Source organism: Ruegeria sp. CF4 (assembly GCF_056537345.1).
Window position 1 is genome coordinate 55,423 of sequence record NZ_JBQFRJ010000004.1, and the last position, 57,671, is coordinate 113,093.

The 57,671-nt window shown below is 60.2% G+C and carries 51 protein-coding genes (2 of these 51 only partly in view); 18 read left to right on the forward strand and 33 right to left on the reverse strand.

The genetic code is table 11. The features are described 5' to 3' along the window. Positions 1 to 35: the 3' end of a glutamine--fructose-6-phosphate transaminase (isomerizing) gene (gene glmS, locus ACR0NF_RS10920; protein ID WP_480667504.1), read on the forward strand. It extends 1,786 nt beyond the left edge of the window; the window shows 35 of its 1,821 coding nt (coding positions 1,787–1,821); its start codon lies off the left edge, out of view; it ends in the stop codon at positions 33 to 35. Then, positions 32 to 724, forward strand: coding sequence for a DNA alkylation repair protein (locus ACR0NF_RS10925; protein WP_480778238.1), 693 nt, complete (start codon positions 32 to 34; stop codon positions 722 to 724). Before glmS ends, ACR0NF_RS10925 begins: the two co-directional genes overlap by 4 nt. Here ACR0NF_RS10925 and ACR0NF_RS10930 read toward each other — a convergent pair. Beyond that, positions 712 to 1,128, reverse strand: coding sequence for a hypothetical protein (locus tag ACR0NF_RS10930; protein WP_480778239.1), 417 nt, complete (start codon positions 1,126 to 1,128; stop codon positions 712 to 714). The two genes, ACR0NF_RS10925 and ACR0NF_RS10930, sit on opposite strands and share 13 nt — an antisense overlap. 92 nt (positions 1,129 to 1,220) lie before the next feature. Between ACR0NF_RS10930 and moaA the strand changes: the two genes are divergently transcribed. Together moaA and ACR0NF_RS10940 are read left to right on the forward strand one after the other, a co-directional pair. Then, complete coding sequence (gene moaA / locus ACR0NF_RS10935; protein ID WP_480778240.1) at positions 1,221 to 2,228, forward strand: GTP 3',8-cyclase MoaA; 1,008 nt, start codon at positions 1,221 to 1,223, stop codon at positions 2,226 to 2,228. Position 2,229: 1 nt separating this feature from the next. Next, positions 2,230 to 3,552, forward strand: a complete 1,323-nt coding sequence (locus tag ACR0NF_RS10940) for a 3-deoxy-D-manno-octulosonic acid transferase (RefSeq protein ID WP_480470325.1) — start codon at positions 2,230 to 2,232, stop codon at positions 3,550 to 3,552. A 45-nt stretch (positions 3,553 to 3,597) separates the two neighbouring features. Here ACR0NF_RS10940 and ACR0NF_RS10945 read toward each other — a convergent pair whose 3' ends face one another. From ACR0NF_RS10945 to ACR0NF_RS10965, 5 genes are read right to left on the reverse strand one after another with little or no spacing between them, the layout of a single operon-like run. After that, positions 3,598 to 4,761, reverse strand: a complete 1,164-nt coding sequence (locus tag ACR0NF_RS10945; protein ID WP_480470326.1) for a M20 aminoacylase family protein — start codon at positions 4,759 to 4,761, stop codon at positions 3,598 to 3,600. Positions 4,762 to 4,778: 17 nt separating this feature from the next. Continuing rightward, entirely contained in the window at positions 4,779 to 5,942 is a 1,164-nt protein-coding gene (locus ACR0NF_RS10950; protein ID WP_480470327.1) for a M20 aminoacylase family protein, read from the reverse strand. 14 nt (positions 5,943 to 5,956) lie between these two features. Then, positions 5,957 to 7,123, reverse strand: a complete 1,167-nt coding sequence (locus ACR0NF_RS10955) for a M20 aminoacylase family protein (RefSeq protein WP_480470328.1) — start codon at positions 7,121 to 7,123, stop codon at positions 5,957 to 5,959. A 22-nt stretch (positions 7,124 to 7,145) separates the two neighbouring features. Beyond that, complete coding sequence (argE, locus tag ACR0NF_RS10960) at positions 7,146 to 8,312, reverse strand: acetylornithine deacetylase (RefSeq protein ID WP_480778241.1); 1,167 nt, start codon at positions 8,310 to 8,312, stop codon at positions 7,146 to 7,148. Between the two features lie 5 nt (positions 8,313 to 8,317). Beyond that, positions 8,318 to 10,138, reverse strand: a complete 1,821-nt coding sequence (locus ACR0NF_RS10965; RefSeq protein ID WP_480470330.1) for an ABC transporter ATP-binding protein — start codon at positions 10,136 to 10,138, stop codon at positions 8,318 to 8,320. 285 nt (positions 10,139 to 10,423) lie between these two features. Here ACR0NF_RS10965 and ACR0NF_RS10970 point away from each other — a divergent pair, with 285 nt between their 5' ends. The 3 genes from ACR0NF_RS10970 (at position 10,424) to ACR0NF_RS10980 (ending at position 14,205) form a co-directional block, all read left to right on the forward strand. After that, positions 10,424 to 12,130: a peptide ABC transporter substrate-binding protein gene (locus tag ACR0NF_RS10970; RefSeq protein ID WP_480470331.1), complete on the forward strand. Its 1,707-nt coding sequence runs from the start codon at positions 10,424 to 10,426 to the stop codon at positions 12,128 to 12,130. 94 nt (positions 12,131 to 12,224) lie between these two features. Then, on the forward strand, positions 12,225 to 13,232 hold the full coding sequence (locus tag ACR0NF_RS10975; RefSeq protein ID WP_480470332.1) for an ABC transporter permease: 1,008 nt from the start codon (positions 12,225 to 12,227) through the stop codon (positions 13,230 to 13,232). Further along, positions 13,225 to 14,205, forward strand: a complete 981-nt coding sequence (locus tag ACR0NF_RS10980) for an ABC transporter permease (protein ID WP_480470333.1) — start codon at positions 13,225 to 13,227, stop codon at positions 14,203 to 14,205. Before ACR0NF_RS10975 ends, ACR0NF_RS10980 begins: the two co-directional genes overlap by 8 nt. A gap of 6 nt (positions 14,206 to 14,211) precedes the next feature. Here the strand turns inward: ACR0NF_RS10980 and ACR0NF_RS10985 are convergent, their stop codons facing one another. The 6 genes from ACR0NF_RS10985 to ACR0NF_RS11010 all read right to left on the reverse strand — a co-directional run bounded on the left by ACR0NF_RS10985 (position 14,212) and on the right by ACR0NF_RS11010 (position 20,939). Next, positions 14,212 to 15,348 (reverse strand): MFS transporter, encoded by a 1,137-nt coding sequence (locus tag ACR0NF_RS10985; RefSeq protein ID WP_480470334.1) that lies wholly within the window; start codon positions 15,346 to 15,348, stop codon positions 14,212 to 14,214. Between the two features lie 69 nt (positions 15,349 to 15,417). Next, positions 15,418 to 16,695: a DUF3422 family protein gene (locus ACR0NF_RS10990; RefSeq protein ID WP_480667511.1), complete on the reverse strand. Its 1,278-nt coding sequence runs from the start codon at positions 16,693 to 16,695 to the stop codon at positions 15,418 to 15,420. 106 nt (positions 16,696 to 16,801) lie between these two features. Continuing rightward, positions 16,802 to 17,158 (reverse strand): VOC family protein, encoded by a 357-nt coding sequence (locus tag ACR0NF_RS10995; RefSeq protein ID WP_480470336.1) that lies wholly within the window; start codon positions 17,156 to 17,158, stop codon positions 16,802 to 16,804. Between the two features lie 159 nt (positions 17,159 to 17,317). Further along, positions 17,318 to 18,772: an NAD(P)(+) transhydrogenase (Re/Si-specific) subunit beta gene (locus ACR0NF_RS11000; RefSeq protein ID WP_480470337.1), complete on the reverse strand. Its 1,455-nt coding sequence runs from the start codon at positions 18,770 to 18,772 to the stop codon at positions 17,318 to 17,320. Between the two features lie 13 nt (positions 18,773 to 18,785). Next, positions 18,786 to 20,357 carry a Re/Si-specific NAD(P)(+) transhydrogenase subunit alpha gene (locus ACR0NF_RS11005; RefSeq protein WP_480778242.1) on the reverse strand — a complete coding sequence of 524 codons (1,572 nt, stop codon included), beginning with the start codon at positions 20,355 to 20,357 and terminating at the stop codon, positions 18,786 to 18,788. Positions 20,358 to 20,489: 132 nt separating this feature from the next. Next, the gene (locus ACR0NF_RS11010; protein ID WP_480778243.1) at positions 20,490 to 20,939 is read right to left on the reverse strand and encodes a methyltransferase family protein; all 450 of its coding nucleotides are present in this window, start codon (positions 20,937 to 20,939) and stop codon (positions 20,490 to 20,492) included. 198 nt (positions 20,940 to 21,137) lie between these two features. On the opposite strand from ACR0NF_RS11010, the gene kynU reads away from it, so the two are divergent. After that, the gene (gene kynU, locus ACR0NF_RS11015) at positions 21,138 to 22,331 is read left to right on the forward strand and encodes a kynureninase (protein WP_480778244.1); all 1,194 of its coding nucleotides are present in this window, start codon (positions 21,138 to 21,140) and stop codon (positions 22,329 to 22,331) included. On the opposite strand, the gene ACR0NF_RS11020 is transcribed toward kynU, so the two are convergent. Further along, positions 22,324 to 22,902 (reverse strand): TetR/AcrR family transcriptional regulator, encoded by a 579-nt coding sequence (locus ACR0NF_RS11020; protein WP_480470341.1) that lies wholly within the window; start codon positions 22,900 to 22,902, stop codon positions 22,324 to 22,326. The genes kynU and ACR0NF_RS11020 overlap by 8 nt on opposite strands. Before the next feature lie 98 nt (positions 22,903 to 23,000). Between ACR0NF_RS11020 and ACR0NF_RS11025 the strand changes: the two genes are divergently transcribed. Both ACR0NF_RS11025 and ACR0NF_RS11030 read left to right on the forward strand, forming a co-directional pair. Beyond that, positions 23,001 to 23,465 carry a (2Fe-2S)-binding protein gene (locus ACR0NF_RS11025; protein WP_480470342.1) on the forward strand — a complete coding sequence of 155 codons (465 nt, stop codon included), beginning with the start codon at positions 23,001 to 23,003 and terminating at the stop codon, positions 23,463 to 23,465. Positions 23,466 to 23,468: 3 nt separating this feature from the next. Continuing rightward, positions 23,469 to 25,709 (forward strand): xanthine dehydrogenase family protein molybdopterin-binding subunit, encoded by a 2,241-nt coding sequence (locus ACR0NF_RS11030; RefSeq protein ID WP_480778245.1) that lies wholly within the window; start codon positions 23,469 to 23,471, stop codon positions 25,707 to 25,709. Positions 25,710 to 25,727: 18 nt separating this feature from the next. Here the strand turns inward: ACR0NF_RS11030 and ACR0NF_RS11035 are convergent, their stop codons facing one another. The 3 genes from ACR0NF_RS11035 to ACR0NF_RS11045 form a co-directional block, all read right to left on the reverse strand. Beyond that, complete coding sequence (locus ACR0NF_RS11035) at positions 25,728 to 26,507, reverse strand: gamma-glutamyl-gamma-aminobutyrate hydrolase family protein (protein WP_480470344.1); 780 nt, start codon at positions 26,505 to 26,507, stop codon at positions 25,728 to 25,730. 132 nt (positions 26,508 to 26,639) lie between these two features. Further along, positions 26,640 to 27,065: a GlcG/HbpS family heme-binding protein gene (locus ACR0NF_RS11040; protein ID WP_480470345.1), complete on the reverse strand. Its 426-nt coding sequence runs from the start codon at positions 27,063 to 27,065 to the stop codon at positions 26,640 to 26,642. Between the two features lie 61 nt (positions 27,066 to 27,126). After that, the gene (locus tag ACR0NF_RS11045) at positions 27,127 to 29,262 is read right to left on the reverse strand and encodes a malate synthase G (RefSeq protein ID WP_480778246.1); all 2,136 of its coding nucleotides are present in this window, start codon (positions 29,260 to 29,262) and stop codon (positions 27,127 to 27,129) included. A gap of 206 nt (positions 29,263 to 29,468) precedes the next feature. Between ACR0NF_RS11045 and pepN the strand changes: the two genes are divergently transcribed. From pepN to ACR0NF_RS11080, 7 genes are all read left to right on the forward strand, one after another. After that, positions 29,469 to 32,021, forward strand: coding sequence for an aminopeptidase N (gene pepN / locus ACR0NF_RS11050; RefSeq protein WP_480778247.1), 2,553 nt, complete (start codon positions 29,469 to 29,471; stop codon positions 32,019 to 32,021). After that, positions 32,018 to 32,446 carry a hypothetical protein gene (locus ACR0NF_RS11055; protein ID WP_480778248.1) on the forward strand — a complete coding sequence of 143 codons (429 nt, stop codon included), beginning with the start codon at positions 32,018 to 32,020 and terminating at the stop codon, positions 32,444 to 32,446. The genes pepN and ACR0NF_RS11055 overlap by 4 nt, the downstream gene beginning before the upstream one ends. 193 nt (positions 32,447 to 32,639) lie before the next feature. Further along, positions 32,640 to 33,833, forward strand: coding sequence for a hypothetical protein (locus tag ACR0NF_RS11060; protein WP_480667516.1), 1,194 nt, complete (start codon positions 32,640 to 32,642; stop codon positions 33,831 to 33,833). 77 nt (positions 33,834 to 33,910) lie between these two features. Beyond that, positions 33,911 to 35,422, forward strand: a complete 1,512-nt coding sequence (gene gatB / locus ACR0NF_RS11065; protein WP_480667517.1) for an Asp-tRNA(Asn)/Glu-tRNA(Gln) amidotransferase subunit GatB — start codon at positions 33,911 to 33,913, stop codon at positions 35,420 to 35,422. A gap of 154 nt (positions 35,423 to 35,576) precedes the next feature. Further along, entirely contained in the window at positions 35,577 to 36,815 is a 1,239-nt protein-coding gene (gene pepT, locus ACR0NF_RS11070) for a peptidase T (protein ID WP_480778249.1), read from the forward strand. 111 nt (positions 36,816 to 36,926) lie between these two features. Then, positions 36,927 to 37,358 (forward strand): DUF4177 domain-containing protein, encoded by a 432-nt coding sequence (locus tag ACR0NF_RS11075; protein ID WP_480470352.1) that lies wholly within the window; start codon positions 36,927 to 36,929, stop codon positions 37,356 to 37,358. A 114-nt stretch (positions 37,359 to 37,472) separates the two neighbouring features. Beyond that, positions 37,473 to 38,846, forward strand: coding sequence for a DUF3179 domain-containing protein (locus ACR0NF_RS11080; protein ID WP_480778250.1), 1,374 nt, complete (start codon positions 37,473 to 37,475; stop codon positions 38,844 to 38,846). Here the strand turns inward: ACR0NF_RS11080 and ACR0NF_RS11085 are convergent, their stop codons facing one another. From ACR0NF_RS11085 to ACR0NF_RS11165, 17 genes are all read right to left on the reverse strand, one after another. Beyond that, positions 38,847 to 40,532 carry a chloride channel protein gene (locus ACR0NF_RS11085; protein WP_480778251.1) on the reverse strand — a complete coding sequence of 562 codons (1,686 nt, stop codon included), beginning with the start codon at positions 40,530 to 40,532 and terminating at the stop codon, positions 38,847 to 38,849. It abuts the gene before it with no gap. Between the two features lie 93 nt (positions 40,533 to 40,625). Further along, positions 40,626 to 42,275, reverse strand: a complete 1,650-nt coding sequence (recN, locus tag ACR0NF_RS11090; RefSeq protein WP_480778252.1) for a DNA repair protein RecN — start codon at positions 42,273 to 42,275, stop codon at positions 40,626 to 40,628. Positions 42,276 to 42,311: 36 nt separating this feature from the next. Continuing rightward, on the reverse strand, positions 42,312 to 43,172 hold the full coding sequence (locus ACR0NF_RS11095; RefSeq protein WP_480778253.1) for an outer membrane protein assembly factor BamD: 861 nt from the start codon (positions 43,170 to 43,172) through the stop codon (positions 42,312 to 42,314). A 127-nt stretch (positions 43,173 to 43,299) separates the two neighbouring features. Then, the gene (gene lpxC, locus ACR0NF_RS11100) at positions 43,300 to 44,220 is read right to left on the reverse strand and encodes a UDP-3-O-acyl-N-acetylglucosamine deacetylase (protein ID WP_480470357.1); all 921 of its coding nucleotides are present in this window, start codon (positions 44,218 to 44,220) and stop codon (positions 43,300 to 43,302) included. A gap of 214 nt (positions 44,221 to 44,434) precedes the next feature. Further along, positions 44,435 to 46,036, reverse strand: a complete 1,602-nt coding sequence (ftsZ, locus tag ACR0NF_RS11105; protein ID WP_480658282.1) for a cell division protein FtsZ — start codon at positions 46,034 to 46,036, stop codon at positions 44,435 to 44,437. Positions 46,037 to 46,386: 350 nt separating this feature from the next. Then, positions 46,387 to 46,806 (reverse strand): hypothetical protein, encoded by a 420-nt coding sequence (locus ACR0NF_RS11110; RefSeq protein WP_480470359.1) that lies wholly within the window; start codon positions 46,804 to 46,806, stop codon positions 46,387 to 46,389. Beyond that, a complete protein-coding gene (ftsA, locus tag ACR0NF_RS11115) occupies positions 46,793 to 48,127 on the reverse strand; it encodes a cell division protein FtsA (protein ID WP_480470360.1) in 1,335 nt (444 codons plus the stop codon). Before ftsA ends, ACR0NF_RS11110 begins: the two co-directional genes overlap by 14 nt. An 8-nt stretch (positions 48,128 to 48,135) precedes the next feature. Next, positions 48,136 to 49,143 (reverse strand): cell division protein FtsQ/DivIB, encoded by a 1,008-nt coding sequence (locus ACR0NF_RS11120; RefSeq protein WP_480470361.1) that lies wholly within the window; start codon positions 49,141 to 49,143, stop codon positions 48,136 to 48,138. Continuing rightward, on the reverse strand, positions 49,131 to 50,048 hold the full coding sequence (locus ACR0NF_RS11125; RefSeq protein WP_480470362.1) for a D-alanine--D-alanine ligase: 918 nt from the start codon (positions 50,046 to 50,048) through the stop codon (positions 49,131 to 49,133). The genes ACR0NF_RS11120 and ACR0NF_RS11125 overlap by 13 nt, the downstream gene beginning before the upstream one ends. 108 nt (positions 50,049 to 50,156) lie before the next feature. Further along, positions 50,157 to 51,083 carry a UDP-N-acetylmuramate dehydrogenase gene (gene murB / locus ACR0NF_RS11130; RefSeq protein ID WP_480470363.1) on the reverse strand — a complete coding sequence of 309 codons (927 nt, stop codon included), beginning with the start codon at positions 51,081 to 51,083 and terminating at the stop codon, positions 50,157 to 50,159. Continuing rightward, positions 51,080 to 51,373: a hypothetical protein gene (locus ACR0NF_RS11135; RefSeq protein WP_480667521.1), complete on the reverse strand. Its 294-nt coding sequence runs from the start codon at positions 51,371 to 51,373 to the stop codon at positions 51,080 to 51,082. Before ACR0NF_RS11135 ends, murB begins: the two co-directional genes overlap by 4 nt. A gap of 22 nt (positions 51,374 to 51,395) precedes the next feature. Next, a complete protein-coding gene (locus ACR0NF_RS11140; protein ID WP_480470365.1) occupies positions 51,396 to 51,662 on the reverse strand; it encodes a DUF2484 family protein in 267 nt (88 codons plus the stop codon). Then, on the reverse strand, positions 51,659 to 51,907 hold the full coding sequence (locus ACR0NF_RS11145) for a DUF2484 family protein (RefSeq protein WP_480470366.1): 249 nt from the start codon (positions 51,905 to 51,907) through the stop codon (positions 51,659 to 51,661). Before ACR0NF_RS11145 ends, ACR0NF_RS11140 begins: the two co-directional genes overlap by 4 nt. 4 nt (positions 51,908 to 51,911) lie before the next feature. After that, entirely contained in the window at positions 51,912 to 53,318 is a 1,407-nt protein-coding gene (murC, locus tag ACR0NF_RS11150; RefSeq protein ID WP_480658288.1) for a UDP-N-acetylmuramate--L-alanine ligase, read from the reverse strand. After that, positions 53,315 to 54,412 carry a UDP-N-acetylglucosamine--N-acetylmuramyl-(pentapeptide) pyrophosphoryl-undecaprenol N-acetylglucosamine transferase gene (locus ACR0NF_RS11155; RefSeq protein WP_480778254.1) on the reverse strand — a complete coding sequence of 366 codons (1,098 nt, stop codon included), beginning with the start codon at positions 54,410 to 54,412 and terminating at the stop codon, positions 53,315 to 53,317. Before ACR0NF_RS11155 ends, murC begins: the two co-directional genes overlap by 4 nt. Continuing rightward, complete coding sequence (ftsW, locus tag ACR0NF_RS11160) at positions 54,412 to 55,575, reverse strand: putative lipid II flippase FtsW (protein WP_480778255.1); 1,164 nt, start codon at positions 55,573 to 55,575, stop codon at positions 54,412 to 54,414. Before ftsW ends, ACR0NF_RS11155 begins: the two co-directional genes overlap by 1 nt. 294 nt (positions 55,576 to 55,869) lie before the next feature. Further along, a complete protein-coding gene (locus ACR0NF_RS11165; protein WP_480470370.1) occupies positions 55,870 to 56,919 on the reverse strand; it encodes a Hint domain-containing protein in 1,050 nt (349 codons plus the stop codon). A gap of 245 nt (positions 56,920 to 57,164) precedes the next feature. On the opposite strand from ACR0NF_RS11165, the gene ACR0NF_RS11170 reads away from it, so the two are divergent. Next, positions 57,165 to 57,671 carry the beginning of a BaiN/RdsA family NAD(P)/FAD-dependent oxidoreductase gene (locus ACR0NF_RS11170; RefSeq protein WP_480778256.1) on the forward strand. Its footprint extends 672 nt past the window's final position, so 507 of the gene's 1,179 nt are visible here — the first part of the coding sequence; the start codon lies at positions 57,165 to 57,167; its stop codon lies off the right edge, out of view.

Genomic DNA, 57,671 nt, shown 5'->3' on the forward strand with positions numbered 1-57,671 from the left:
CGCGCAATCTGGCGAAATCCGTGACTGTCGAATGAGCGACGCTCTGCTAAAGACTCATCTGGATCAGATCAAAGCTCATAGCGACCCAGAGCGTGCGGAACAGGTGGCGGCCTATCACAAGGCCGACCGCATCTATCTTGGCGTCGCTAATCCGATCCTGAATGATTTGACCAAAAGTTGGCGGCGCGAACTCGACGTGCCCGGACGGATCGAACTGGCATCTGCCCTTTGGCAAACCAACATACACGAAGCCCGCGTGGCCGCCGCAAAGCTGCTGACGCAAGCACGCGTCCGCCCGGATGATGCCGTATGGGATCTGCTACAAAGCTGGCTACCCGATTTTGACGCATGGGCCATCGCGGACCATGCCAGCATGGCAATGCAAAAGCGGCTCGCTGCCGATCCTTCGCGGCTGGATCAAGTTGAAAACTGGACCCAGTCCGACCACATGTGGACCCGGCGCGCGGCGCTGGTCGCCACCTTGCCCTGGACCAAGCAAAACCACCCGAAGCCCGAGGAGCTGGCATGCCGAGACCGCGTGCTGAGCTGGGCCGCGAGATATGTGCCTGACCGGGACTGGTTCATTCAGAAAGCCATAGCCTGGTGGCTGCGCGAGCTTTCCAAGCATGACCCCAAACGCGTGACAGATTTCCTCGATCAGCACGGCGCAGCGATGAAACCTTTCGCCCGCAAAGAGGCCGGGAAATACCTTCAGTCTGAATAAACATCCAGCTCAACCAGCTCATCAAACGGGATCAGCAGGGCGCGCATCGCTTCAAGCGACAATCGTCCGCCGCCCCTCTCAGGCCCGGGCGCGGGTACAAGCGTCACATAGGCCTGCGCACCTGTCCGAGGCACAACAACGCGACCATTAATCTCGGTTTCAACCAAAGGTGTCTGCAGCCAGCGTCCCGGTGTGTTTGGGTCACCCAAACCTGCGATGGTACGTTTCGCACCAGCCCAGCCCGCATTGGCAACCACCTCGGTGGGTGCCGCTTCTACAGGTTCAGCAACGGCGGGTGCAGGCTCCGGCTCTGTCGGCGCACCTCCAAAAACCCGGTCGGTCGTGGACCGAACCGCATCACAGCCCGCGACAAGGCCACAAACCAATAGCAACGCATATCTCATGCTCAAACATCTAGAGCGCCGCACCGATCTGTGCCAGCCAAAAACACAAATCGCCCTTGCCGGTAGGCCACCCGCGCTTTACCTATACCAGCATGACTGCTCCGCTTATCGATCCATTTGCCCGCGCCATCACTTATCTCCGCGTTTCTGTCACGGACCGCTGTGATTTCCGCTGTGTCTACTGCATGTCGGAAGACATGAAGTTCCTGCCCAAAAAAGACCTGCTGACGCTGGAAGAACTGGACCGCATGTGCACGACCTTCGTAAACCTCGGGGTGCAGAAACTGCGCATCACCGGGGGGGAACCATTGGTGCGCAGGAATATTATGTCTTTCTTCAACAGCATGACGCGGCATCTGGACAGCGGCGCGTTGAAAGAACTGACGCTGACCACCAATGGCTCACAACTGCATCGCTTTGCAGATGATCTTTATGCGGCGGGTGTACGTCGTGTGAACATCTCGCTCGATACGCTGGACGATGACAAGTTTGCCAAGGTCACCCGCTGGGGGCGCTTGAAGCAAGTTTTGAACGGCATTGATGCCGCCCAAAAGGCAGGGCTGCGGATCAAGATCAACGCGGTGGCGCTAAAAGGCTTCAACGAGCCTGAACTGCCCCGTATTACCGAATGGTGCGCCGAACGCGACATGGATCTGACCTGGATCGAAGTCATGCCCATGGGGGATATCGGTAATGAGGATCGTCTGGATCAGTACTGGTCTCTGAAAGACGTGCGCAAGGAATATGAGAACCACTATTCGGTTACCGATCTGACCGAACGCACTGGCGGCCCGGCCCGCTATGTCCGGCTTGAGGAAACAGGCCAGAAGATCGGCTTCATCACGCCGCTGAGCCATAATTTCTGCGAAAGCTGTAACCGCGTACGCCTGACCTGCACCGGCGAGTTGTATATGTGTCTCGGACAGGAAGATATGGCTGACTTGCGCGCGCCGCTACGCGACCACCCCGATACCGAGAAACCGCTCGAAGACGCGATCCGCGCGGCGATCAATCTCAAGCCCAAAGGCCATGATTTCGACTATTCCCGGCAAGCCGTCGATGGCCAGATGAGCCGCCACATGAGCCACACAGGCGGCTGACTTGCCTGGCCCCGACGAACAGCCAACACTGTTGTACAACCTGTACTGCGGCCTGACCTCGTTTGTCGGACCACTGATCTGGCGCAAAGTACGCACCAAGTTGCAGGCTGCCGACGTCCCCGAAACCCGCCAACAAGAGCGGCTGGGCCACGCCAGCCTACCCTGCCCCAACACCCGCCTGATTTGGTTTCACGCCGCCAGCGTTGGCGAAAGCTTGTCTGTCCTTAGCCTGATCAAGCGATTGGCGGAGCGCTTGCCCGACGTCGAATTCCTTATCACTTCGGGCACGCCAACCTCGGCCGAACTGATCGCCAAACGCATGCCCCCGCGTACGCGTCATCAATATTCGCCGCTCGACAGCGAAGGCCCGGTGCGCCGGTTTCTGGACCACTGGAAACCGGATGCGGCAATCTTCGTCGAAAGCGAGATTTGGCCCCGCCTGATCGTTGAGACGGCAAAGCGCGGAACCCCACTGGCCTTATTGAACGCCCGATTGTCCGAGAAATCTGTGGCCGGTTGGATCAAACGACCCAAAACTGCGCGCTTCATCCTGAGCCATTTCAACCTGTTCCTGACCCAGAACGACAGGACCGCCAGCAATCTGATCGCTATGGGCGCGTCGCCAGATAAAGTAAGACCCGGCACCAATCTCAAGGCCATGTCCGATCCGCTACCCATAGATACTGAGGCCCTGTCTTGGATCAAAAACCAGATCGGCGACCGCCCAATCTGGATCGCCAGTTCTACACATCAAGGCGAAGAAGAAACCGTGCTCGCAGCGCACAAAGCCCTGCTCAGCCGTTGGCCCGACTTGTTGCTGCTGCTGATCCCGCGCCACCCCGAGCGTCGAGATGAGCTAAGCAAGCTGATCGGTACTGAGGGGCTCACCCATGCACAGCGCAGTACAAACCAGTCGATCGCTGCACAGACACAGGTCTATATGGCAGACACGCTAGGCGAATTGGGCACTTGGTATGCGCTCTGTCCCATCGTATTCCTCGGCGGCTCTCTGAAAGAGATCGGAGGCCACAACCCCTTTGAACCTGCCCAAGCCGGTGCCGCCGTCCTCACCGGCCCCGGATATTTCAATTTCGCCGAAACCTTCGCCCCCCTGATCGAAACCGGCGGTGCAGTGCAGGTCGAAACCGCGTCCGAGCTCTCAGCAGCTGTTGCCCACTGGCTCTCAGACCCACAAGCACTTCAAAGCGCGCGCGATGCAGCAAAATCCTGCGTCAACACACAGTCCAACGCCCTGAATTCCGTCATCGGAACCCTGTGCACCCAACTCAACCTGAGCGCACGGGATCCCTCTTCATCTGGCTAAAAATATCTCGGGGAGCACGAGGGGCTGGCCCCTCGCTTCACTCCGTCAAGCGGCGGGCATCCGTTGTTCAACAATCTCGGCCCACCAGCTGCATCCGGCGGGAATGGCCTCGTCGTTGAAGTTATACTCAGGGTGGTGAACCATAGCCGTATCGCCATTGCCGACCAGGATATAGGCGCCCGGACGTTCCTCCAGCATGAAGGCAAAATCCTCACCTCCCATGACCAGAGGTGCCTCATCACAGCTGCCAGAAACCGACTTCGCTACCTCGGCTGCAAAATCCGTCTGCTCGTCGCTGTTCACCATGACCGGATAGCCGCGAATATAGGTCACATCCGCTGTGCCACCAAAGGTCGCCGCCACTCCTGCGCAAATCTCGTTAATCCGCTTCTCTGCCAGATCGCGCATCTCTTTGCTCATCGTACGCACGGTGCCTTTGATCTGGACCGTTTGCGGAATGACATTGAACGCCTTGGACGAGGTCTCAAACGAGGTCACCGACACCACGACCTGATCAATCGGGTCGGCATTGCGCGAGGCAATCGTCTGCAACGCCAGAACCGCCTGCGCCGTCATCACGGTCGTGTCTACGGTCTCCTGCGGCTTCGCAGCGTGACCACCACGGCCTTCAAAGGTAATGTCGAACTGATCGGTCGCTGCAAAGAACGAGCCCGGACGGATCGCAAAACTGCCCACCGGACGTCCCGGCCAGTTATGCATGCCGTAGACTTCTTGAATGTTCCAACGCTCCATCATGCCGTCTTCGCACATCTCGCGACCGCCACCGCCGCCTTCTTCGGCGGGCTGGAAGATCACCACCACGGTGCCGTCGAAATTGCGCGTTTCCGACAGGTATTTCGCCGCACCGAGCAGCATCGCGGTATGGCCATCATGGCCACAGGCATGCATCGCCCCATCGGTTTTCGAGGCGTAATCCAGCCCCGTCGCCTCATGGATCGGCAGTGCGTCCATGTCAGCCCTCAGACCAATGACATTCCCTTTCGAGTCGGACTTGCCCTTGATCACACCAACAACGCCAGTACGACCGATCCCGGTAACAACCTCGTCACAGCCGAACTCTTTCAGCTTGTCAGCGACCAAAGCGCTGGTGCGATGGGTTTCAAACAGGATCTCAGGATTTTCGTGAATATCCCGTCGCCATTCGGTGATTTCATCCTGCAATTCGGCAAAGCGGTTCTTAACTGGCATCTCTTCTCTCTCCTAATTCAAGCCGCCGGCATCCGGCGCTCGACCATTTCGGCAAACCATGAACACCCCATCGGGATGATCTCGTCGTTGAAATTGTATTCGGGGTGGTGCAACCCGGCGCTGTCGCCATTGCCCAGCACGATGAAGGCCCCGGGGCGTTCCTCCAGCATGAACGAGAAATCCTCGCCCCCCATTACCATCGGCGCCTCGCCGCAGCTGCCGCCCACGGAAATGGCGGCCTCGGCGGCATATCCCGTCTGTTCTTCAGCGTTGATCGTCACCGGCACCCCGCGCGTGTAGGTGACTTTGACGGTGCCGCCAAAGGTCTCGGCGATGCCCTCAGCCACTTCGGTCAGCCGCGCCTCGATCAGGTCACGCATTTCGTTCGAATGCGTCCGCACCGTGCCCTTCACCTGCGCCGATTGCGGGATCACGTTGAACGCCTTGGACGAGGTCTCGACCGAGGTCACAGACAAAACCGCCTGCAAGATCGGGTCCGCATTGCGCGACACAATGGTCTGCAAGGCTACGATCAGTTGCGACAACATCACAGTCGTATCAATTGTTTCATGCGGTTTGGCCGCGTGACCGCCTCGACCTTCCAGATGTATATCGAACTCATCCGCAGCCGCCAGCAGTGGTCCGGACCGGATGGCGAACTGACCCGTCGGCACACCGGGCACATTGTGCATGGCATAGACTTCCTGAATGCCGAACCGATCCATCAGACCGTCCTTGCACATCGCCTCGGCCCCGTTGCCGCCCTCTTCCGCTGGTTGAAAAATCACAATGGCCGTACCATCAAAATTGCGCGTCTCAGACAGGTATTTCGCCGCGCCCAGAACCATTGCCGTATGGCCATCATGGCCACAGGCATGCATGGCACCTTCGGTTTTTGAGGCATAGTCGAGGCCCGTCTGCTCCTGCATCGGCAGCGCGTCCATATCGGCGCGCAGCCCGATCACGCGGCCCTGCGTGTCGGTTTTACCTTTGATCACGCCAACAACACCGGTCCGGCCAATGCCGGTCACGACCTCATCGCAACCGAACTCCTTCAGTTTTTCGGCCACCAAAGCGCTGGTGCGGTGGGTGTCATACAGGATCTCGGGGTGTTGATGGATGTCCCGCCGCCAACCGGTGATCTCTGCGTGCATTTCGGCGAGTCGGTTCTTGATTGGCATCTGATCCTCCCAAATCAGGCGACGGGCAATCGTCGCTCCACCAGTTCAGCAAACCAGCTGCACCCGGCGGGAATGGCGTCGTCGTCGAAGTTGTATTCCGGGTGGTGGCACATGGCCGTGTCCCCGTTTCCGATAAAGATGTAGGCCCCGGGCCGTTCTTCAAGCATGTAGGCGAAATCTTCTGACGGCATGATCGGATCAGTGCTGTCATTGACCTTGCCCGACACCGCCTCGGCCGCCTCAGCCGCATATCCGGTTTCGACCTCGGAGTTTACCGTCACCGGATAGCCCGGCGTCCACGTCATTTCGGCAGACGCGTCGAAGGCCGAGGCCGTGTCTTCCGCGATCCGGCGCACGCGATCTTCGGCGATCTTTCGGTATTCGGGATCAAGCGTGCGAACGGTGCCCCGCAACCGCACCGTATGGGCAATCACATTCGAGGCCACACTATCGGTTTCAAAGGTCCCGACCGTCAGCACCACCCGTTTGATCGGGTCCACAGTACGCGACACAACCGATTGCAAAGCCACAACAATATGAGATGCCACGAGCGTTGTATCCACCGCCTCATGCGGGGCGGCGGCATGACCACCCTTGCCCGTCACAACAATTTCGAACTCATCCGAAGAAGCCAATAACGCGCCCGGCCGAATGGCAAACTCACCAACCGGCATCCCCGGCATGTTGTGCATGCCATAGACTTCCTGAATGCCCCAGCGGTCCATCAGCCCGTCCTGACACATAGCCAAGCCACCTGCACCACCCTCTTCGGCAGGCTGGAAAATTAACACAACGGTGCCGTCAAAGTTCCGAGTCTCGGCTAAATACTGAGCCGCCCCGAGCAACATCGAGGTATGCCCATCATGGCCACAGGCGTGCATCTTGCCAGAAACGGTCGAGGCGTAGTCCAGCCCCGTTGCCTCCTCAATCGGCAGAGCATCCATGTCAGCGCGCAGCCCGATCACCCGGCCCTGCGTATCCTGACGCCCTTTGATGACGGCAACCACTCCGGTTTTGCCGATCCCCGGCGTGATCTCATCAACGCCGAACTCCTTCAGACGATCGACCACAAACCCTGCTGTTGCTTCAACATCATACATCAGCTCGGGATGCATATGCAGGTGACGTCGCCATTTGGTGATCTCGCCATGCATCTCGGCGAGCCGGTTCTTGACGGGCATCTTTAACCTCCCCTTCGAGGTGCTATTCGCAGAGCCGTTCTACCAAACGTTCCATAAATTTTTGGCCTGCGTTGAATTGAGAAATCGTAATGAACTCATTTGGCTGATGGGCCTGCGCAATATCGCCGGGGCCACAGATGACAGCGGAATAGCCCGCTTCCTGAAATTGCCCAGCCTCAGTGCCATAGCTGACCACATGTGATGCGTTGTCGCCGGTGAGCGAGCGCACCAGTGTCTCCGCCTCGCCATCTTCTTCGGGCACAAGACCGGGGATCGAAAAATGCTCGGACAGTTCAATCCGCGCTTCAGGATGAACCGCCTGCATCCGTGCCTCGACCTCTCGGACCTTATCGAAATAGGCCTTTTGCCAGATCGCTTTTTTCTCATCCGGGACGGTGCGGAAATCCATCATGAAGCGGCAGTCTTTAGCCGTGATGTTATGCGCAGTGCCGCCTTCGATCATACCCACATGGCAGGTTGTCCACGGCGGATCGAACACGGCGGCTATGTCCGAGGGCTGCGCTGCCCTGCTCTCGACATTGCGCTCGTTGGCCCAGTCGATCAGCTGTGCGGCCTCCATGATCGCGTTGACGCCCGTATGCATGATCGAGCTGTGAACCTCGAATCCAACCATATGCGTGTCAAAGCCGAAGCCGCCTTTATGGCCGGTGACCGCCTGCATCACAGATGGCTCTCCCACGATCACTGCCGAGCCTTTGGGCAGCGTCGCCTGCATCGCCTCGATCATCGGTGGTGCGCCGGTGCATCCAACCTCTTCGTCAAAGCTCAGCGCCAGCTGCAGGGGGCGTTTGACATCGGCGTGATGCGCCTCGACCAGTGCCCAGATTGCCAACGCGTCGAAGCCTTTCATATCGCAAGTGCCGCGCCCGAAATACTTGCCATCTTTCTCGGTGACGGTGAACGGGTCGGTATCCCACGGCTGGCCATCGACGGGCACAACATCCGTGTGACCTGACAAAACGACCGCGCCGTCTTCCCACGGACCGACATGCGCGAACAAAGCCGCCTTATGCGGCTGATCCGGATCCGGCCAGCGATGGGAGTCGATCCCATGGCTGTTCAGATATTCCTCAACCCAGTCAACCAATGGCAGATTGGTTTCGCGACTTACCGTTGGGAAAGAGATCAGCTTGGTCATGATCTCAAGCGGGGTCAGACGATGTGACATAAAGCTCAGTATCCGCTGTCGGTCGTCAGGACGAAATGTCCCGGCTCAACCTCGTTGTAATTCGAGGGTTCCGGCGCATAGCCGATTGGATGTATCGGCGACGGGATCGGCTTGAAGTTCAGATCCTTTTCCGACTTTCTCTGGTTCGGATCAGCAATCGGAACCGCTTTCATCAAAGCCTGTGTATAGGGATGCTGAGGATTCTCAAACACCCGTGCGCGCGGTCCGAGTTCAACGATCCGGCCCAGATACATCACGCCAACATGGTGGCTGACCCGTTCGACCACGGCCATATCATGGCTGATGAACAGGTAGCTAAGGTTCAGTTCCGATTGCAGCTCCATCATCAGGTTCAGAACCTGTGCTTGCACCGAAACATCCAGGGCCGAGACCGCCTCGTCCGCCACGATCAGCTTGGGGTTCAGCGCCAACGCGCGGGCAATCGCAATCCGTTGACGCTGACCACCCGACATCTCGTGCGGGAAGCGGCGCATGAAGCTGCGCGGCAATTGCACCTTGTCGAAGAGTTGCGCGACCCGATCCTGCAGCTCAGAACCTGAAGCAACACCATAGTTGCGCATCGGTTCCGCGACCTGATCAACCAACTGCATTTGCGGATTCAACGAGGCAAACGGATCCTGAAAGATCATCTGCATGTCCAGCCGCGCCTTACGCAGACCCGCCGGGTCCAGACCCATGATATCGACACCGTCCAGATTGACCTCACCTGCCATCGGCTCGACCAGCCGCAGGATTGACCGCCCGGCCGAGGACTTTCCGCAGCCTGACTCCCCTACGAGGCTGAGCGTTTGACCCCGATTGATGGTGAACGAGACATCCTCGACCGCGTGAACGTTGGAAATCGTCCGCCGCAGCAGACCACCTTTGACGGGGAATCGCGTGGTCAGATTATTGACTGTCAGCAAGACCTCTTCGGTGCCGGGAATGGGTGCGATGTTCTGACCTTCGACACCCAGCAGCTTCATCGGCTCAGGCGCGGCTTTGCCCCGCATTTCACCCAGCTTCGGAACCGCCGCCAGCAGAGCCTTGGTATAATCATGCTGCGGGTTCTCGAAGATTTCGTTGACCGTGCCCTCTTCGACCTTGTTGCCCCGGAACATGACCACAACGCGGTCGGCCATCTGGGCCACCACTGCCATGTCATGGGTGATGAACATCACCGCCGTGCCGGTTTCTCGCTTGAGCCGGTCCATCAGTGCCAGGATCTCGGCCTGAATGGTCACGTCCAGCGCGGTTGTGGGTTCGTCCGCGATTAGCAGGCGCGGTTCGCAGGCCATGGCCATTGCGATGACAACACGCTGGCGCATCCCGCCCGAGAGTTCGTGCGGATATTGCTTCAGGCGGCGTTCGGGTTCGGGGATTCGAACCTGGCGCAGCAGCTCCAATGCCCGTTCCTCGGCCTGCGTCTTGGACATGTTCTTGTGGATACGCAGCCCTTCGGTCAGTTGACGGCCAACGGTGAACACCGGATTCAGCGCTGTCATCGGCTCCTGAAAGATCATCCCGATCTCATTGCCGCGAATCTGTTTCATCAGATCCTGGTCGGCACCTGCCAGATTCAACTCATCCCCGTCACGCCGGTCGAACAGCAACTGGCCGCCCGCGATCTCACCGCCGCCAAACTCCACCAGCCGCATCAGCGACAGCGAAGAGACCGACTTTCCCGATCCTGATTCCCCAACGATACATACGGTTTCGCCCGGGTTGACCTCGAACGAGACATCCTCGACTCCCACGACGGGGCCGTCCTTGGTCTGAAACTCGACACGCAGTTTTCTGATCTGGGCAATTGGCTGATCCAGCACGCGTGCACTCCCCTTCGCGGCAAATCTAAACGAATGCCAAACGCTAAGGCGGCAGGACGGGAAAAGTCAAACCGATTGGTCAAATTTCGCAAGCCAAGGCTTGCAATTTTTTAAAACTCTGTTTCGATACGCCGCGTAACCGTTTTTGGGAGAGGACGGAATACACGTTCGCGTGAAAATTCTTATCGTTTTAAATCAAAACGTTAACTCACCAAACGGCAACGCCCAATCCGCGGGCATCGCGGAGAAAATCGAGACACGTAAGTGTCCAACATGGAGTGTATGATGAAGATCAAAACCCTTTTGCTAGGTGCGATTGCAAGCACGGCAATGGCCCCGATGGCCATGGCCGAGCGTGGATCGGACGGCAATGTCAGCATTATTTACTGGCAGGCTCCGTCAATCCTGAACCCGTTTCTGTCGGGTGGCACCAAGGATGTGGAATCTGCCTCGCTGGTGATTGAACCGCTGGCACGCTACGACCAGGACGGCAACATGGTGCCTTATCTGGCGTCTGAGATTCCGACCGTCGAAAATGGTGGCGTCAGCGAAGATCTGACCTCGATCACGTGGAAAATCGCGCCCGGCATTACCTGGTCCGACGGCACAGCGTTCACATCGGCAGACGTGGTTTTCACTGCGAACTACTGCATGGACCCTGAAGGCGGTTGTGCGCAGGTGACCAAGTTTGAAGGCGTCACCAATGTCGAAGCAGTGGATGACTTGACCGTAAAAGTCACATTCGACGCGCCGACACCGTTCCCCTACGGCCCGTTCGTGGGCGGCGAAAGTCCGATCATTCAGGCAGCACAGTTTGCGGATTGCCTGGGCGCAAAAGCCCCCGAGTGCACCGAGCAAAACTTCAACCCCATCGGCACCGGCCCGTTTGTCGTGACCGAGTTCAAACCGAACGACGTGATCACGTTCGCTGCGAACGAAAACTATCGTGATCCAGCGAAACCGGCCTTTGCCACCGTGACCTTCAAAGGCGGCGGCGATGCAACGGCGGCGGGTCGTGCGGTTATGGAAACTGGCGAGTTCGACTATGCCTGGAACCTGCAGCTGGCACCCGAAGTCATCGCGCAGATGCAGGAAGGCGGCAAAGGTACTCCAGTCGCAGGCTTCGGTCCGCTGGTCGAGCGTATCATGCTGAACCAGACCAACCCATCGCCCGATCTGCCGGAAGGCGAGCGTTCGACAGCCACGCATCCGCACCCGTTCCTGCAGGATCCGGCTGTCTATCAGGCGATGTCCATGGCAATCGACCGCCCGCTGCTGGTCGAGATCGGCTATGGTCAGGCGGGTAAAGTGACCTGTAACTGGGTTCCGGCACCTGCTGCGTTCAACTCGACCTCGATGACCTGTGACACGCAGGATATCGATGGCGCGAACGCGCTGCTGGACGAAGCTGGCATCGTTGATACCAATGGTGACGGCGTCCGTGAAAAAGACGGTGTACCGCTGAAAATCGTCTATCAGACCTCGACCAACGCCGTCCGTCAGGACTTCCAGGCGCTGATCAAGGAATGGTGGAGCCAGATCGGTATCGAAACCGAACTGCGCAACATCAACGCATCGGTCTTCTTCGGCGGTGACCCGGGCTCGCCCGACACGTTCCAGAAGTTCTATGCCGACGTTGAAATGTATGCGAACACCTTCAACGGCACCGACCCGCAGTCCTATCTGGGCAACGGTCTGTGCGACAAGGCACCCAAGCCGGAATCGCAGTGGCAGGGTGAGAACATCAGCCGCTTCTGCAGCGACGAGTTTGACGCGCTGCACGCAAAACTTGCCGAAACGGCCGGTCTGGAACAACGCGCGGAAATTGCGAAACAGCTGAACGACATCATCGTACAGGAAGGCGGTATGATCCCGCTGGTACACCGTGGTCGTCTGTCGGCGCACGCCAACACTCTGGGTGGTGTTGTCCTGAACGTTTGGGACAGCGAGCTGTGGAACATTGCGGACTGGTACCGCAAAACCGGTTCCTAAGCGTTAATCTTGCAAAGCCGCGCCCCGACCCGTATCGGGGCGCGGTCATTTGCACGCCACTCCAACAAGAAGACGCATATAAAGGCGCCTCTTAATGCTCAACTTTACCATCAGACGACTGATCCTGGCCGTACCCACGCTGCTGTTCATCAGCCTCGTCATATTCCTGCTTCTCGAACTCGCCCCAGGCGACCCGATGGCGCAGGTTCCGCTTACCGTTCCGCCCGAAGTCAAAGAGAAGATGCGCGAGGCGCTTGGCCTCGGCCAGCCGATGCATATCCGATTCTGGAAATGGATCGTGCAGTTCTTCTGGATCGAACCGCAGGTTCTGGTCGACTCGATCTTTGGTACAACCTTCTCCGAAGGTGACCTGCGCGTGATTTCGTGGCAGACCCGCTCACCCGTCATGGACATCGTCGTTCAGCGCATCCCGCAGACCCTGTGGGTTGTCGGCACCGCTTATGTGGTCGCCATCCTGATCGCCCTGCCCATCGGCATCTATTCGGCCTATCGCCAGTATTCCTGGTTCGACCAAATGGGCACATTCGTGTCGATGGTCGGCTTCTCGGTACCGCCGTTCTTCTCGGGCGTATTGGTGATCGTGATCTTCTCGGTCCAGCTGGGCTGGTTCCCGTCGATCTATGACACCACCCATGCGGTCAACAGCTGGGACAGCTTTGTCGTGCAGCTCAAACAGATGATCATGCCGGTCATGGTTTTGGCGTTGCAGATCACCGCACAGCTGAGCCGCTTCATGCGCGCCTCGATGCTGGACAACCTCAATCAGGATTACGTCCGCACTGCCCGCGCCAAGGGTCTCAGCGAATATACCGTGGTTATGGTCCACGTTCTGCGCAACTCGATGATCCCTGTGGTCACCGTGATCGCACTGGGTATCCCGGCCATCTTCGGTGGTGCCATCATTACCGAGCAGGTCTTTAAGGTGAACGGTATCGGCCAATTGCTGATCGGCGCCATTCAGGCCAATGACCTGCCAATGGTTCAAACCCTGACCTTCATCTTTGCCGTGCTGATCGTGCTGTTCAACCTGATCGCCGATGTGCTCTACGGCATTCTGGACCCGAGGATTCGCTATGACTGATCATGATCGTACCGATACTCTGATCCCCGACGAAGGTCTTGCGCCTGCTTCGACCGCATTGCCCACGGCCGATGTGATGGAGGAACTGACCACCCCACCCCGCAGTCAATGGCGCGATGTTTGGGATCAGTTCAAAACCCACAAAGGCGCGATGATCGGAGCCATCCTTTTCATCTTCATCGTCGCTGCGGTGTATCTCGGGCCGTACATTTGGACCATCGACCCGACACAGATCGACATCCGGTCACGTAACCAAGGGCCGAGCCTTGCGCATCCCTTCGGCACCGATCAGCTGGGCCGCGATATCATGGCGCGGATGATGTCCGGCGGTCAGACCTCGGTCTCGGTGGGCATCACCGCCATGCTGCTGGCCCTGTTCCTGGGCTCGTTCATCGGCGTTCTGGCCGGGTTTTTCAAACGGCTGGACGGCCCGCTAATGCGCCTGACCGACCTGTTCCTGGCCCTGCCCCTGCTGCCGTTGCTGCTGGTTATGATGCTGCTGTTCCGCGAACCTCTGTCAGCCGCCTTCGGGCTGGAGCGCGGGATCTTCATCCTGATCGTCTGCGCCATCGGCATCACCTCGTGGATGCCCACAGCTCGGATCGTACGCGGAGACGTGTTGGCCATCAAAGAGCGTGAATTCGTTCTCGCCGCCCGATCCATCGGCACTAGCAACAGCCAGATCATCACGCGGCACATCCTGCCGAACGTGCTGTCCCCGATCATGGTGTCGGCGACGCTGGGCATCGCGACCGCGATCATCACCGAAAGCGCGCTGTCCTTCCTCGGTCTCGGGTTCCCGCCGGATTTCCCGACTTGGGGTCGCCTGCTGTTCGATGGTGTGGACTATCTGCAGCAATACCCTGAGCGTGTGTTCTGGCCCGGACTGGCGATCTCACTAACGGTTCTCAGCGTCAACTATCTGGGTGACGGCCTGCGCGACGCGCTGGATCCGCGTATTCGCGGACGCTAAGCAGATTCAGTCGGCGCGCTTCAGCGCGCCGGCCAACACGACGATCAGGACCGACAGCGGCAACAGAACGGCAAAAGCCAGCCTCAGGGTCATCAGCTCAGCGAGAAAACCGATCAGGGGCGGCCCGATCAACAAGCCTCCGTAACCCAGAGTCGCCACGCTGGCGATCGCCTGCCCGGGCGGCACATGCGGATCAGTCGCCGCGCGACTGAAGGCCAAAGGCATGATCACCGCATAGCCCACGCCCATCAGGGCAAAGCCTGCCAACGCCAATACGGGTTCGCCTGCTGACACCACCGCAAAAACACCCAAAGCCGCACTGACACCGCCAAACCGTGCGGTCGCAACAGGACCAAACCGGGCGATGACTACCCCACCTGCCAACCGGAACACGACCATTGTGACCGAGAAGACCGCGTAACCTAGCGCGGCAATGCTTTCAGCCGCGCCTGTTACATCGCGAAGGAATATCGCGCTCCAATCCGCGACGGCCCCTTCACCAAGCGCTCCGCAAAGCGCCGTGAACCCCACAAGGATCAATGCGCCCGACGGCAACGCAAACACCGACCCCGGCTTCGAGGTCGTTCGCTTGGAAGTCCAGCGCACCCAGGACAAAATGAGAGCAAATGCAACGACAACGCCACCGGCAAGCAGAAAATGCTGCAGGACCGTCAGGCCCATCTGAACCGCCGCATATCCGCTAAGCGCCCCCAACCCAGCCCCAAGGCTCCACATCGCGTGAAACGACGACATGACCGGCTTGTCATAAGCTTGCTCGACCTCTGCAGCCCACGCATTCATCGCGACATCCATCGAGCCATGGAAGGCTCCGAACACGAACAGGAATGCCGCGAGCCACCAGAAATCCCCCGCAAAGGCCAACAAAACGAGCGAAAACGTGTAAAGAACAGCGATGACCCGTGTGATCGCCACCGCTCCGAACTTATCCGTCAGACGACCCGTGATCGGAAACGAGCACACAGCCCCCGCCGCCATGAACAGCAAGCCAAGCCCCAAAGCCTCATGCGTCAAATCCAGCTTGTCCCGAACAGCCGGGATACGCGAGGCCCAAATACCGAATAGCGCACCGTTCAGGATGAACATGGCGGCGACAGCCCGCCATGCAGCCACAATACCGATCACAGGCAGCCCTCGCGCATTCAGTCAAACGCTGCCCGTTTTACAGATCATTCGTCGATTGGCAAAGGCTGCTTATTCCAGACGCTTTCGGATTTTGCGGATACTGAACCAGACAGCCAGAACAACGGGCAAGGTCACCACCGCCGTCAACATTCCCTTACTGAGTCCGGCCTGCGTCAGCGGATAGAGCAAGTAGCTGACCAACGACACTGCATAATAGCTGATCGCCACCACCGACAGCCCTTCGACAGTGTGCTGCAACCGCAAGGCCAGATCGGCGCGGCGGTCCATGCTTTCCAGCAATGCCTGATTCTGCGCGCTGCGTTCTACGTCCACGCGGGTCCGCAGCAATTCCCCGGCCCTGATCGCCCTGTCGGACAGGGCCTGCAACCGACGCTCGGTCGATTTGACGGTGCGGATCGCAGGATCATACCGACGCATCATGAAATCAGCAAAGCTCTGACGGCCGTCGAACCGTTCCTCGCGCAAAACTTCGATGCGCTGGTTGACGATGGCCTCATAGGCACCCGTCGCACCAAACCGGAACGAACAGCGCGCCGAAAGCGTTTCCAGCTCAATGGAGGTAGACAGCAGATCGGGAAGCAGCTCATTTGGGTGCACCGAATTGTTGGTCATTTGCTCCATCAGCCGGGACAGTTGCCCATCCAGCTCTCCGATCCGGGGCATCAACTGTTTGACACGCGCGAAACCCAACATGGACATCGCCTTGTAAGTCTCGATCTCACACAGCCGTTGAATAACCCGCCCGGTCCGACGACGCCCGGTGCCTTTATCGACGAACATCGCGAACCGCATATGCCCCGCCGGGTCGATGCGGAAGTCGCAGGCACAGATGGCGGAATCGTCCAGGACGCGCGCCACCGCCAGACTTTCAGGTTCGAACCAGTCGGCCAAAGACACCTGCACCACATCGTCCTCCTGACGTTCGACGACACGGATCATCGCCGACGTCACCCGCTGGCCGGGGCTCGCCATCAGCCAGTCTTGTGGAAAGACTTCGAAATCAGCCGGATTGAAGGCGCGGTCACTGACGTTGGGAGTGATCGCAGTGTAAGTGACAAATTCGGTATGCTGTTCCCATTTCAACCAATGTCGGCCGATCTGACCCGCGTAATGCGTGGCCTCGGGCTGCGGATGCGATGCCCCGTGGCGGTCCAGCAGATTGATCAGATGCGCCATATCCTCGCTACGATCACGCGCAGCAGCAGCTTCCGGTTTCTTGATCGCCAGAAAGACCACCGTGCACGGCACTGTCGCCACCGGAAAAGGGCGTGCATGCAGTTCATTGGCCAGCGCATAGCGCAGGGGATGGTCGTCTATTGGCGTCATTCAGTGCTCCGCTTCGTCCGGCGCACTATACGGCACGCGTGAAATACATCAATTATCTTTTATTTCATATACTTACAGGAATACATCGGTATACAAGCCCGCTATCTCATTGATTTGGCTCCCACAGCTCTATGGGATTGCCCTCCGGATCGTGAATGCGTGCAAATTTTCCCACCTCGCTATCCCAATCCGGGTTCGTCTCGACCACAATTCCGGCAGCTCCAAGCTGGCTAATCAGCGCGGCCAGATCATCGACGCGAAAATTGATCATCCATTGCTGTTCGGCCCGGCCAAAATACTCCGTATCCTGCGCGAACGGAGCAAAAACCGTATACCCTTCCTGTTGCCTCCAGGGCTCCGGATCATAGTGATTGACGCCCAGATGCGTCTCATACCACGCGCTCAGGGCTTGCGGATCTCGCGCCCGAAAGAACACTCCTCCTATGCCGTTCACTTTCTGCATCGTTCACCTCCTGCGCACCTTCGCGCGACCCAGTGTAGCACAGTCCGCCTGCTTCATCTGGCCACAAATATCCTGGAGGTCAGGAGGCAAAGCCTCCTGCAAACAAAACAAGAAAAGGGCGCCCGCAGGCGCCCTTTGCAATTTGATTGTGCACTCGGATCAGTCGATCATCGGCAGCAGCTTGTCCAGCGACTGCTTGGCGTCGCCATAGAACATGCGTGTGTTCTCTTTGAAGAACAGCGGGTTTTCGATGCCCGAATAACCCGTCCCCTGACCGCGTTTGGACACAAACACCTGCTTGGCCTTCCAGCATTCCAGAACCGGCATTCCCGCGATGGGGCTGTTCGGGTCTTCCTGTGCCGCAGGGTTCACGATGTCGTTCGAGCCGATCACGATCGCCACGTCCGTATCCGGGAAATCGTCGTTGATCTCGTCCATCTCCAGAACGATATCATACGGCACTTTCGCCTCGGCCAGCAGCACGTTCATGTGGCCCGGCAGACGGCCGGCAACGGGGTGGATCGCAAAGCGCACCTCTTTGCCCTTGGCGCGCAGCTTACGAACCAGTTCCGAAACCGACTGCTGCGCCTGCGCCACGGCCATACCGTAGCCGGGGATGATGACAATGCTATCCGCGTCGTTCAGCGCAGCGGCCACGCCGTCGGCCTCAATCGCGATCTGTTCGCCTTCGACAGCCATCTGCTCACCCTGCGGACCACCAAAGCCACCCAGGATCACGCTGACAAAGTGACGGTTCATGGCCTTACACATGATGTAGGACAGTATCGCACCCGACGAACCCACCAGCGCACCCACCACGATCAGCAGGTCGTTGCCCAGCGAGAAACCAATCGCCGCAGCGGCCCAGCCCGAGTAGCTGTTCAGCATCGACACAACCACCGGCATGTCGGCGCCGCCGATGCCCATGATCAGATGATAGCCAATGAACAGCGCCGCCAGCGTCATCAGGAACAGCGGGAACAGACCACCGGTCGAAGTGTACCAGATCAGACAGATCAGCGAGAGACCCGCCGCCGCCGCGTTCAGCGCATGACCACCGGGCAGCTTGGTTGCCGCCGAAGTCACTTTGCCCGCCAGCTTGCCATAAGCCACAACCGAGCCGGTAAAGGTGATCGCACCGATGAAGATACCCAGGAACAGTTCGACATGCAGGATCGCCAGTTCAGCAGCGGTTTTCTTCGCGATCAGCTTGGCAAACGCGCCCAGATCGGACAGATCCGCCTGAGACGCGCTGTCGGCAATCGCCATGACCTGCGCCACATTGCCGATCTCAAAATGCGCGTTGAAGCCCACAAATACAGCCGCCAGACCGACCAGCGAGTGCATCGCGGCCACAAGCTGCGGCATCTCGGTCATCTGCACGCGCTGCGCCACGTACTGACCGATCAGGCCACCGCCGGCGATCAGCAGCAGCGACAGCAGCCACAGGCCCGAACCCGGACCAACTAGCGTGGCGAAGACCGCCAGCGCCATACCGACGATGCCATACCAGACCGCGCGCTTGGCGCTTTCCTGGTTCGACAGACCGCCGAGCGAAAGGATGAAAAGGACAGCCGCAACGACGTAGGCGGCAGTGGTGAAGCCAAAATCCATCTACCCGGCCTCCTTAAGATTTCTGGAACATGGCAAGCATGCGCCGGGTTACGAGGAAGCCACCGAAGATGTTGATCCCGGCCATGAAGACGGAAAGCGCCGCCAGCAGAATAACGAGGAAAGACCCCGACCCGATCTGCATCAAGGCCCCGACGATAATGATCGACGAGATCGCGTTGGTGATCGCCATCAGCGGAGTGTGCAGGCTATGCGAGACGTTCCAGATCACCTGGAAACCCACAAAGATCGCCAGCACAAAGACGATGAAGTGCTGCATGAAGCTGGCCGGAGCAACCAGCCCCACCAACAACATCAGTGCACCACCGATACCCAGCAAAGTGAATTGCTGCTTCGTCTGAGCCTTGAAGGCTGCAATCTCCTGCGCCTTTTTCTCTTCCGGAGTTAGTTCCTTGACCTCGGGCTTCTTCTGCGCCGCGATGGCCTGCACTTTGGGCGGCGGCGGCGGGAAGGTGATCTCACCCTCATGGGTCACGGTCGAGCCGCGGATCACGTCATCTTCCATGTCATGGTTGACCTGACCGTCCTTCTCGGGCGTCAGGTCGGTCATCATGTGACGGATGTTAGTCGCGTACAGCGACGACGACTGCGCTGCCATCCGGCTTGGGAAATCGGTATAACCGATGATGGTCACGCCGTTGTCGGTGACCACTTTCTCATCCGGCACGGTACCTTCGACGTTACCGCCACGTTCAGCTGCAAGGTCAACAATGACCGAGCCCGGCTTCATCGCCTTGACCATGTCCTCCAGCCACAGCTTCGGCGCCGGGCGGTTGGGGATCAGCGCGGTGGTGATAACGATGTCCATCTCAGGCGCCAGTTCGCGGAACTTAGCAAGCTGTGCCTCACGGAACTCCTCGGACTGAACCGAGGCATAACCACCGGTGGCCGCGCCGTCCTGCTGTTCTTCCTCGAAGTCCAGATAGACGAATTCTGCCCCCATGGATTCGACTTGTTCGGCCACTTCCGGGCGCACGTCGAACGCATAGGTGATCGCCCCCAGCGAGGTCGAGGTGCCAATAGCTGCCAGTCCAGCGACGCCAGCGCCAACAATCAGAACTTTCGCCGGCGGAACCTTACCGGCCGCCGTCACCTGACCGGTGAAGAACCGACCGAAGTTGTTACCCGCCTCAATCACCGCGCGGTAGCCTGCGATGTTAGCCATCGACGACAACGCGTCCATCTTCTGCGCCCGCGAAATACGCGGCACCATCTCCATCGCGATCACGGTCGCGCCCTTGGATTTGGCCAGCTCCATCCCCTCTTCATTCCCGGCAGGATTGAAGAACGAAATCAGGGTCTTGTCCTTGGTCAGACGCTTCAGCTCGGTCTCGTTAGGCTGGCGAACCTTGGCGATGATGTCTGCCGCTTTCCACAGCGCAGCAGCGGTCTTTACGACCTCGACACCGGCAGCCTCGTAGGCCGCGTCCGAGAAGCCCGCAGCAGCACCTGCGCCTTTCTCGATCAGGCACTCATAACCCAGCTTCTGCAGCTGAGTCGCCGAGTCCGGAGTCATCGCGACCCGGTTCTCGCCTTTGAATATTTCCTTTGGCGTTCCAATTTTCACCAGTCGGTTCCCCCTAATTTTCGGTTCAGGCCAGGCGGGTGTCCGGCATTGATTGACAAGCAGACATTTATCTTGCGCAAGATTGTTTCGCAAGCGCAGCAATTATTACGTTGTGTCATGAGGCCCACACCCTCAGATCCACCTTCTGGTTTTGCGTTCATATCGCGCAAAATCGGTGCGGAAGGTGCGTCGCAGGCGGTTCTCTTCCGGTATGATAAAGCGCCGTTCAAGCAGCCAGACGAAGACCGGGATCAACACCAGAGACAACACCGCATCAAAACGCAGGATCAGCCCGGCCAGGATCAGGACATCGCCCAGATAGATTGGATTGCGACTGCGCTTGTAAATCCCGGTTTGCACCATGGACGAGGGTGTTTCGTGCGGAATCACCGTCGTCTTGTGACGCCGAAACTCGATGACGGCCATGATGGCCAGAATGATGCCGCCGCCGATCAGGATGCCGCTGAGAAGATCGGTCACCGCGCCGTCCAACGACAATCCCAAGGGGAGCATGCGCGCTTGTACCCACGCAAGCAAGGCGAAGCCCACAAGCCAGACAGGCGGTATATCGATCAGGCGCATGGCCGTCCCCCAAGTGCGGCGACACACGGTGGCACATGTCGCTTCTGATCGACGTCCTACCGCTTTCTGACTTCAATGGCAAAAGCGCAGGGTGTCGCATCGGTCAAAGGCGCATCACAATCCACAGCAATAGACAGCGCAGGCGGGATCAGATAGGCCGGTTACGACTTGACCGCTTCCTAAGGACAAAGCCCTGTTATGACTGACTTTGCCAAGACCAAATCCATGTTCCACCTGCCCGAAGGCGTTTTGTATCTGGACGGTAACTCTCTGGGTCCGCTTCCGAAATCGGCCAGCGACCGTGTAGAGAGCATGATGCAGGACGAATGGGGGCAGATGCTGATCACCGGCTGGAACAAGGCCGGGTGGATGGGTCTGCCCACAGGACTGGGCGACAGGATCGGACGCCTGATCGGGGCCGAACCCGGCAGCGTCGTGGTGGGCGACACCCTGTCGATCAAGGTCTATCAGGCGGTTGCTTCGGCGCTAGAGCTAAACCCGACCCGCAAGGTGGTTCTGTCTGACAACGGCAACTTTCCGTCTGATCTCTACATGGCGGATGGCCTGCTGCGGTCGCTTGGCCCGGACTATGAGTTGCGCGTGGTCGACCCCGAAGACGTTGCCGCTCATATCACCGAAGAGGTCGCAGTGCTAATGCTGACCGAGGTCGACTATCGCACGGGCCGCATGCATGACATGAGGGCGCTGACGGAACTGGCCCACGCAAACGGTGTCGTTACAGTTTGGGATCTTGCGCATTCAGCCGGGGCCATCCCCGTCGATCTGGCCGGCTGCAATGCCGATTTCGCTGTGGGCTGCACTTACAAGTACCTCAATGGCGGCCCCGGTGCGCCCGCCTTCGTCTATGTCGCCCCGCGGCTGTCGGACAAGGTACGCCCTGCGCTGTCGGGATGGCTAGGGCACGAGGCCCCTTTTGCCTTCGATCTCGACTATCGCCCCGGCGCCGGTATCGAAAGGATGCGGGTCGGAACCCCTCCGGTCATTCAGATGGCAGCGCTGTCGGCCGCCATGGATATCTGGGACATGGCCGACATGGCGGATGTCCGCGCCAAGTCCATCGAATTGACGGAGTTGTTCATCACCCGGGTCGAGGCCACTTGCCCCGGCCTGACACTGGCCAGTCCCCGCGATCCGCAGCAGCGCGGCAGTCAAGTCTCGTTCCGGTTTGAAGAAGGCTATGCCGCCATGCAGGCGCTGATTGCGCGGGGTGTCATCGGAGATTTCCGGGCACCTGATGTTATGCGATTCGGGTTCACGCCGCTCTATATCGATGAAACCGACGTTGAGCAGGCGGTCGAGATTCTGGCGGATATCATCGCCAACAAGCTCTGGGACAAACCGGAATACATGATCCGTCAGCGCGTCACCTGACCTCAAGCCCAGCACCCAGCAATTCAGCCAGTTGTGAGGTGCGCTGTTCGAATTCTTCGGCGCTGGAGGCCGTCATCTTAACGCCCATCAGGGTCGCAGTGATGGTCTTGGCTGTCTCCTCCGGCCCGTTGGGCAGACGGACGCGTCCAGCGTTGTCTTCGCGCCGCAACCAATCGGCATAGAGGGCGGTCATCTCTGCCTCACCTTCTGCCAGTATGTCTGCTGCGGTTGATTTGCTGGTATCCAGCATCTCCCTGCCGTGGGGCGAAGTGAGGATCTCGGCCAACCCCTTGATCTGACCATCAATCGCACGCGACAGCCTTTCGGAAACGCTGCCATCACCGGACAGCGCGCGCGCGACGTTGTCGATTTTGTCGGCATAATGCGCCTGTGTCAGGCTGCGAACGATCGCCTCTTTGTTCTTGTAATGCAGATAGACCGCCGGGCGCGACATGCCCGCACCTTTGGCGATGTCATCCATCGATGTCTTGCGAAATCCATAGATTGCAAAGGCCTCCAACGCCGATGCGAGGATCGCTTGTTGCTTGGGATCGTCCAGTTTGTCTTTCATAAATCTGCTTTGACATTTTTTGTAAGTTTTGTCAATTGACACACTGACACTTTCCGGCAATTATGTCAGGAACCAGCCACAGCCAAATGAGGTGCGCCATGGCGACCGCCCTTAAGATCAATGGTCAGACTCATCAGGTCGACCTTCCCGATGATGTTCCCCTTTTGTGGGTTCTGCGCGATGAGATCGGCTTGACCGGAACCAAATTCGGTTGCGGCGTAGCCGCTTGCGGGTCTTGCACCGTCCATATCGATGGTGAGGCCGTGCGATCCTGTCAGGTCGCGCTGTCCGATGTCTGGGGCGATGTGACCACGATTGAGGGTCTTGGCACGCCCGACAGCATGGCCACCATCCAGCAGGCCTGGGTCGATCATCAGGTTGCGCAATGTGGCTATTGCCAGTCCGGCCAGATCATGCAGGCCGCAGCCCTTCTGGCCGAAAACCCCACCCCTACCAACGCGGATATCGACGAGGCGATGCAAGGCAACCTCTGCCGCTGTGGCACTTATCCCCGCATCCGCGCCGCCATCCACGACGCCGCATCCAAGCTGAAGGAGGCCTGATCCATGGCACGCATCGGAAAAATCCTGCGCCGTACCTTCCTGATCGGATCAGCCGCTATCGTGGGCGGTGTGGCATTCGGCGCCTACTACGTCACCCGCCCTGCTGCGAACCCGCTGAAACCGCGAGACGGAGAAACCGCGCTCAGCCCCTTTGTTCTGATCGACCAGCAGGGCGTCACCCTGTTCGCCCCCCGTGCCGAAATGGGTCAAGGCGTCATGACTACGTGGGCAGCCCTGATTGCCGAAGAACTGGATGTCGAGCTAGACGATATCCGCGTGCTGCACGGCCCGGCGGCAGCGGCCTATTACAACCATGCGCTGGTTGGAGAGGGTCTGCCGAACAAAGGCTATGACATCTCGGACTTTCAGCACAATCTGGGTGAGGCTCTGGGTGTTCTGGGCCGCACGCTCAGTCTGCAGGTCACCGGTGGATCGACCTCGATGAAGGACGGGTTCGAGCGGATGCGGATGGCCGGTGCCACCGCGCGCGAGACATTGAAGCAGGCTGCGGCGGATCAGTTGGGTGTGAACCGCGATCAACTCAAAACTGAGAGCGGCGCGGTGGTTGCCCCGGACGGCACGCGCATTCCCTATACCGAACTGGCCGAGGCCGCAGGCCAGATCGAACCGCCCGAGGTCATCCTGCGCGACCCCACCGAGTGGCGCCTGATCGGCAAGTCCCTGCCCCGGGTTGATATTCCGGACAAGTCCACAGGCACCGCAACCTTCGGCATCGACGCACGGCCCGAGGGACTGAAATTCGCCTCGGTCCGCATGAACCCCAAGCTGGGCGGCGCGATGAATGGCTTTGACGCCAGCGCGGCTGAAGCCATGCCAGGCGTTGAAAAGATCGTTGATCTAGGCACCGGCGTCGCGGTGATCGCCAACAACACATGGCTCGCGATGCAAGCGGTCGAGGCCATCGACGTGGACTGGGGTGAAACCCCTTATCCACCCGAGACCGCCGCAATATTCGATCAGATCGCCAAAGCGTTTGATGAGGCCCCGAACTCGACCATGCGGGACGACGGCGATGTCGATACCGTGCCCGATGGTGCAACCGAAATCACGGCGGATTACACCGTGCCCTATCTGGCTCACGCCACCATGGAGCCGATGAACGCAACCGCGCTTTATACCGGCAGTAAGCTGGACCTGTGGTGCGGCAATCAGGCTCCGACGCTGATCCAGATGCGTGTGGCCAACACGGCCGGTCTGGATACCGAGGCGGTAGAGATCCACACCACCTATCTGGGTGGCGGCTTCGGGCGTCGGGGTGAGCTGGATTTCGGAGAAATCGCCACCAAAGTTGCCATGGCCAAGCCCGGCACTCCGGTCCAGACCACATGGAGCCGCGAAGAGGATATGCGCCACGACTATTACCGCCCCGGCGCGATGGCTCGGATTCGTGGAGCGGTCAAGGATGGCAAGGCCGTTTTGATCGACGGCAAGGTCGCCTCGCAATCTCCGACGCAACAGGCGGTCGAACGCTACACCGGTTTCCCCGGCGGCGGGCCTGACAAGGTTCTGGTCGAAGGATTTTTCAATCAGCCCTACGCCGTGCCAAACTATCGCATGGCCGGACATATTGCCGATCTCGCTGTCCCCGTGGGTTTCTGGCGCTCGGTCGGCAACAGCCACAATGGTTTCTTCCATGAAACCTTCATGGATGAGATGGCCCACGCCGCAGGCCGCGATCCGCTGGAGTTCCGGCTGGAGCTGGCCAGAAACGAACACGCACCCTCAGCCGGGTGTCTGGAAGCGGTCAAAGAGATGTCTGGCTGGACCGGCAAGACCCCCGAAGGTGTGGGGCGTGGCGTGGCGCTGACCTACAGCTTCGGCACGCCGGTTGCACAGGTGATCGAGGTGGTGGACGAAGACGGCACCATCCGCATCTCCAAGGCGTGGATCGCCTGCGATGTCGGTCTGGCGCTGGATCCGGCGACAGTCGAGGCGCAGATGATCGGCGGTATGATCTATGGGCTTTCGGCCGCGGCGTACGGCGAGATCACCTTCTCTGACTGTGAAGTCGAGCAATTCAACTTCCCCGACTACGATGCCCTGCGGATGCACACGACCCCGGTGACCGAGGTTCGCGTGCTGGAGACCAACAAGCATTTGGGCGGGGTGGGTGAACCCGGAACGCCTCCATCCATGCCCGCTTTGGGAAATGCACTGTTTGATCTGACCGGAGAGCGGGCCCGCAGCCTGCCGCTGAACAAGCAGTTCGACCTGCTGGTCTGACCCCCTCGCCAGCCCCCGTCAGGCAGAGCGCTGCAATCGCGTGGCGTCTTTGCCTGCGGCCCAGCCGTGAACAGCGCGGCCGAATTCTTCGAACAAGGGGCGCGAAACCGGATCATTGGCCGCGTCCCATTCGGGATGCCATTGGACCGACAGGGTAAATCCGGGCGCATCCTTCACATAGATTGCTTCGGGCGTGCCATCGGGGGCGTGGCCGTCGATCACCACGTTCTCGCCCAGCGTCTTGATCCCCTGCCCGTGCAGCGTGTTGGTCATTACCTCAGCGGCCCCCAGCAACTGGTGGAACACGCCCCCTTCGGTCAGCGTCACCACATGGCGCAGGGCAAATTTCTCTTCCAGAGTGCCATCGGGCGGCATCCGGTGGTTCAAACGCCCCGGCAGATCGCGGATCTCAGGATACAGAGTGCCGCCCATGGCAACGTTCACCTCCTGAAACCCTCGACAGATACCGAAAAACGGCTGGCCGCGCTCGGCACAGGCTCGTACCAGAGGAAGCGTGATCGCATCGCGCGCGCGATCAAACTCGCCATGCGCCTCAGTTGCGGGCTCGCCATATTCCTCGGGGTGAACATTCGGACGGCCGCCTGTCAGCAGAAAGCCGTCGCAAACCTCAAGCAGTTCCTCGACCGAGACATAACGCGGGTCCGCCGGGATGAGCAGCGGAAGGCAGTCCGACACGTTGGACACGGCATCCGAATTCATCGTCCCACCGGCATGCGTCGGATACTGATCGTTCATCAGATAAGAGTTGCCGATTATTCCGACGACAGGGCGCGCCATGCGTTTTCCTTTGTTTCAGTGGTATTCGGAAAAACCTATCGGCAGGTTTGGCCCCGCGCAACGGCACAGGACCTGCATGTCAGCGCAAGCGCGTGTTCAACGACGCACAATCGGGGCATACCCGGCCCCAGATCAAATCTCGCCAGTCAAACCCGCCGCCTCGATGCCAGCCAGCGCCGCCTGCGCATCGTTGTCCGAGGTGTCGCCTGTCACCCCAACCGCGCCGATCACCACGCCCTTGCGGTCGCGCAGCAGGACGCCACCGGGTACCGGGATGACTTGCCCGCCATAGACGCCATTCACCGCAGCCATGAAATAGGCCTGTCCCTCAGCCCGCGCCATCTGCGCAGTGCCCGCCATGCCCAACATCACCGCGCCGTAAGCCTTACCATGAGCGATGGCAAAACGACCGGGTGCTGCGCTGTCTTCACGCTCGAACGCAATGACATGACCGCCCGCGTCCAGAACCACGACCGAGAGAGGCTTCAACTCCATCTCGCGCCCTTTTTCCAGGGTGCGTCGAATGATTGTCCGGGCTTTGCGCAACGTTACCAGCATGAAGGTGTCCTTTGTTAAGAATTTGCGGCAGAGCCGGACGGCTCCGCCGCTGCGAGATGTCTTAGCCGTGGCTGGCCTTCAGTTCCAGCCGACGTGCATGCAATACCGGTTCCGTATAGCCCGAAGGCTGCACCCGCCCGCGGAACACCAGATCGCAGGCCGCCTGAAAGGCGATCCCATCAAAACCGGGTGCCATCGGTTGGTAAGCCGGGTCGCCCTCATTCTGTCGATCGACAACAGCGGCCATTTTCTGCATCGCCGCCATCACCTGTTCCTGACTAATCAGATCGTGATGCAGCCAGTTGGCCAGCGCCTGAGACGAAATCCGGCAGGTCGCACGATCCTCCATCAGGCCGATATCGTTGATATCCGGCACTTTCGAACAACCAACGCCCTGATCAACCCAGCGCACCACATAGCCGAGAATACCCTGCGCGTTGTTCTCGATCTCACGGGTGATCTCATTGGCGCTGAGGTTACGCCCGCCCAGCAACGGCACGGTCAGCAGATCATCCAGCGTACCCCGGGCACCGTCAGCGGCCAACTCGTCCTGACGCGCCAATACATCGATCTTGTGGTAATGCGTTGCGTGCAGGGTTGCGGCGGTGGGCGACGGCACCCAAGCACAGGTCGCGCCCGCCTGAGGGTGGCCGATCTTGGCCGCCAGCATATCCTCCATCCGATCGGGCATTGCCCACATGCCTTTACCGATCTGCGCCTTACCCTTCAGGCCACAAGCCAATCCGATATCAACGTTCCGATCCTCGTAAGACGCAATCCACGGCGTATCCTTGATGTCGCCCTTGGGCAGCATAGGGCCAGCCTCCATCGAGGTATGGATCTCGTCCCCGGTGCGATCCAGGAACCCAGTGTTGATAAAGGCCACACGCGATTTCGCCGCGCGGATACATTCCTTGAGGTTGGCCGAGGTGCGACGTTCCTCATCCATGATGCCCAATTTCACGGTGTTGCGTGGCAGGCCCAATATGTCCTCGACCATGTCGAAAATCTCGACCGAGAACGCGACCTCTTCGGGGCCGTGCATCTTGGGTTTGACGACATAGACCGATCCTTCGACCGAGTTTCCGCCCTCGCGCTGCAGGTCATGCATGGCGATCAGAGTGGTGCATAGCGCATCCATCAGCCCCTCACCAATCTCACGACCTTCAGCGTCCAGAACGGCTGGGTTCGTCATAAGGTGACCCACATTGCGCACCAGCATGAGCGAACGCCCTTTGAGCGTGGCCGAAGCTCCATCCGGCGCTGTGAAAGCCATGTCCTTTGCAAGCTTGCGGGTAAATATTGTGCCACCCTTTGCGACTTCTTCGGTCAGATCACCGGTCATCAGGCCCAGCCAATTCCCATAGGCCAACACTTTGTCGGAGGCGTCGACACAGGCAACGGAGTCCTCACAATCCATGATGGTGGAGAGCGCGGATTCCAGACGTACATCTGCAATGCCCGCGGGATCGGTTGCACCGATTGCGCTATGTGCATCAACCCTGATCTGGATGTGCAACCCGTTGTTGCGAAGCAGCACGAATTCCGGCTTGTCAGCCGCACCACCGTAGCCTGCGAACTGAGACGCATCGGCCAGGGTCGGCATCAATGCCCCGTCCTGAACGCTCAACCCGGACACATCCGCCCAGGACCCGAAAGCCAGCGGCACGGCCTGATCCAGAAACGCCTTGGACCACGCGACGACCCGGGCACCGCGTCCAGCGTCATAGGCTTTACCCGTCGGCAAATCGCCCAACGCATCCGTTCCGTAAAGCGCATCATAAAGACTGCCCCAACGGGCATTCGCCGCATTCAGCGCAAAGCGTGCATTGGTGATCGGCACGACCAGCTGTGGACCCGGGGTCAGGGCGATTTCAGGGTCGACATTGGCGGTCTCGATCTCGAAATCGCCGCCCTCATCTACCAGATAGCCAATCTCACGCAGAAAAGATTGATACTCGACAGCATCGATAGGCAAACCTCGCCGCGCGGCGTGCCAGCCATCAATCCGGCCCTGAATATCGGCGCGTTTCTCAAGCAGTGTGCGGTTCTTCGGCCCTAATTCATTAACCAAACGCGCAAGCCCCGACCAGAATTGCTCAGCCGATACCTGTGTTCCCGGTAGCGCCTTCTGTTCGATGAAGTCCACGAAAACCGGGTCGAGTTGCAGCCCGTTTCGGGTCTCTCTACTGCTCATGTTCCGAATCCCCTCAGATTGTGTGCCGTTGTATGCGCTCTTCAATTAGGGCGTTCGTTTCCGATAGGCAACTTTTGCATCGCCATTACCGGCTTTGGGTCCCGCCATAGGCTGGTTCAAGCCAGCAAAGAAAGCGGCCTGTCGGTTGCAGCCGCGCGGTGAAGACCATAACGTCGCGCCAGAATTCTAGCCGATGAGGTCTCCAGATGCGCGACGCCGCCCCCACCACGATCTACCTAAAAGACTACACGCCGTTCGGTTATCTGGTGGAGAGCGTGCATCTAACCTTCGATCTCGCCCAACATGCGACGCGCGTTACCTCTCGCATCGCATTCAGCCCGAATCCGGATGCCAAAGACCGGACCTTTTTCCTGCACGGGGAAGACCTGAAACTGATCCGCGCCGCGATTGATGGTGTCGAGATCTCGCCTGATGTGACCTCCGAAGGTCTGACCGCGACGGTTCCGGATACACCTTTCGTCTGGGAAGCCGAGATCGAGATCGATCCCGGCAACAACACCGCGCTCGAAGGGCTATATATGTCCAATGGCATGTATTGCACCCAGTGTGAGGCCGAAGGCTTTCGAAAAATCACCTACTACCCCGATCGCCCCGATGTGATGTCCACTTTTACCGTGCGCATCAACGGAGACCTTCCCGTGCTGCTGTCGAACGGCAACCCTACGGGCACAGGCGAGGGTTGGGCCGAATGGGTCGATCCATGGCCCAAACCCGCCTATCTGTTTGCGCTGGTCGCAGGAGAGTTGATCGCCCATCCAGGTCAGTTCACCACTAAGTCGGGTCGCGAGGTCGAATTGAACCTCTGGGTCCGCCCCGGCGATGAAGGCAAATGTGCGTTCGGCATGGAGGCCCTGAAAAAGTCGATGAAATGGGACGAAGACGTCTATGGCCGCGAATACGATCTGGACGTGTTCAACATCGTCGCCGTGGACGATTTCAACATGGGCGCGATGGAGAATAAGGGGTTGAACATCTTCAACTCCTCCGCCGTTCTGGCCAGCCCCGAAACTTCGACCGATATGAATTTCGAACGGATCGAGGCGATCATCGCGCATGAGTATTTCCACAACTGGACCGGCAACCGGATCACCTGCCGCGACTGGTTTCAGCTGTGCCTGAAAGAGGGCCTGACCGTGTTCCGCGACGCGCAGTTCACGTCCGACATGCGCTCGGGCCCCGTTAAGCGCATCCATGACGCCATCGACCTGCGCGCGCGGCAGTTCCCCGAAGATAACGGGCCGCTGTCGCACCCGGTCCGGCCAGAAAGTTTTCAGGAAATCAACAACTTCTACACTTCGACCGTCTATGAGAAAGGCGCCGAGGTGATCGGGATGCTGAAACGTCTGGTCGGGGATGAGGCCTATGCACAGGCGCTAGACCTCTATTTCGAGCGCCATGATGGTCAGGCCTGCACCATTGAGGACTGGCTGAAAGTGTTCGAAGACACCACAGGCCGTGATCTGAGCCAATTCAAACGCTGGTACAGCCAATCGGGTACTCCGCGCGTCTCGGTCGCTGAGGACTGGGCCGAGGGCACCTATACCCTGACGCTCAGCCAGCGGACCGAGCCGACGCCGGGTCAGGCGGACAAGCAGCCTCAGATCATACCCGTTGCCGTGGGCCTACTGGGCCCGAACGGAGATGAAGTGCACGCGACCGAGTTGCTGGAGCTGACCGAAGCCGAGCAAAGCTTTACCTTCACTGGTCTCGCCGCCAAACCCGTGCCTTCGATCCTGCGCGATTTTTCGGCCCCTGTGATCCTCGAACATGATCATTCGAATGCCGAGCGTGCGTTCCTGCTGGCCCATGACACCGATCCGTTCAACCGCTGGCAGGCAGGCCGGTCGCTGGCCGAAGACACTCTGCTGCGCATGATCACCGATGAGGCAACACCGGATGCCGACTATCTCGACGGTCTACTAGCGGTACTGCGTGATGAAGCACTGGACCCGGCTTATCGGGCGCTGATGCTGGGCCTGCCAACGCAATCGGAACTGGCCGCAGCGTTGCACGACAAGGACATCACCCCTGATCCGACGGCGATCTGGAGCGCGGTTGAGACATTGCGCCAGGCCACAGCCCAACACGTTCAGGACCTTTTACCCCGGCTGCACAGTGAAACACTGGTGGATGAGCCCTACCAACCAGACGCCGAGCAATCCGGAAAGCGTGCGCTGGGTGGTGCGGCGCTGGCACTGACTTCACGGCTGGATGGAGGCATCAAGGCGACTGAGGAATACGCGCGCGCCGACAACATGACCCTCCAGCTGACCGCGCTGTCCTGCCTGCTACGCGCCAGCAAAGGTGAAGCCGAGTTGGCGGCCTTTTATGAACAATGGCAGCATGACCGGCTGGTCATGGATAAATGGTTCGCCCTGCAGGTCTCGATGACCGAGCCAAACAAAACCGTTGAGACGGCACGCAAGTTGACAGAACATGCTGATTTCAATTGGAAAAACCCCAACCGCTTCCGCGCGTTGATGGGATCGCTGGCCAGCAGCCATGCGGGCTTCCACCAGCAAGACGGAGCGGGATATGAACTGCTCGCGGATTGGCTGATCCGGCTTGATCCGGTGAACCCGCAGACCACCGCCCGGATGTGCAGCGCCTTCCAGACCTGGAAACGCTACGATACGGACCGTCAGGCCCTGATGCGTGCGCAGCTGAGCCGCATTTCTGAGACGCCGGACCTGTCGCGGGACACGACCGAAATGGTCTCACGCATCCTCGGCGCATGACCGCATTTACGTTCACTCGCCAGAACCGCAACCAACGCACGGTTCTGATCCTGATCGGCATCTATGCAGTGCTGATTGGCCTGATGATCCTGCTGGACGCGGTCTGGTGGCTGGTGGCGTTGCTGGCCCTGACCACCCTACCCGCGCTGTGGGATGTCATCAAAGATACCAGCGCAGGAATGGAGATGATCGGTGATACCCTGCGCTGGCACACAGGCCAGAGGCAGGGTGAACTCCTGCTATCCGAGGTCGACCATTTCCGGTTCGACACCCGTTGGGATTTCTCGGTGCGCGTGTCAGCAATGCTGAAATCTGACAAACGTCTGCGCCTGCCGGATGAATCATTGCCCCCGCACAAACAGTTCGAAGACGTCCTGCAACGTGCTGGTTTTAAGGTTGAACGTCATCATTTTAGAGTATTTTGAAACGATACCGCCGCCTCGACCGGGATTGATTACCGAATCTCCATATCACCGCTTTGTTTCCTTGATTTGCGCTTAATTTTTGGCAAAACTGAGAGTGTTAAATGTTTGTTCCAGTTCGAGTTTCGCCATGTTTTGGTCTGTCAGGGCAGTTTTCGCCCGTATATTAGGTTCTTCTACCCCCACCCCAACGCCTTTGCCTGCGTCAGTCGCCGATGCCACCGCATGGCTTGTCGCCTCGGGGCAACTGAATATTCCCATCGCAGAACCGAATGCCAATGATGTGATCGCGCATCAGGTGATCGAGCGTGGCCGCTATCTTGCGCGACAGGATATGTGGGCCGAGTTGTCGCAAGAGATGCGCGAAGCGGATGCCGAGCGCAAAGCCACACCCTGCGGACAGCCGATCACGGATCTGCTGGCATTTGGTGCGCGCTCGGATGTGGTGTTGGCAGCCGAGCACGCCTTGTCTGACGGCAAAGCACTGTCGGATTATGATCTGTTGGGCGGAATCTCTGAGCTGGAAGGTGAAATTCAGAACTACCCCGATGATCCAATGATTCCACTGGTCGTGGCGCTGGCTCATATCGATCTGGCCTGGGCATGGCGCGGGACGGCGCATCCCGAGGCCCTGCCGGCGCTGCACCAATCGCGCTGCGCGGCGCATTTCGACCGCGCCGCCGCCCTGCTGCCGCAATGCCGCGAGGCTCTGCCCGATAGCCCGGCAATCGCTGCTGCGGACTGCGCCTTGCTGGCCGGACACATTGACCCCCGCACCCGCGTGGCTGACAAGTATGAAGCGCTGATCACACTGGACCCGCAGAACCACCGCCATATGCGCGCGATGGGTAATCATCTGCTGCCACGCTGGTTCGGCAGCTATGCGCAGCTTGAGGTTCAGGCCTTGCGCAATGCCGCGCGCACTCAGAAAATTTGGGGCGCAGGCGGCTATACCTGGGCTCAGTTCGATGCAATCGCGCTGGATGACGAGGCCTGCGCGCGTGTCGATGTCGAGTATTTCCTCGAAGGTCTGCGCGATATTGTTGCGCGCCGTCCGGATCAGGAGACGATCAACCTGCTGGCCGCTTATTGCTCAATCACGTTGCAGAAAGGCATGGGCCAGAACCCGCAGGCCGATATCGCCCGCAAACAGATCTGCGAGGCCGCGAACTGGCTGATCCGCGATCACCTGACCGAGCTGCATCCGCTGATCTGGGCCCATGCGGCGAACGGGTTCAATAACAGCCTGTGTGTTAACTCGGCTGAGCGGTTTGCCGCCCGTGGCCGCCGCGACGCGCTGAAAGCCATCGCCAATCTGCTGCGGGACGAGTTGCGCAACGGGCAGAGCGTCACCTTCACACCAACAGGTCTGCAATTCTCAGAGAGCTAAAGCGCCATTGCCCCTTGCCCCTTTGGCGCGCCGGGCCTAATACGCAGGCTTAGACTTCTGCGGAAATGAGGCGCGCCATGCTCGACCTGACATACGAAATGCCCAAACCCAAAACCATTGCCGGGGCCAAGCACGATTGGGAACTGGTGATCGGGATGGAGGTGCACGCTCAGGTCTCATCCAATGCCAAGCTGTTCTCGGGTGCGTCGACCCAATTCGGGGCCGAGCCGAACGCGAACGTGGCTTTCGTGGATGCGGCGATGCCCGGCATGCTGCCGGTGATCAACGAATACTGCGTTGAGCAAGCCGTGCGCACCGGGCTGGGTTTGAAGGCGGATATCAACCTGAAATCGGCCTTTGACCGCAAGAACTATTTCTACCCTGACCTGCCGCAAGGCTACCAGATTTCCCAGCTTTATCAGCCTATTGTGGGCGAAGGCGAGGTTCTGGTCGAGATGGGCGACGGCACCGCACGCATGGTTCGGATCGAGCGTATCCACATGGAACAGGACGCGGGCAAATCCATCCACGACATGGACCCGCATATGTCCTTTGTCGACCTGAACCGGACCGGTGTCTGCCTGATGGAGATCGTTTCGCGCCCTGATATTCGCGGGCCTGAAGAGGCCGCTGCATACATTGCCAAGCTGCGCCAGATCATGCGGTATCTGGGCACCTGCGACGGCAACATGCAGAACGGCAACCTGCGGGCGGACGTGAACGTCTCGATCTGTTTGCCGGGTGCCTATGAGAAGTATCAGGAAACACAGGACTTTTCGCATCTGGGCACCCGCTGCGAGATCAAGAACATGAACTCGATGCGCTTTATCCAGCAAGCGATTGAGGTCGAGGCCCGTCGTCAGATCGCCATCGTTGAAGGTGGCGGCACCGTCGATCAGGAAACCCGTCTGTATGATCCGGACAAGGGCGAGACACGCTCGATGCGGTCGAAAGAAGAAGCGCATGACTATCGCTACTTCCCTGACCCCGATCTGCTGCCGCTGGAGATCGAGCAGGCATGGGTCGATGACATCGCCGCCAAGCTGCCGGAACTACCTGACGACAAAAAGGCACGCTTTATCAGTGAGTTCGGGCTGACTGACTATGACGCCTCAGTGCTGACCGCGGAGGTGGAATCGGCTGGGTATTTCGAAGAAGTCGCCAAGGGTCGCAGCGGCAAGCTGGCCGCGAACTGGGTGATCAATGAGCTGTTTGGCCGCCTGAAAAAAGAAGACCACGACATCACCGAGTCTCCGGTGTCTCCCGCTCAGTTGGCGGGTATCATTGATCTGATTTCGTCGGATGCAATCTCGGGCAAGATCGCCAAGGACCTGTTCGAGATTGTCTATACCGAAGGCGGTGACCCGGCGCAGATCGTTGAAGAGCGCGGCATGAAACAAGTGACCGATACCGGCGCCATCGAGGCCGCGTTGGACGAGATCATCGCCGCCAATCCGGCGCAGGTCGAGAAGGCCAAGGTGAACCCGAAACTGGCGGGTTGGTTCGTCGGTCAGGTGATGAAGGCGACCGGCGGCAAGGCCAATCCGAAGGCCGTTAACGAATTGGTCAGCAAGAAGCTGGGTTCGTAAATCTTCCGAGTTGTACAAACCCCAGACAGGGGTTTGTTCGACTTGTACATAACGAAAAGTAAATTTCTGGCACCTGAAAAAGGGTCAAGCCATCGGCTTGACTCCTCGCCCGAATGCGCATTCTCATCTCGCCAAGTCAGAGAGGTGAGCAGTCATGAAAAATCGTTTCGATCAGGAACTGGAAACCCGGCTGGTGCGCTATGCCGCCATCGACAGTCAGAGCGATGAGACCTCGCCCTCGACCCCCAGCACCGAAATCCAGTTCGACATGCTGAACCTGCTGCAGCAGGAGTTGACCGAAATCGGTGCGCAGGACGTGCAGATGACTGGCGACAGCGTGGTCATGGCGACGATTCCCGGCACGGCTGAGGGGCCGACCATCGGGTTTCTGGCACATGTGGACACCGCACCTCAGTTCAACGCGATCGGTGTCAAGCCGCGGGTGATCAAGGGGTATAATGGCGGTGAAATCACCTTTCCCGATGATCCTGATCTGGTGTTGTCGCCGGAAGAGCACCCCTATCTGGCCGAGAAGATCGGGCATGATCTGATCACCGCGTCGGGTACCACACTGCTGGGAGCGGATGACAAGGCGGGCGTCTCGATCCTGATGACGCTGGCGCGGCATCTGTTGGAGAACAAGGACGTCCCCCACGGCCCGATTCGCATCGCCTTTACCCCGGATGAAGAGATCGGGCGCGGCGTTACCGAACAACTGCCTAAGGATATGAACGCCGATTTCGCCTATACGCTGGATGGGCAGGAACTGGGTGAGATCGAATACGAAAGCTTCTCGGCCGACCGCGCGGTGATCAAGATCACCGGCGTGTCGATCCATCCGGGTCTGGCCAAAGACAAGATGGTGAATGCGGCGCATCTGGCGGCGAAGATCGTGCAGACCCTGCCGCAGGCGACGATGACGCCCGAAGTCACTGACGGACGTCAGGGCTTCATCCATGTCACCGACATGAATGGCGGCTCGTCCGAGATGGAGATCAAGCTGATCCTGCGCGATTTCGAGATGGACGCGCTGGAGGCGCAGGGCGATCTGGTGCGACAGGTCTGCGCTGCCGTGCAGGCGACCGAGCCGCGCGCGACCATCACCTGCGATATCTCTCACCAGTACCGCAACATGCGTTATTGGCTGGAAAAGGACATGACTCCGGTCGATCTGGCGCGTGAGGCATGTCGGGAACAGGGGATCGAGCCGGTTTCCGTGCCGATCCGGGGTGGCACCGATGGCTCTCGGTTAACCGAATTCGGGACGCCCTGCCCCAATATCTTCACCGGAATGCAATGCATTCACGGCCCGCTGGAGTGGATCTCGGTTCAGGATATGGCGGTCGCGACCGAACTGTGTCTGTCGCTGGTCGGCAAGGCAGCGCGAGGCTAAAGCCACAGTGCGGGCCGAAATTCGCCCACAAATTTCACCTGGGCGTGATCTTGGCTTTCACCCGTCTGTCAAAATGTTAACTTGCCCCGACACGGCAATCAGGACCAGTTGATGCAGCGCTACGAATACAAAGTTGTCCCCGCTCCGCAAAAGGGCACCAAGGCGAAAGGCGTGAAGACGCCCGAAGGCCGGTTTGCCACCTCGATCGAGCAATTGCTGAACCAGTTGGGACAGGATGGCTGGGAGTATCAGCGCGCCGAGTTGCTGCCTAGCGAAGAACGCTCGGGGCTGACCGGATCGACCACCAACTGGCGCAATGTGCTGGTGTTTCGTCGGGCGGTTGCCGTTGAAAACGCGGCGCAGCCTGAGCCTGAGGACAGCACCGTCACGCCGCGTGCGGTTCCCGGCCCTGATGAGGTTCTGACCACGCCACCTGCCGCCCCGGCCCCAATCCCGGAAGAGCCGCAGGACCCGCCGCTGACGCTGAAAGCGTCGGAAGAGATCGAGCCCGTCGCGGAGGACGAGGTTAAAGACAAGGCCTGACGCGGGGCAATCCTTCGAAACCAGGATTTGATATTACACCCTGCTCACGCGGGTGTTTCGTGTATGTGAGCGCGATTGCGGGCAGATTGGGGTTGCAGCCAATCGGAGGATGCCATGTCGATCACACGTCGCAGTTTCACCGCTTTGTTGGGGGCCGGTGCCGTCGCGCCCTCGGAGCTCTGGGCGCAGCAGGAAGATCCGGTGCTGGAGGCGGTGCGGTCCACGCTCTATGCCGGACGCACAGATTTTGAGGCTGGGATGGCCTTTCTCAGGGACCGTGGCAATCCGGATGTCGTGCCCGCCCTGCTGACCGCGATGCGGTTCGGGCGACGGCGCGAGGTCGATATTGCCGAAGTGATGGAAGCACTGACCGGAGAAACGCTCGGCACCGATTGGTTCGGGTGGATGCTGTGGCAGGAGAAGAATCCCCAGATCGTACCGCATGCCTCATTGGCGCCGTTCAAGCGCGAAGTGCTGCTGGGGATCGACGAGAACTTTGACCTGTTCCTGCGGCCTGAATACCTGCAGCGCGACAAGATGAAGATCCGGCTGGAAGAAATCACGTGGGGCGGTGTGGTCAAGGACGGCATCCCGTCGCTGGACAATCCCAAACTGATCTCGGCGGCGCGGGCGGACTACATGAAAGACGACGACCTGGTCTTTGGCGTCTCGATCAATGGCGATGTGCGCGCTTATCCGCTGCGGATCATGGGCTGGCACGAGATGTTCAATGAGGTGATCGGAGGCGTTCCGGTGGCATTGGCCTATTGCACGCTGTGTGGATCGGGGATTTTGTTTGAAACGCAGCTCGAAGGGCGGCGCAAGCCGTTCGTCTTTGGCTCGTCGGGGTTCCTGTATCGCTCGAACAAGCTGATGTTCGACCGTGAGACGCATTCGCTGTGGAACCAATACACGGGCAAGCCGGTGGTCGGACCGCTGGTCAACAGCGGGATCGAGTTGAAGCAGCGTCCGGTGGTGATCACCCGTTGGGACAGCTGGAAGGCGTCACATCCCGATACGCAGGTGCTGTCACTGAAGACGGGGCATCGGCGGAACTATGGCTCGGGCGTGGTGTATCAGGAGTATTTCGCCTCGCCCGAGTTGATGTTCCCGGCGTTGGTCGATCAAAGGCAGCATCGGCAGAAGGATTATGTGTTCGCGGTGCGTCAGTTCGGGGCGGCCCGGGCCTGGCCGTTGGATGCGTTCAGGGGCAAGCCGGTGATCAATGATGCGATTGGCGGGCGCGCTTTGATGCTGATAGGTGATCCCAAGAAACGCAGTGTGCGCGCCTATGAGCGCGGCGCGCATCAGTTCCGCGCGACCACCGATGGCGGGTTACTGGACGAGGCGGGCAACAAATGGACCGTCGCCGAAGAGGCTCTTGTGGCACCGGATGGCACACAGCTGCCGCGGGTGGCGGGTCATATCTCTTACTGGTTTGCCTGGGACAATTATCTGGGTGACGTAGCCAGCGTTTATGACGGCTGATCAGGAGTGTTCCTCGGCCGCGGTTGCGGCCAGCGCACGGTTATAGGCCTTGAGCGCGTCGATGTGGTACAGCGCGCCGACCGGCTCTTCGCAACCTTCCTTGTCGATGATCACCACCGGGATACAGGGAATATCGTCGCGGTCGAAATAGGGCATCGCGGCTTCAAGCGTAGCACTGGCCTTGACGCAGAGGCCCTGTTCGATCAGCGCCAGCGCCTCTTCTTTGGTGATCGAGCGCGGATCGCCGATGGGCCGCATCACGGCGCCCGCGCGCAGCATGGCAAGCAGGTAAGCCTGTGGACCCGCAGCCAGATGCACGTTGCGGCGTTCAAGCTGGGTCAGGAAGAACGATCGGTCCACGAGGCGCGAGGCCAACGCAGTGGACATCGAGACCGAGACCATCACGGCGAGACCGATCTGCCAGTCTCCGGTCAGTTCAAAAACGATCAGCGTAGTCGAGATCGGCGCGCCCAGCACTGCCGCCGCCACCGCGCCCATCCCGGCAAAGGCATAGAGCGTATGGGTGCCAGAAACGTCGGGCAGCAGGCCGGTGGCAATCAGGCCAAAAGCCAGCCCGGTCAGCGCTCCGATCATTAATGACGGGGAAAACACACCACCGCCCATTCGCCCACCCATGGTGATCGCGACGGCAACGGTTTTCATGACCGCAAACAGAATCGCCGTGGTCAGCACCAGATCTCCGGTCAGGGCGCGGATCGTGGTCTCGTAACCTACACCGATGATATGCGGGAACCAGACAGCAAGCAGGCCCAGCATGGCACCGGACACTCCGGGGCGCAGCCACCCCGGCAGAGACAGACGGTTCTGGATATGAGTACCAATATCTTCAGCAAAGAAGATCGAGCGCATCAGCACCAGTGACACCAACCCGCAGATCAGGCCAAGGATCAGGAAGGCGGGTAGTTCGACATAAAATTGCAGCGACCCGGGGGTTTCGAGCGTGAATTCGGTGACATCACCATAAGCGAGCCGGTTGATCACCGTGCCCGCGACCGAGGCGATTACGATGGGAGCAAAGGCGTGCACGGCGAAATGGCGCAACACGACCTCAAGCGCGAACAAGGCACCGGCGATAGGGGCGTTGAAGCTGGCCGAGACGGCAGCGGCCACGGCGCAGCCGAGCAGGTCACGCCCGGTGATGCCGTCGGCGTGGATACGGTCGCTAACCCAGGTCGAAATGACGCCAGCCATGTGCACAACCGGCCCTTCCCGCCCCGTGGACCCGCCGGAGCTGAGCGTGATCAGCGAGGCGATGAAGGACGCAATACCGGCCTTTTTCTCGACCCGGCCATCGCTGATGGCAGAGCCTTCGATCACATCGGCGACCGAACGCACGCGGCCATCATCAGTGTACCTGTTCAGGATGATCCCGACGACCAACCCGCCGACCACAGGGGTAAGGAAGATCCAGAGCCAGTGCAGCTTTTCGGCATGGCTGTGGAGGTACAGGATATCGTCGGTATTGTAGAGATAGGCCTGCAACGCGGCGATGGCCATGCGGAACCCAAGCGCCATGAAGCCTGCGGCGATGCCGATGATCAGGGCGATGAACCAGAACTGTATCTGGCTGGGGCCACGGTGGCGCATCACCCGCCATGCATCCCGCAGCGCCGAGAGGGCCTGATTGAGCTGATTGCGCAGCACGGTGCGGGTCGATTGGGTCATTGGCCCTCGGTTAGCGTGGTCGCCTGACCCTTAGTAAGCCACTCGGGGGCCTGAGAAAAGTCGGTTCACGACAAGATGTTCACAGAATGCGCGTTATGCATCCAACAGGGCACGGGCGGCGGCGCGCGCCTCGTCCGTGATGGTGTCGCCTGCGACCATGCGGGCGATTTCATCCACCCGGTCGGGCTCGGCCAGCGGGATCACGGTTGAGAGCGTTTGATCCCCTGTCACCTGTTTCTGCACCCGCCAGTGATGCGCCGCGCGGGCGGCAACCTGCGGCGAGTGCGTCACCACCAGAACCTGCCCGCCCTGCGCCAATGACGCCAGACGGCGGCCCACCGCATCTGCCGTGGCGCCGCCAACGCCGCGGTCGATCTCGTCAAAGATCATGGTGCGGGCGCTGTCATCTCCGGTCAGACAAACCTTGAGCGCCAGCAGGAAGCGGCTGAGTTCACCGCCCGAGGCGATCTTGTTCAACGGGCCAGACGGCGCGCCGGGATTGGTGGCCACGGTGAAGGCAACGGCGTCGGTACCTTCCGGGCCGGGATCGGTCGCGGTGATTTCGGTCCGGAACACGGCGCGTTCCATTTTCAGCGGCGCGAGTTCGGCCATTACGGCGCTGTCCAGCGCCCGGGCCGCCTTATTGCGCGCTTCGCTGAGCGCGTTGGCAGCAGCGTCATAAGCGGTTTGCGCCTCAGCCACGGCGGCGCGCTTGTCGCTGAGGTCGGCATCGCCCGCATCGAGTCGGTTCAGCCGGTTCCGCAGCGTGTCGGCAAAGGTCCCCAGATCATCCGCAGCCACGTCGTGTTTGCGCGCCAGCGCGCGGATGGCGAACAGGCGTTCTTCGGTCTGTTCCAGCTCCGCCGGGTTGAAATCGAGCGCCTGCAGGCATGTATTCACACCGTCCTGCGCCTCACCCAGTTCGATCAGGGCGCGGCCCAAGGCGGCGATAGGCTCTTCCAACTGACCGTCTGCACTGTCCGACACGCCTTCGAGCCAGCGGACGGCGTCGGCCATCGCGCCCTCGGCCCCGTCTCCGCCCAGCAGCGCAAAGGCGCGGGCCACGTCATCGCGGATGCGTTCGGCCCCCTGCATCATGCGGCGACGGGCGTCGAGCTCGGCATCCTCACCGGGCTGCGGGTCAAGCTGATCCAGCTCGGCCACGGAATGGCGCAGGAATTCCTCTTCGGCGCGCATGGCCTCCAGCGTGGCTTCGGTCTGGGCCAGTGCCTTTCGGGCACGAGACATTTCGGACCACGCGGCGCGCACGGCGGCAAGCCGATCCCCTGCCCCGGCATAAGCATCCAGCATCGCGCGGTGGCCGCGCGGGTTCAGCAGACCCCGGTCATCATGCTGACCATGCAATTCGATCAGCGTATCGGACAAGGCACGCAGCACCTCGCCCGAGCAGCGACGATCATTGACCCAAGCGGTCTTGCGCCCTTCGGCAGTGTTGACGCGGCGCAGGATCAGTTCCTCCCCACCGGGCAAACCAGCCTCGGCCAGAACCGCATGGGCGGGGTGATCGTCCGAGAGTTCGAATTCGGCCACAACCTCGCCCTGTGCCGCACCTTGACGCACCAACTCGGCACGCCCGCGCCAGCCCAGCACGAATCCCAGCGAATCCAACAGGATCGATTTGCCCGCGCCGGTTTCACCGGTCAAAGCGTTCAGTCCCGGCTGGAACGTCAGTTCCAACCGGTCAATGATCAGCATGTCGCGGATATCAAGGGCGCGCAGCATCGGGTCTTTAGCGTCCCAAGCCTGTAGCCATGGCCGTTACAACCACTCACCTTTGACGGTCTGGCGGTAGATCGTGCTGAGCCAGTTGTTGCCACGGCTCTTGAGGTCAAGCCCACGCGAGGTCAGCAGCGCGTACCCTGCTTCGTACCATTCCGAGGATTGGTAGTTGTAACCCAGAATCGCACCGGCGGATTGCGCCTCATCCACCAGACCCAGTGCCAAATAAGCCTCGATCAGGCGATAGAGCGCTTCGGCAGTGTGGGATGTGGTCTGGAAATCCTCGACCACAACGCGGAAGCGGTTGATGGCGGCAGTGAAGTGATCCTGACGCAGATAATAGCGCCCGATCTCCATTTCCTTGCCGGCCAGATGGTCGAAGGCCAAGTCGAATTTCAGGATCGCCGAGGTGGCGTATTCGCTGTCGGGGTAAACTTCGATCACCGTGCGCAGGGATTGCAGCGCCTGAAAGGTGAGGCCCTGATCGCGGCCCACTTCGTCGATCTGGTCATAATAGCTGAGCGCCAGAAGATACTGCGCATAGGCCGCGTCTTCGTCAGTCGGGTAGAAATCGATATACCGCTGGGCGGCGGCGCGGCTTTCAGCATAGTTCTTGTCGGAGTGGAACGAAAAAGCCTGCATGATCAGTGCGCGTTTGGCCCAGTCGGAATAGGGGTACAGGCGTTCGACTTCCGAGAAATACCACGCCGCATCATCCGAGCGATTCTGCGACAGTTCGTATTCGCCGCGGGTGAAAATCTGTTCGGGCGTATACCCTTCGAGATTCTGATTACGGTCTGCGCCGCGACTGCCGAACAGGCCATTGTCGCCGCACGCGGTCAAAACTGCTGCCACGAGAAGCGCGCCTGCGATTCTGACTGCCGCCTTGGTGCCAACCATTCCGCCCATCCTTGTCGTCTTACTTAGCGGGATTTGTCCCTGATCGGACCTCGGTCTAGCACATAAAATTCCGGGGCAAAACGCCTTATGCACCCTCGTGACGCAATTGTCGCCAGAGTTGATCGGCTTACGCCACCTGAGGAATTTCGCTGCGGACAAGGCCCTGACCGGGCAGACGCGCAGCCTGTTCCGGGGTGCACAGCACCGGACGCACCGCGCCGGGTGTTTCGAACAGTTTGCGCAGCAGGGTGTTGGTCATGGAGTGGCCCGACTTTTCACCGGTGAACCGTCCCAGAATCGGACCGCCTGCCAGATAGAGATCGCCCAGAGCGTCCAGCATCTTGTGGCGTACGGCTTCGTCCGCGTGGCGGAAGCCACCGGGTGTCAGCACTTCGTCGCCCTGCACGACCACAGCGTTTTCCAGCGTACCGCCCAATGCCAGCCCGTTTTCGCGCATCGCCTCGACATCGGTGCGGCGGCAGAAAGTGCGGCTGTCGCAGAGTTCGCGGGCGAAAGATCCGTTGCGCATGTCCAGAACCTTGGTCTGGCTGCCAATGGCGTCGTCTTCGAAATCGATGTGGAATTCGATCTCGAGCCCTTCGGCCGGGGCAATCGACGCGCTTGCGCCTTCGCGCGAAACGGTGATCGGCTTGAGCACTTCATAAGCCAGAACCGGGCTGGCCTGACGGCGCACGCCTTTGGCCATGATGCCGCGCACGAATTCAACGGACGAGCCATCCATGATCGGAACTTCGGGGCCATCGATCTCGATCAGTGCGTTGTGGATACCGCATCCGGCCAGCGCAGCCATGATGTGTTCGATGGTTGAAACGGATACGCCTGCGTCATTCACCAGACGGGTGCAGAGCGGTGTGCGCTCGACCACGTCATAGATCGCCGGGATCAGTGCATTGCCCAATTCGATATCGGTGCGCTTGAACCAGATGCCGTGACCGGCTGCGGCTGGCTTCAGGACCATCGTTGCAGGCTTGCCGCCATGCAGGCCGACGCCTGTAAACGTGACCGAAGATTTGAGCGTATGTTGCAAAATGAACCTCAGCGCGTGGTGTCCAGCCTAGGGTCGGCTGTGTTGAACCCCCAACTAAGGAAGCGGGCGCTAAGGCTCAACTCACTCTTTGCAACCGATTGAAACATGATTGTGACAGATCGGCAAAACCCTGCTTAGCCCCTGTCAAAACCCTGTAATTAAAAAGAAAAGGGCCGCCAAATGGCGACCCTTTCCAACGATTTTGTTACCGCGATCAGTTGGCCTGACGGCGCAGGAAGGCCGGAATTTCGATGCGATCCTGCTCTGGGTCAGCCTCTTCGCGGGCCGGTGCCGTTGCGTCAGTTGCCCGCATTGAGGGCTGTTGGCGCACGGGTTGGGCCGGCGTATCGGCAGCGTGGCCGGTCATCCGATCGATCAGACGATTGAACCCGAAACGGGGGCGATCCTCAGCCGATTGCTGCGGTTCGGGGGCCGCTTCGCGTGGTGCTTCGGTCTGCCGCAGACGGTTCTGCGGAACCTTCTGCACAGCTGCCTGCAACCGCTGCATCGCCTCGGGCGATGGGGTGCCGGGGGTCTGGGCACGCGGGGCGGCATAGGAGTCTGCGATGTCTTCCGGCTCGGGCTGAGGCTCGAACTGCGCCACCTGCGGCTGGTAGGCTGGCGGCGGCAGGCCGTCATCCTCTTGCGCGGCGGGTTGTTCTTCATGCCAGCCTTCGTTCAGCTCAACATCTTCGATCGATTCAAACAGCGTGGGGGCGATGTTTGCATCCTCTGCCGCGGGGGCCTCATCCGCGGCTACGTGTTCCTGTGCGGGCTCTTCCGCGGACACCGTCCGGGTCAGCGGTGCCGACATCGAGCGGCGCGCGACCGGCACATCGTCGGTTTTCTCGCTGGCGTCGATACCGGTGGCAACGACCGAAACGCGCATGCCGCCTTCCATCTCAGTGTCGAGGGTCGAGCCGACGATGATGTTCGCCTCGGGGTCCACTTCCTCGCGGATGCGGTTGGCGGCCTCGTCCAGTTCGAACAGGGTCAGGTCGTGCGAACCGGTGATGTTGATCAGCACACCCTTGGCGCCCTTGAGGCTGATTTCGTCCAGCAGCGGGTTGGCAATCGCTTTCTCGGCCGCCTGAACCGCGCGATCCTCACCAGTGGCCTCACCGGTACCCATCATCGCCTTGCCCATCTCGTCCATCACCGCACGAACATCGGCAAAGTCGAGGTTGATCAGGCCCGGACGGACCATCAGGTCCGTCACGCCCTTGACGCCCTGATACAGAACGTCGTCGGCCATCGAGAAGGCCTCGGTGAACGTGGTCTTTTCATTGGCCAGACGGAACAGGTTCTGGTTCGGGATGATGATCAACGTGTCGACGACCTTTTGCAGGGCATCCACGCCGTCTTCGGCCTGACGCATGCGCTTGGCGCCTTCAAACTGGAAAGGCTTGGTGACAACACCAACGGTCAGCACGCCCAGTTCCCGCGCCGCCTGCGCGATGATCGGAGCCGCCCCGGTGCCGGTGCCACCGCCCATACCGGCGGTGATAAAGCACATATGCGCGCCCGCCAGATGATCGACGATCTGTTCGATACTTTCTTCGGCAGCTGCGGCCCCTACGGTCGGACGCGCGCCTGCGCCCAGCCCTTCGGTAACCTTGACACCCAGCTGAACCCGCGCCGACGAACGGCTTTGCTGCAGCGCCTGTGCGTCGGTGTTGGCGACGACAAATTCAACGCCATCCAGCTGTTTTTCGATCATGTTGTCGACAGCGTTGCCCCCAGCGCCGCCAACGCCAAATACGGTAATCCGAGGCTTGAGTTCGTCGTGCCCGGGCATCGAAAGATTCAATGTCATGCTCTGTCCGCCTGTTTATATGTTGCCGCAAAATGCGGTTTTTTCTGACCTATCCACAGATTATTTTACTGTGTCATTTCGGAAACGTCACCAGAAAAATCGCCAGAATCCACAAAATATGGAGGAAATAAGGCATCGAACAACGGCATTTCGCTGTTACCGCGACATGTTGCGGCGAAAGGCTCATGCACCACTACACGCGGAAAAACCCCACCCGCCCTGCGGGGGTGCGAAAACTCATTGATCACTCGTTTTAATCGCGGAAAACTGCTCAATGTCCTACCGCTGGGCCTCTATCGGGCCTTAGATAGTATTTTGCGGGAAATTGGCGGTCGCCGCAACCGATTTCTTTAGCTTATCGGGACACTTGGGCAGTTCAGGCTGTCCTCGGAAATGCTGCGGACCTCTTGGGTTTCACTGCCAACGAAGCGCGCCAGACGGACCATCAGCCGGTCGTCATGCAAAAAGGGCCACCAGCAGACCGGCAGGCCGTCGGGCGCATCGTCATAGAGAAAGCAGATCTGGCCGTTCGGCGTGGTGATCTGACCATAGACGCAACCCCGCCCCTCCATCCGCCAGACTGACAGAGTCGGGCTGAGGAATTCCTCGGCCCCGACCAGCATGCCGCTGCGGATTTCGTGGAAAGTGATTGTCTTGCCGACGACGGCGTTCAGAAACGCCTCGGGCGAGATCAGGGTCTGGGCCGCAGCCGCAGCGGGCAAGAAGGCCGCGCTGAGGGTTGCCCGGCGCAGACGTTTACCAATTGTCACGGAACCAGCGCACGGCGCGTTTGAAGGGGCGTGCGGCGTAGGTGTCGACAGGGATCTCGAAATCCCACCATTCGTCCTGCGGGTGCGCCGCAAACAGGCTGAGGCCCACCGCCGAGGAAAAGCCCGGCCCAGTCGCGGATTGCGGCAGGCCATGCACGCGCAGCGGGCGACCCAAACGAACACGTTGACCCAGAATGCGGCTGGCCAGCCCGTCGAGCCCCATGATCTGGCTGCCTCCGCCAGTCAGAACGATCTGTTGGCTGGGCAGGTGGTCAAAACCTGCAGCGTCCAGACGGGTGCGGACCTCTTCGAGGATTTCTTCGACGCGGGGGCGCATGATGCCGATCAGCTCGGCACGACTGACGGTGCGGCGGTCATGCTCCCAATCGCCGGTATCGCCGCCGATATCGATCAGGTCGCGGTCATCGGCCCCGGTTGCATGGACGCCGCCGTTGAAGGTCTTGATCCGTTCGGCCACCGCTGCGGGCACGCCAAGACCCATCGAAATGTCGCTAGTCACGTGATCGCCGCCCATGCGCACGCAATCGGCATAGATCATGTGTTTCTTCATGAAAATCGACACGCTGGTGGTGCCGCCGCCCATGTCGATACAGGCCGCGCCCAGTTCCTGCTCGTCCTCAACAAGCGCGGAAATGCCCGAGACATAGGCCGAGTTCGCAATCCCGGCCAATTCCAGATCACAGCGCTTGATACAGCGCACGATGTTCTGGATCGCCACCGCATCGACGGTGAGCATGTGCATATCCACAGCGAGGCTTTGCCCCAGCTGACCGCGCGGATCGATCAGGCCCGAGCGGTTGTCGAGCGCGAAATTCACCGGCTGGGCGTGCAGCACCTCGCGCCCTTCGCCGTAGTCGGGCACATCGCAGGCATTCAGGACGCGGCCCACTTCGGCCTCGGTGACCAGCTGGCCTTCCAGATCGACCTGCGCGTCAAGGCCATAGGAGCGCGGATTGGCCCCAGAGAATGACGCGATGACGTGATCGACGCGGATATCGGCCATCTTCTGCGCCGCCTGCAGTGCGGTGCGGATGGCGCGCTCGGTTTCCTGCATCGCGGTAACTTCACCGAATTGCACCCCGCGCGAGCGGGTGGTCGCAGCGCCGATGACGCGGAACCCGGTCTGACCGGCCATCGAGCCGATCGAGTTATCCTCGGACAGCCGCCCGGTCCCGTCGAAGCGCAGGACAAGGCAGGCGATTTTGGAGCTGCCCACATCCAGAATGGCGACGACGCCGCGTTGCATCGCTTGGCGGCGCATTTGCCGCATGGCGCGTTGGGACTGATAAAGATCGGTCATCATGGTCGTTACTGCCCGCTACTCACATCTACTTTTGTGTTCCACCAGTCTGCGCTGGCTGTTTCGTTCATTCGGATGGTTGGCCGCTGACCGAGGCGCATATCGACCACGGCCACATCACGTTCCAGAAGGTCCTGCACTTCGTTCACCGCCAGCACGCGTTCCAAGGCGCGCGCAGGGCGTTCGGTCGGCAGCATGATGCGCTGCTTGCGATCCAACACCAGATCCCAGCGCCGCTCGCCAACGCGGACAAGGCCGCGGACCCGCTCGCCCAAACTGCGGGCGGTAGAGAGGATTTGCAGCGCTTCCGGTACGTGTTTATCCGCGCCCTTCCCTGCGATCAGCGGAAGGTTCGCGTGATCGGCGCGCGCTGCGATCATGTCCACATGGGCACCGGTCTCATCCAATAGCTCGATCCCGTCACGGGTGCGCCAGACGATCACCGGCTGACGTTCGATCACGTTGACCTGCAGGATTCCGCCGGGGCGAATGCGTACGGTGGCCGATTTCACCGGGTCCAGCCCGGTGATCGTGTCGCGGATCTGTTCGACATCCAGATCCCAGGAGCTGAGCGGAAAGTCGAGCGGCACGACCTCGCGGATATCCTCGGACAATGTGGTCCCTGCCCCATCGATGGCCATCAGGTTGACCATGAATTCGGGGCGTTCCTGGATCGAGGTCTTGATGTCAGCAATATACGTCTCGAGCGCCATGCGGCGATCTTCCGAGGCGAAATACAGACCAATGGCTGTCACGACGGCCAGAATTGGCAGGCCGATCTTCAGGCCCCGGCGAATCCCGGGCGTCAGCATCCAGCGCTGCAGCCGGTAGCTGAGCTTTGACGGGGCCGGATCAACAAACCGGCCCGACCGGCCAAACAGACGCATTCCACGCAGGCGCAGCCTGGGCTCCGCCTTGGGTTCGGGCCTTGGTGCGGTATTAAAGTCGGCATCCGGCCCGGCCAGCGGTTTGGTCCGGTGGATCACCGGCGCGCGGGTGGCGATCAGCGGTCGCATGAGGCGTCCTCCACCATCCAGGCGCAGAGCTGGCCGAACGTCATGCCGCAATACTCGGCCTGTTCAGGCACCAGCGAGGTCGGCGTCATACCGGGCTGGGTGTTGGTTTCGAGCAGGAACAACCCGTCGACCCCCATGCTGTCATCCCAGCGATAGTCGGTCCGTGACACGCCGCGACATCCCAGCGCTTTATGCGCCTTCACCGCATAGTCCATGCAGCGATCAAAGATGTCCTGCGGGATGTCGGCGGGCAGCACATGCCACGATCCGCCGGGCTTGTACTTGGCGTCATAATCGTACCAGCCGCCATCAGTCATGATCTCGGTCACTGTCAGCGCGCGGTCGCCCATCACGGTCACGGTCAGTTCCCGGCCTGCGACATATTTCTCGACCATCACCTGATCGGGCATCGCCTCGTCCAGCTGAGGCGGGCCGTTGGCGTTTTCATGCACGATATAGATGCCGACGCTGGAGCCCTCGTTGTTGGGCTTGGCTACGTAGGGAGGTTCCATCACATGGACCTCGATCACCTCGACCTTGGGCACGATCACGCTGGGCACGACGGGCAGGCCCTCGGCGGCGTAGACCTCTTTGCTGCGCTGCTTGTCCATCGCAAGGGCCGAGGCCAGCACGCCGGAATGCGTATAGGGAATGCGCATCCATTCCAGCAGGCCCTGCACACAGCCATCCTCGCCCCAGCGGCCATGCAGGGCGTTGAAAACCACATCCGGCTTGATCTCTGAAAGGCGCGCGTAGAGGTCGGGACCTGCGTCCAGTTCGACCACTTCAAAGCCTTCTCCCACAAGGGCGGCTGCGCATTCGCGCCCAGAGCTGAGAGACACCTCGCGTTCCGCCGAGGGGCCACCCATCAATACCGCCACTTTGGGGTTTGTCCTGCTCGACATACCCAATGTGCGCCTCAATGTCCCCGGACCTTATGTGGTGGTCCGTACTGCGTTTATGCCTTTGATCCGTCGCCGTTAATTGCCTGTTTTGGTCTGACGGTTGGGGCTTTATTCATTCAGCGGATCACCGACCCGCATGATTTCCCACTCTAGCGTGATGCCGCTTGTTTCGTAAACCTTTTTTCGCACCTCTTCGCCCAGACCTTCGAGGTCAGCGGCGGTGGCTGTGCCGGTGTTGATCAGGAAATTCGAGTGCTTGGGGCTCATCTGCGCTCCACCTTTGATGGCGCCACGCATGCCTGCGTTGTCGATCACCTTCCACGCCTTGAGGTCATGCACATCATCCGCGCGCCCGGTCGAGGAGAACCCGGCGGGATTGCGGAAGGTCGATCCGGCGCTACGATCCTTGGTGGGTTGGGTTTCGTCGCGCTTTTGCAGCTGCGCTGCCATGCGGGCGTGTAGCTCAGCAGGATCGCCCGAGGGGCCTTGGAACGTCGCCGAGACCAGCACCGCGCCTTCGGGCAGGTCGGACTGGCGGTAGCGGAAATTCAGGTCCTGTGGGGTAAGGTCCATGACCTCTCCGGTCCGGGTGACGATGGTGGCCTTTTGCAGCACATCCGCGGTGTAGCTGCCGTAACAGCCCGCGTTCATGCGCACGGCCCCGCCGATAGAGCCGGGGATCGTGCGCAGGAAGGTCAGGTCCACACCCGCATCTGCCGCTTTGCGCGCCACATGCGCATCCAGCGCCGCAGCGCCTGCAGTGACAGTGTTGCCGTCGACCGAAATGCCGTTGAACCCGCGCCCGAGCCGGATCACCACGGCCCGCAGACCGCCATCACGGACAATGAGGTTCGAGCCGACGCCCATCGGAAAGACCGGCACATCGGCGGGCAGATCGCGCAGAAAGGCATGCAGGTCCTCGATATCTGCGGGTTGGAACAGATAGTCGGCTGGTCCGCCGACGCGCAGCCAGGTCAGGTCATTCAATGGACGGGCCTGAGTCAGGCGGCCCCGAACATCGGGCAGATTCATCATGTGTTTGCCCTTGCCGCCAGGCTGCGCCCTCCGACACCGCCCATGATCACTGCGAACAGGAAGGGCAGAACACCGCCCGTCAGCCAGACAAAGGGGCCAAAGGCTTGTTCTTCTTCGCCGGTTTCGACGCCCGCAAGCATCACGATCAGCGCCAACGCCACGGCCGAGGTCAGCCCGATCAGCCACAGCAACCCTTTGGTGCCGATCCAGCGCCCGGCGACAAAGCCCGCAAGGGTGCCGAAGACGAGACAGATGAGTGGCAGATAGGCGAAGGTGGCGACGTTGACCATTGGGACCTCCTGAAACGGTCGGTTACTTGTTGGCCGCCTTCATGCCCTGCATTTTCGCCTTTGTCCAACGGGTGAGATAAATCACCGGCCAGCGCAGCACGGACATGCCTGCGGCAAGGACAAGCAGCCCAACCCACGGGCCGTTTTCATAGGTGACATAGCCCAAAATGGGAACGCCCACAGCGATCAGGAAATAGGCGCGTCGCCAGTGGTTGTCTTTGCTGGGCAGCATGGCCAGAATATTGGCGGTCAGCCCCCAAAGACCGGCAAGCGCGATTGACCAGTTCACTCAGACACCTCTCTGCCCGTCCATTTGCGCCAGTAATAGCGGATCGGGTTGCGGTACATCGAGGCAAAGCCGGCAATGGCCAGCACTCCGATGAACCAGCCATAATCGTAGCTCAGCCACAGGATCAGTGCGGGCGCGCTGACAAACAGCACCAGGCCCGGCGGGAATTGCAGGCGCATGGGCAACATCGCCACGATGGTCGAGGCGAGCACCCAGCCGCAGGCGATTATGAGCGACCACGCCACCGTATCAGCTCGCTTTGGCGATCAACCGGTCGGGCAACCCGTTGGCCCAGGCACTGATCGTACCCGCACCGAGGCAGACGACCATATCGCCGGGACGGGCCTGTTCGCGCACGAGGCGTTCGAGGTCACTTTCATCCAGTATGGCCCGCGCATGACGGTGGCCGTGGCGGATCAGACCTTCGACCAGATCATCGCGGCTGGCGCCCTCAATCGGGTCTTCGCCCGCGGCAAAGACCTCGGCAATGGCGACCACATCGGCGTCGTTGAAGCAGGTGCAGAAATCGTCGAACAGGTTGGAGAGGCGCGAATAACGGTGCGGCTGGTGGACGGCGATGACGCGGCCCTCGGTGGCCTGACGTGCAGCCTTGAGAACGGCTGCAATCTCGACCGGGTGGTGGCCGTAATCGTCGATGATGGTGACACCGTTGATTTCCCCGACCTTGGTAAAGCGGCGGTTGACGCCGCCGAAATTGGCCAGTGCCTCGCGAATTTCGCTGGCCTTCATGCCCAGATGGCGGGCCACGGCCACGGCGGACAGGGCGTTCGAGACGTTGTGGTCCCCCGGCATCGGCAGGGTACAGCCCTCGATCACCTTGTCTTCGTATTGCAGGTGGATGTCGAAATGGGCGACGCCGCCTTTGTAGGTCAGGTTCTCGGCCCGCACATCGGCCTGCGCGTTGAAGCCATAGGTGCGCACACGGCGGTCAGTGATGCGCCCGACCAGAGCCTGCACCTCGGCATGATCCGTGCAGCAGACGGCCAGACCGTAGAAGGGCAGGTTTGAGACGAACTCGTGGAAACCGTCGCGCAGTTGGTCGAAATCGCCCCAATGCTCCATATGCTCGGGGTCGATATTGGTGACGATGGCGATGGTTGCAGGCAGGCGATTGAACGAGCCATCAGATTCGTCGGCCTCAACCACCATCCATTCACCCTGCCCCATCCGCGCGTTCGAGCCATAGGCGTGGATGATGCCGCCATTGATGACGGTGGGGTCGAAATCTCCGGCGACCATAAGCTCGGCCATCATCGTGGTCGTGGTGGTCTTGCCGTGGGTTCCGGCGATGGCGATGTTCGAGCGCAGCCGCATCAGTTCGGCCAGCATGTCGGCGCGACGCACGACCGGAAGGCCCTGAGCGCGCGCCTCGTCCAGTTCCGGATTGCCCGGCTTGATCGCGGTCGAGACCACGACCACGGCGGCGTTCTGCAGGTTTTCGGCGCGCTGGCCGACAAAGATTTCGGCCCCCAGCGAGGCCAGACGATCGGTGATTTTCGACGCCTTGAGATCCGACCCCTGCACCCGGTAGCCAAGGTTCAGAAGCACCTCGGCAATGCCCGACATCCCGATCCCGCCGATGCCCACAAAGTGGATCGGCCCAACGTCCTGCGGCAGTTTGGTTGCTGGATTCATGAGGTCTCCTTCTGCGCCAGTTGTTCGACAAGGGCGACCAGACGCTCGGTCGCGTCCGGAGCCCCAACCGATAGCGCGGCATGGGCCATTTGCTGTGCGGCTTCGGGGTTGGTGAAAACCGTGGTCATTTGCTGTGTCAGCGCGGCAACGTCAAGGGCGTTTTCGGGGATCATGATCGCCCCGCCCGCCTGAACCAGCCCACGCGCGTTGGCGGTCTGGTGATCTCCGGCGGCTGCGGCGAAGGGGATCAGGATCGAGGGTCGCCCAATCACCGAGATATCAGCAACGCTGGACGCGCCCGAGCGCGAGATGACCAGCTGCGCCTCGGACATCCGCCGAGGGACGTCTTCGAAGAAGGGTTGTACATCGGCAAGGATGCCATGTTCGGCATAGAACGCGGCCACACGCGCCTGATCTTCCGCGCGCGCCTGATGCGAAACCCGGATGAAGCCGCGCAGATACTCTGGCAGCGCCGCAATCGCGTCGGGCACCACGTCGCTGAGGATGCGTGCGCCCTGCGAGCCACCCATGACCAGCACCGACATCGGATAATCGCCCGGCGGGATATAGGGAGCAGCGGCGCGCTCCAGTACGGCGGCGCGTACCGGGTTGCCGGTGTGCAGACCCTTCGCGCCTTCGGGCAGGTCTGTGGGCCAGACGCCGCAGGCCACCTTTGCCACGCGGGTGGCAAAGAGCTGGTTCACGCGTCCCAGCACTCCGTTCTGTTCGTGGATCATGCGGGGGATTTTCAGCAGCGTCGCCGCGCCCAGCGCCGGGATCGACGGATAGCCGCCAAAGCCCACCACCACGTCCGGCTTGTCACGCATCATCCCTGCCGCCATGCCGGTCACGCCCGCGGCAATCTTCGGCCCGACCATCACCTTGGCGGCCAGACCGCCACGGGCGAAAGTGGCGGAGGAGGCCTCGACGATTTCGACGCCTTTGGGAAACGCGCCGGTATAACGTGCGCCACGGGGATCGGTGGACAGGCGCACGCGCCAGTCCTTGAGCAGCATCGCCTCGGCCAGCGCCTGCGCGGGGAACATGTGCCCCCCGGTACCGCCCGCCGCAATCAGAAGATAAGGTGTGCTCATCAGCCTCGTCCGCGCAGAATGTCGCCAAGCTCGCCTTGTGGGCGGGTTCGGGTGAAGGCCAGCAACATGCCAACCGCAATTCCGCCCGCAATCAGCGACGAGCCGCCATAGCTGACGAAGGGCAGCGTCATGCCCTTGGCGGGCAGCAGGCGCACGGCGACGCCCATGTTGATCATGGCCTGGACGCCGAACATGCAGGCCAGGCCGGTGCCGGCCAGACGGATGAACATGTCGCGTTCACGCATCAGCCGCAGCAGGGAGCGCACGACGATCAGTGAATAAAGCGCGATGATGATCAGGACGAGGATCAGGCCGTATTCCTCGGCTGCCACCGCGATGATGAAATCCGTATGCGCATCGGGCAGAGACCATTTCACCTGCCCCTCACCGACGCCAACACCGAACAAGCCGCCCTCGCGGATGGCGTTGGTGGCATAGCCTAGCTGGGTGGTCGGATCGACCTCTTGGTTCAGGAACCCGTCGATGCGGCGGGCGAAGTGCTCGGAATTGGAATAGGCGAACATGCCCCCCAACACGACCGCCCCGGCCATGCCCAGCAGCAGCAACATCGGTGCGCCGGCCACGAAATACATCACGCCCCAGCCAAAGAGAATCAGGCAGGCCTGCCCGAAATCGGGCTGCATCACCAGCATCGCGACGATGGACATACACAGTGCAAACGACCAGAGCCGCCCCGGCGGGCCGTTGATCTCTTGCGAGGCAGCCAGAAGCCATGCGGCGACGACGACGAAACCGGGTTTGAGGAATTCCGATGGCTGCAGCGAGGCGAAGCCCAGCGAATACCAGCGCACCGCGCCCTTGCCGAAATCGGTGCCGAAGATCGGCAGGAAAGCCAGCGCTACGAAGGAGGCCAGAAAGCCCAAGATCGCCAGACGTCGCACCAGCGTGGGTGACATCATCGAGGTCAGCAGCATCGCAACCAGTGCCAGCCCGCCAAACAGCGCCTGACGTTCGACATAGTGGAACGGATCGAACCCGTTGCGCCCCGCGAGCGGCGGCGATGAGGCCAGCCCCAGCAGAAGCCCGATGACAAACAGGATCAGAACGCAGGACATCGTCCAGCAGTCAATTGTCCGCCACCACTTTGGAAGAATCGGTTCGCCGCGCTGGTCCTGGACCGCGCCATACACCATCTCAGTCATGAGATACCGCCACTATCTGCCTCGTACACGTCCCGTTTTCGGGATCTGATTGAGAGTCTACAGCGATTTTTGCATTCAGGCCAGTGGAATGACGGCGTTTCAGCGATTTCTGAGCGGCACTGTTTCAATCACCGGCGACCGTCTTTCCGGCTGAAGATTGCAGATGTCAGTCGAAGCGTCGAAACCGACCGAAACGCGGCGATTAACTTCGCTTTATAAAGACCCGGTTTCGTTGCGAAATGCGGACACCATGGCGCTTTCACGGCAAGGCGATGAGGTGACGTTCAGGATGTTCTACCCGGCCAGCAGCGGTTTGCGGTTCTTCACATGACGGCGGATCAGCGAGCGAACCTGTCCGCCCCGCGCCGGTGTCAGACGCGCAAGTTGCGGTGCATGAACACCTGTCGCGACCTCGGGGAACAGCGCCTCGATTTCCGCCAGAGCGTCTTTGCCGACGCCTTTCAGGGCTTCGGGCCCTGTGAACAGACTCTCGGACGGGGCGCCTTCGGCGAAGACCACCTCGTGCCGGTCGAACAGCATGTGAACATAAGTGATCGAGGTTGCGTCCTCGTCAACAGACACGCCTGGCAGATCCAGAAGCTTCCCTGCCGGGATCAGAACTTCGCCCGTCTCGAACATGCGCACCGCAATCGGAGACCGCACAAGCATGCGATGCTGCGGCGATACACGCAGGTCGCGTGCTGGCAGGCCCTCGCCCAGCGCACCTTTGGCAATCCGGATCGGGCGCAGCTTGGGTTTGGCTGCTAAATCAACGCGATCCAGATCGCGTGAACCGATCCAGCGAATGATCTGTGGGCCATGGTCAAGGGTCAGCACCGCATCCCCGGCCTTGAGCGTTTCGATCGCGCGAGGCCCATCCGGGGTTTCGATCCGGGTGCCCGTGACAAAGCATGGCACAACCGTATCGACATCGATGTTCGGGCCGTTATCAACAACGCCATTGATCGTGAGCGTTGTGTTCAGAGGCGGAACAGAGCCCCCGATAAAGGCCAGGAAAAAGCCTGCTTCTTCGTTGATCGTGAGGGAGTTTCCATCACCGTTGATGTCGTAGTCGAAGACGCCGATCTCATAGGTGTTGGTTCCGTCCGTCACCTCAATCGTGAAGTCCCAATAGATGGCATTTCCCGCAAGGGTTTGCGTCGGATCGTTGGGGGTTTCGTTGCTCTGGTCGTCGCCGTCGAAAATGGTCCCGTCCGCCCCATCCTCGATCGTGATCTGACTGTAGCTCGAAATCTGGAAGGTCGTGCCCGTCGCGTCGAACGTGACATCTGCAGCAGACAGCGTGGAATCGGTGCGAAACGCACCAAAGATTGTTGTCGGCATTGGGGGCAACTCCACCAGAACTGAAAAACACGCGCTCTGTTTCTTAACCAAAAGCACTAAGGTTTTGCTAAGGACAGCTTGCACACCGGTCAAGTGAGTCTAACCAATTCGTCAGATCTTGTGACCGATGCACATCCTTCCGGGCGACCACGAACCAACACTGGCTGTTCAGAGATCCGAATTCGCCGGGGCTTGAGCACGTCAGCCCCTTGCCTTCGCGCCGATTACAGGCCAAGGGCGGAGGCATGAATTATGACACGATCATCCTTGGCGCCGGGGCTGCCGGCATGATGTGCGCCGTCCATTGCGGCGGGCGCGTGCTGGTGATTGATCATGCAAAAGCGCCGGGTGAAAAGATCCGCATCTCAGGCGGTGGGCGATGCAATTTCACAAATATGTATGCGGGGCCGGGCAATTTCCTGTCGAACAATCCGCATTTCAGTAAATCCGCGCTGGCACGGTATACGCAGTGGGATTTCATCGATCTGGTCGGTCGCCATGGCATTGCATGGCATGAGAAAACGCTGGGGCAGCTGTTCTGCGACGGGTCGTCGAAGCAGATCATTCAGATGCTGCTGGACGAGATGGAGCGCGCCGGGGCCACGCTTTGGGTTCAGACCAGTTTGCGCGATCTGCGCAAGACCGAGAGTGGCTTTGCCCTGGACGTCGAACGCGAGGGCAAGCGCATCCCCCTGACCTGCCGCAATCTGGTGCTGGCCACCGGCGGCAAGTCGATCCCCAAGATGGGCGCG

What these genes read in the sequence shown, in the direction of transcription:
- ACR0NF_RS10925 (WP_480778238.1), top strand. Translation starts at nt 32, where the DNA reads ATGAGCGACGCTCTGCTAAAGACTCATCTGGATCAGATCAAAGCTCAT.
- ACR0NF_RS10930 (WP_480778239.1), bottom strand. Translation starts at nt 1,128, where the DNA reads ATGAGATATGCGTTGCTATTGGTTTGTGGCCTTGTCGCGGGCTGTGAT.
- moaA (WP_480778240.1), top strand. Translation starts at nt 1,221, where the DNA reads ATGACTGCTCCGCTTATCGATCCATTTGCCCGCGCCATCACTTATCTC.
- ACR0NF_RS10945 (WP_480470326.1), bottom strand. Translation starts at nt 4,761, where the DNA reads ATGCCAGTTAAGAACCGCTTTGCCGAATTGCAGGATGAAATCACCGAA.
- ACR0NF_RS10950 (WP_480470327.1), bottom strand. Translation starts at nt 5,942, where the DNA reads ATGCCAATCAAGAACCGACTCGCCGAAATGCACGCAGAGATCACCGGT.
- ACR0NF_RS10955 (WP_480470328.1), bottom strand. Translation starts at nt 7,123, where the DNA reads ATGCCCGTCAAGAACCGGCTCGCCGAGATGCATGGCGAGATCACCAAA.
- argE (WP_480778241.1), bottom strand. Translation starts at nt 8,312, where the DNA reads ATGTCACATCGTCTGACCCCGCTTGAGATCATGACCAAGCTGATCTCT.
- ACR0NF_RS10970 (WP_480470331.1), top strand. Translation starts at nt 10,424, where the DNA reads ATGAAGATCAAAACCCTTTTGCTAGGTGCGATTGCAAGCACGGCAATG.
- ACR0NF_RS10975 (WP_480470332.1), top strand. Translation starts at nt 12,225, where the DNA reads ATGCTCAACTTTACCATCAGACGACTGATCCTGGCCGTACCCACGCTG.
- ACR0NF_RS10980 (WP_480470333.1), top strand. Translation starts at nt 13,225, where the DNA reads ATGACTGATCATGATCGTACCGATACTCTGATCCCCGACGAAGGTCTT.
- ACR0NF_RS10990 (WP_480667511.1), bottom strand. Translation starts at nt 16,695, where the DNA reads ATGACGCCAATAGACGACCATCCCCTGCGCTATGCGCTGGCCAATGAA.
- ACR0NF_RS10995 (WP_480470336.1), bottom strand. Translation starts at nt 17,158, where the DNA reads ATGCAGAAAGTGAACGGCATAGGAGGAGTGTTCTTTCGGGCGCGAGAT.
- ACR0NF_RS11000 (WP_480470337.1), bottom strand. Translation starts at nt 18,772, where the DNA reads ATGGATTTTGGCTTCACCACTGCCGCCTACGTCGTTGCGGCTGTCCTT.
- ACR0NF_RS11010 (WP_480778243.1), bottom strand. Translation starts at nt 20,939, where the DNA reads ATGCGCCTGATCGATATACCGCCTGTCTGGCTTGTGGGCTTCGCCTTG.
- kynU (WP_480778244.1), top strand. Translation starts at nt 21,138, where the DNA reads ATGACTGACTTTGCCAAGACCAAATCCATGTTCCACCTGCCCGAAGGC.
- ACR0NF_RS11020 (WP_480470341.1), bottom strand. Translation starts at nt 22,902, where the DNA reads ATGAAAGACAAACTGGACGATCCCAAGCAACAAGCGATCCTCGCATCG.
- ACR0NF_RS11025 (WP_480470342.1), top strand. Translation starts at nt 23,001, where the DNA reads ATGGCGACCGCCCTTAAGATCAATGGTCAGACTCATCAGGTCGACCTT.
- ACR0NF_RS11030 (WP_480778245.1), top strand. Translation starts at nt 23,469, where the DNA reads ATGGCACGCATCGGAAAAATCCTGCGCCGTACCTTCCTGATCGGATCA.
- ACR0NF_RS11035 (WP_480470344.1), bottom strand. Translation starts at nt 26,507, where the DNA reads ATGGCGCGCCCTGTCGTCGGAATAATCGGCAACTCTTATCTGATGAAC.
- ACR0NF_RS11040 (WP_480470345.1), bottom strand. Translation starts at nt 27,065, where the DNA reads ATGCTGGTAACGTTGCGCAAAGCCCGGACAATCATTCGACGCACCCTG.
- ACR0NF_RS11045 (WP_480778246.1), bottom strand. Translation starts at nt 29,262, where the DNA reads ATGAGCAGTAGAGAGACCCGAAACGGGCTGCAACTCGACCCGGTTTTC.
- pepN (WP_480778247.1), top strand. Translation starts at nt 29,469, where the DNA reads ATGCGCGACGCCGCCCCCACCACGATCTACCTAAAAGACTACACGCCG.
- ACR0NF_RS11055 (WP_480778248.1), top strand. Translation starts at nt 32,018, where the DNA reads ATGACCGCATTTACGTTCACTCGCCAGAACCGCAACCAACGCACGGTT.
- gatB (WP_480667517.1), top strand. Translation starts at nt 33,911, where the DNA reads ATGCTCGACCTGACATACGAAATGCCCAAACCCAAAACCATTGCCGGG.
- pepT (WP_480778249.1), top strand. Translation starts at nt 35,577, where the DNA reads ATGAAAAATCGTTTCGATCAGGAACTGGAAACCCGGCTGGTGCGCTAT.
- ACR0NF_RS11075 (WP_480470352.1), top strand. Translation starts at nt 36,927, where the DNA reads ATGCAGCGCTACGAATACAAAGTTGTCCCCGCTCCGCAAAAGGGCACC.
- ACR0NF_RS11080 (WP_480778250.1), top strand. Translation starts at nt 37,473, where the DNA reads ATGTCGATCACACGTCGCAGTTTCACCGCTTTGTTGGGGGCCGGTGCC.
- ACR0NF_RS11085 (WP_480778251.1), bottom strand. Translation starts at nt 40,532, where the DNA reads ATGACCCAATCGACCCGCACCGTGCTGCGCAATCAGCTCAATCAGGCC.
- recN (WP_480778252.1), bottom strand. Translation starts at nt 42,275, where the DNA reads ATGCTGCGCGCCCTTGATATCCGCGACATGCTGATCATTGACCGGTTG.
- ACR0NF_RS11095 (WP_480778253.1), bottom strand. Translation starts at nt 43,172, where the DNA reads ATGGTTGGCACCAAGGCGGCAGTCAGAATCGCAGGCGCGCTTCTCGTG.
- ftsZ (WP_480658282.1), bottom strand. Translation starts at nt 46,036, where the DNA reads ATGACATTGAATCTTTCGATGCCCGGGCACGACGAACTCAAGCCTCGG.
- ftsA (WP_480470360.1), bottom strand. Translation starts at nt 48,127, where the DNA reads ATGACCGATCTTTATCAGTCCCAACGCGCCATGCGGCAAATGCGCCGC.
- ACR0NF_RS11120 (WP_480470361.1), bottom strand. Translation starts at nt 49,143, where the DNA reads ATGCGACCGCTGATCGCCACCCGCGCGCCGGTGATCCACCGGACCAAA.
- ACR0NF_RS11125 (WP_480470362.1), bottom strand. Translation starts at nt 50,048, where the DNA reads ATGTCGAGCAGGACAAACCCCAAAGTGGCGGTATTGATGGGTGGCCCC.
- murB (WP_480470363.1), bottom strand. Translation starts at nt 51,083, where the DNA reads ATGATGAATCTGCCCGATGTTCGGGGCCGCCTGACTCAGGCCCGTCCA.
- ACR0NF_RS11135 (WP_480667521.1), bottom strand. Translation starts at nt 51,373, where the DNA reads ATGGTCAACGTCGCCACCTTCGCCTATCTGCCACTCATCTGTCTCGTC.
- murC (WP_480658288.1), bottom strand. Translation starts at nt 53,318, where the DNA reads ATGAATCCAGCAACCAAACTGCCGCAGGACGTTGGGCCGATCCACTTT.
- ACR0NF_RS11155 (WP_480778254.1), bottom strand. Translation starts at nt 54,412, where the DNA reads ATGAGCACACCTTATCTTCTGATTGCGGCGGGCGGTACCGGGGGGCAC.
- ftsW (WP_480778255.1), bottom strand. Translation starts at nt 55,575, where the DNA reads ATGACTGAGATGGTGTATGGCGCGGTCCAGGACCAGCGCGGCGAACCG.
- ACR0NF_RS11165 (WP_480470370.1), bottom strand. Translation starts at nt 56,919, where the DNA reads ATGCCGACAACAATCTTTGGTGCGTTTCGCACCGATTCCACGCTGTCT.